Source organism: Legionella bononiensis, from assembly GCF_016786215.1.
GTDB classification, from domain to species: Bacteria; Pseudomonadota; Gammaproteobacteria; order Legionellales; family Legionellaceae; genus Legionella; species Legionella bononiensis.
The window spans coordinates 634,385-692,055 of the sequence record NZ_JADOBG010000022.1; the positions used below are offsets into that span (position 1 = coordinate 634,385).

Sequence of the window (57,671 nt, forward strand, 5' to 3'; positions counted from 1 at the left end):
CAATTTTAATGATAGTGAATTTATTACAGAAGCCAATCGCAATGAAGTTAAAATGATAGAAATCAAACTGTCACAGGGAGCTAAACCCTCTCATGGAGGGATATTACCGGCAGCCAAATTAACGCAGGAAATTGCCACAGTACGAAAAGTTAAGATGGGGAAAGATGTATTATCGCCCATCGCTCATTCCACCTTTGATACTCCTATAGGGTTGCTGGAATTTGTCAAAAAATTACGCGATCTTTCTGGAGGTAAGCCTATTGGATTTAAATTATGTATTGGCCGCAAAGATGAATTTCTCGCAATTTGCAAAGCCATGCTTAAAACACACATATTTCCTGATTTTATTACTGTAGATGGGGCTGAAGGAGGAACAGGCGCTGCACCAGTAGAATATACTAATTTTATTGGCACCCCTTTGGAAGCTGGTTTGGTATTTGTGCATAATGCTCTTGTAGGCATAAATGTCCGTGATAAAATTCGAATTATCTGCAGCGGTAAAGTAACCAATGGCTTTGATTTGGTTACCAATATTGCCCTGGGGGCTGATATGTGTAACTCCGCCAGAGCAATGATGATGGCCGCCGGATGTCTGCAATCTAAACAATGTAATGCAAACACCTGCCCGACTGGCGTTGCAACACAAAATAAACGATTGCAATATGGTCTGGTAGTCGACGAAAAAAAATATCAAGTGGCCAACTATCACAAGAATACAATCAAGAGTTTTTTAGAAATGGTTGGTGCATTGGGCTTAAGCAATCCCAGTGATTTAAGGCCAAACCATATCATGAGACGCATCAGCGTCATCGAAGTAAAACCGTTTAATGAACTTTATGAATATCTTTCACCAGGTCAATTACTTGGCGATAATATTCCGGACAGTTTTAAAGAATTTTGGGAAATGGCAAATCCGGAAAAGTTTTAACCACAGAGCATAGAGATGTCGTTCAGACTGATTGATTAAGAATAATCAATATGATCATCATCATACCAACAACTATGCTATACTCATTTTATGTTGTGCTAATTATTCCAGACTCATAACAGGTGATCATGATAGTCATCATCGAAGGAATCGATATATGGACGTTAGAGAACACTATTTAGTTAAAAATCGCACACATGAGGACATCCGGAGGGGAGGAGCGATTGGGAATCTCAATGAAGGAATAGAAATAACTCTGCATAACATACCTACCCGTTTAATTGCTTGGCCTGGAAATGGTTTTCAAACAGAAAGTATCCATGTCTTAACATTAGCTCCTGGTTTAGAAAGCCCAATGTATCGCTATCAGATCTCTGAAGAAGCCTTATTATGTATGCAAGGAACAGGCGAAGTCTATCTTCATGATCAATGGGTTGAAATTGAAGCAGGCGATATTGCGTATTTTCCTGAAAATATTCTTCATGGTGTACGAAACCCAGCCAGGAATAAAGAAAATTTTGTATTAGTAAGTTCTATTACCCCCCCTTTAGTAAGCCTGTATGAACAATCAGGATTTTATATTCAGGAGTTGGGGAAAATTGATTTTGATGCGGCGGAAGTAGCAAAAGATAAAATTATTCCGGGTACCTTGTCTACAGAAAATCAAATGCATTTTAACGACTCTCATCCGAAACTGCGCGCCTGGAATATGAAGGCCAGCGAAGTAAGGAGTAAGGGAGCATTATTCAATGTATTTATGGGCGCTGAATTCACAGCCAATGGCAGTCCAATGCGATTTGTCTTATGGCCAGGTCATGGAGCGCGTCAATGCGGATTTCATTTAACACGTTGTTCACCAGGCGATTTATTTGCTGCCCATACTCACCCCGTTTCTGATGAGTGCGTCATTATTTGGGCTGGCTCAGCCCGTGGATTTCTGGATAACCACTGGATAGAAATGCATCCCCACGATTGTTTGCTTGCACCTTGTGGCGTTCCTCATGGAGGTCCATTAAATGTAACAATTGAAACAAAGGGATTGCATGAAGCAAAAACTGAAACCCTATGGGGAGGATTCGCTTCACCACCTCAAGGTGATTTATATCTTCGCGCAAATTATATTAAAAATCAGGAAGTCGAAGATCCGCCTGCGATACGATTTACTGATATAGAGCCAATAAAATAAATGAATATCAAAAACAGCCTTACACCAAGCTCCATTATTCTGAAAAGTCATGTCAACCGATATACTTTTTTAGGTTTGGCCATTGCTGTAAGCAGTATATTAATTGCCAGCCTGATCGTTTCCTATCAAATGACAGGCTATGTGAGTTTAGCTGGATTTATTGAAGCGCAACGTTCCAATCCGGCCATTTGGGTATTAGATTTAACGCCCTTCATGTTTGTGTATTGGGGACAAGCATTCTGTGAAGGTCTTGTAAACAGAGCGCAAACTTTATTGGTTGATCAGACCAGAGAATTTTTAAATATCAGTGGTAATCTGGAGTTAAAACTCCGATATGAAAGTAATCATGACAATTTAACCAGCTTACCGAATAGCCGCATGTTAAGTGAACAGATTAAACTTGGAATGGAACAATTAGGTACGCAAGGACAATTGGCTCTCATAATAATAAAAATTAATGATTTCCAAAATATTAATTATAATTTTGGGACATTTAATGCCAACTCGGTATTGAAACAATTTGCTGATCAATTAAAAAACCTGTTAATCGACCCCTATATGTTGCAAGTATCGATCGGAATTAATTTGGTCGCACGCTTACAAAGCGATGAATTTGCTTTTTTACTTCCCAGACTCAAAAAGGATTTCAATGCCAATGAATTGTTAGGAAGCATGCTGAACTTAATACCGTCGAATTACGGTATTGATGGTTTTAATATCAACATTACTACAACTGCGGGGATTGCGATTTACCCCTTCCACGGCCAGGACGAAGTAACGTTAATTAATCATGCCAGTATTGCTGTATATCATGCTCGAAAAGACGGCAGGCCTTATGCCATCTACAGTCCAGAAATGCAGGATGATTTGACCCAGAATCGAATCATGATTAATGAATTAAAACGTTCGATTGAACATAATGAACTGGAAATTCAATATTTACCCATTTTCAATCTGGCTTCTGGCCAAATCATTGGTGCGGAATCGCATGTACGATTCGAGCACCCTGAATACGGTATATTAAGTCCCGAGAAATTTATTCCTCTGGTTGAAGGCACGAGTTTAATTCAACAATTAACCGAATTTATGTTAAAAGGGGTCATTCAACAAATTGCCAATTGGCATAGTGAAGGCTACAAATTGTCGGCATCCGTTAATCTGTCGGTTAAAGATGCTTCCGATAAGGAGCTACCCGGCCTCATTGAAGAATTGCTTCATCGATATAAAGTTTCTCCTGCCTCTTTAATACTGGAATTTACTGAAAGAGCCTGTTTAACAGAACAAACTATAGCCAAAGAAGTTCTTGGCAAACTGGCTGCAATTGGAATTCAGTTATCCATTGAAGATTTTTGCAGTGGAGACACTTCATTCATTTATTTAACCAATTACCCTATAAATGAAGTCAAAATTGAAAAATCCTATATATTTAAAATGACCCATGACCCCAAGAAAATCAAAATTGTCGAGACGATTATAAAAATAGCCAATACTTTAGGCTTAAAAACCAAAGCAGATGGTATCGCTGATCAGGAGACTTTAGATAAATTAAAACAGTTAGGCTGTTTATCCGGTCAAGGCATTTATTTTTCTCATCCAATCAATGCCAATGAATTTAAATCCTTATTGGATAAAAAACTTCCACGCTAATACAGATACTCACCTGTAATTCACTCATAAAATACTCAGTGTAGAACTATTTTTATCAGACTAATGATTTTTTCTATGTTTTAATAAAAGGGCGATGCTATAATGTAATTAACCCGATGGCGAGTGATTTTAGAACCAACACTCATAGCCAGGGGAGCATCCTGTAATCGGCGTTGTGCAAGACCACCATAGCAGTGGGAAGCCTGAACCGATTCATTCGCCCCCCACTTGAACCTCAGGGTTCAAAATCGATGACTGTCGGGTTATATCTTAATGAGCTGTTCCTTCAACAACAGATATTCATCCCTTACTTTTGCAGCCAGTTCGAACTCCATATTTTTTGCATGCAGATACATTTTCTTTTCCAGTATATTAATCTGCTTGACCAATTCCTGTTCTGACCAATGCATGTATTCAGGTATTTTTTCAGCCACAACCGTTTTTCGTTTACCTATATAGGTACCTTCCATAATATCCTCCACAGACTTATTAATGCCCATGGGAGTAATACCATGTTCCAGATTAAAGGCTTTTTGTTTTTCCCGTCGTCTGTCTGTCTCATCCAATGCTCTTTGCATGGATCCAGTAATTTTATCGGCATAAAGAATTGCCCGGCCTTTTACATTCCGTGCGGCACGACCTATGGTTTGAATTAAAGAACGATCAGAGCGCAAAAAGCCTTCTTTATCTGCATCAAGAATTGCTACCAAAGCAACCTCCGGCATATCAAGACCTTCACGCAGCAAGTTAATACCAACCAGAACATCAAACTCACCCAAACGTAAATCGCGAATGATTTCAACCCGCTCTACTGTATCTACATCGGAATGCAAATACCGCACTTTAATTCCATGCTCCGTCAAATAATCAGTTAAATCTTCTGCCATCCGTTTAGTTAACGTAGTCACCAGAATTCGCCCCCCTTCCCTGATAACCTGGTGAATCTCAGACATGAGGTCATCGACCTGAGTTCGTACCGGTCTGATTTCTACCACAGGATCAATCAATCCGGTAGGACGCACAACCTGTTCGGCAACATTAGCGGAGTGTTCCTGTTCATAGGGTCCTGGTGTTGCAGAAATATAAATGGTTTGCGGCGATCGATCTTCAAATTCCTCAAAGCGTAAAGGCCGATTATCCAATGCTGAAGGCAAACGAAATCCATAATTGACCAGGGTTTCCTTGCGTGACCTGTCGCCTTTATACATCCCGCCAATTTGAGGAACAGTCACATGTGATTCATCGATTATCAATAAAGCCTCAGGCGGCAAATAATCAAACAAGGTTGGTGGAGCTTCGCCCGGTTGCCGGCCTGATAAATATCGAGAGTAATTTTCTATACCCGAGCAATAGCCCAGCTCCAGCATCATTTCAATATCAAAACAGGTTCGCTGCTCCAGACGTTGCGCTTCAACCAGCTTGTTTTGCGAATTGAATTCAGCAAGACGATGTTGCAACTCAACTTTGACTAACTCAACTGTTTCCAATATACGCTCTCGCGGAGTGACGTAATGTGTTTTAGGGAAAATAGTGATTCGAGGCAAACGTTGCAGGATTTCACCGGTTAACGGATCAAAACTGGCAATATTTTCTATCTCTTCATCAAACAATTCGACTCTGATGGCATCTTTTTCTGAATCAGCAGGAAAAATATCAACAACATCACCATGCACTCTGAATTGACCACGCTCAAGGGTTAAGGTGCTTCGAGTGTATTGCATTTCAGCAAGACGTTTTAAAATTTTACGCTGCCCACAGTGTTCTCCACGGGAAAGATGTAATACCATACGCAAGTAGGAATCGGGATCACCCAAACCATAGATTGCAGAAACAGTAGCAACTATTATTGCATCCTTACGCTCAATTAACGCTTTGGTTGCCGATAATCGCATCTGCTCAATGTGTTCATTGATGGATGAGTCTTTTTCTATAAAGGTATCGGAAGCAGGGACATAAGCTTCTGGTTGATAATAATCGTAGTAGGACACGAAGTATTCTACTGCATTATCAGGGAAAAAAGCTTTAAACTCTCCATAGAGTTGAGCCGCCAGGGTTTTATTAGGCGCCATAATTAAAGCGGGCCTTCTCATGGCCTGAATAACATGAGCTATAGTAAAGGTTTTACCAGAACCAGTTACGCCTAAAAGTGTTTGTTTGGCCAAACCTGATTCCAGGCCATCAATTAACGAGGCAATTGCGGTAGGTTGATCTCCGGCTGGCTGGTAATTTGAATAAATTTTAAATAAGTCTTTCATATTCTATATTATATGCTAGGACACTGATAATTCACAGGAGTAACAGATGGATATCGCATTGGCAAAGCGTGTACAAAAAGTAAAACCCTCACCTACTCTGGCGGTAGCTGCAAAAGCAGCTCAGATGAAAGCACAAGGTCTTGATATTATTGGTCTTGGAACAGGTGAACCAGACTTTGACACGCCCCAACACATTAAACTTGCCGCCATTGCAGCCATTGAAGCGGGTTATACCAAATATACTGCGGTAGATGGGATTCCTGAATTAAAAGACGCGATCAAGAACAAATTCCAGCGCGACAACGGTCTGGAGTACCAGCTGAATCAAATTTTAGTTTCCGTTGGGGGAAAACAAAGTTGTTATAATTTATGCCAGGCATACCTCAATGCTGGTGACGAAGTCATTATTCCCGCGCCGTACTGGGTTTCATACCCCGATATGGTGCTGTTGGCAGAAGCAGTCCCGGTCATTATTCAAACCACCCCGGAGCAACGATATAAAATCACTGCCCAACAGTTAGAACAAGCCATTACGCCTAAAACCAAAATGATATTCCTGAACAGTCCTTCCAATCCATCAGGAATAGCCTATACATTGGATGAATTAAAAGCGTTGGGAACTGTATTGAAAAAACACCCCAATATTCTTATCGCGACTGACGATATGTACGAACACATCATCTGGAGCCAACCATTTGCCAATATTTTGAATGCCTGCCCAGAGTTGTATGATAGAACCATCGTATTAAATGGGGTTTCCAAAGCCTATGCCATGACTGGCTGGCGCATCGGGTATGCAGCGGGGCCTGCGCCATTAATCAATGCCATGAAAACCGTTCAATCCCAATCCACGTCCAACCCCTGTTCTATTGCTCAAAGAGCAGCAGTTGCCGCTTTAAATGGCAGTAACGACAGTGTGAATGAAATGGTTAATGCTTTTCATCAACGCCATGACTATGTCGCTGATCGATTACAAAGCATTGAGGGCATCGATGTAATCCCGGCTGACGGCACTTTTTACATCTTCCCCAGTGTCCAGGCCATCATTGAGAAACGCGGATATGCCAACGACATCGAATTTTCTGAAAAATTATTAAACGAAGTTGGCGTCGCTCTGGTACCTGGATCCGCATTCGGAACCGAAGGATGCATCCGCATCTCATTCGCCACTGGAATTGACACCTTGAAAGACGCATTAAACCGTTTACAACGTTTTTGCAGTGAATAATAAAAATTATTAAAAATATACTTGACCATCAAGCGGAATCGTTTTAAGATTCCGCCTCTATTCCCCGGTAGCTCAGTCGGTAGAGCGGATGACTGTTAATCATTAGGTCGGCGGTTCGAGCCCGTCCCGGGGAGCCAATTCCAGTCTAGGTTTTGGCCAATTCCAAGTTTTCCCTCCTGAAGCTTGGTACCAGTTTTGGTACCGATTTTAAAATTTAGATTACCACATTCTATAATTTATAATAAATTTGTTTTTCCGCTTACTACAAGGAATCAGTATGACGATTAAAGAGCCGCCTAAAGAAGGGCTAATAGATAAGACTGCAAAGCTAATTAAAGCTGGAGTTGATTCCTTTGTGCCAGGAGGAGCTATAGCCACAGAACTACTTTCCAATTTAATCAAAATGCCATACCAAAAACGTTCTGAAGCATGGCAGCAAGAACTAATTGATGCTATTAATAAAATTCAAGAGAAGGGCGTTAACATTGAACAATTACAAAATAATGAAGAGTTTATGGATATCATACTCCAATCTATCCCTATGGGTCTCAAACATCATCAAGAAGAGAAAAGGCGAGCGCTAAAAAATGCAATAATTCATTCTGCTCAAAATAATGCCCCTGATTTTTCATTACAACAAATTTTTCTCAATTGCATAGATACTTTTACTATTTGGCATATAAAAATCCTGACTTTATTCAATAGCCCACAAAAATGGTTTGCAAATAACAAGAATAGTCTTCCAGGAATCGGAGGAATTGGAAGTGTTCGAGGAACCTTGGAAAAGGCGTTTCCTGAATTAAGGGGTTCAAAAGACTTAGTAGATAATATTTGGACTGACTTATACATTAAAGGATTTGTGAGCGGCGATAAAACCTTATTGCAAGCTACAATGACTGGTCAGGGAAGTTTAGAGAAAAGAACTACTCACCTCGGTAATCAATTTATTTCATATATTGAAGATGAATAGACATATAGTAACTTATTTAAGATTGCGTTTTATTCGATCAATAGCCTCTTTCAATGCACTTAATTTAATCTGTAATAACTCTAAATTTTTCATATAATCTTCGATAGGACCAGGATTCGATAACTTATCTCTTACTAAGTTTTCACGTTCAATTTCCTCTTCTGTTCTGATAACCTCTTGAATATCTTCCATAATTTCTTTTAAAAACAACACTAAATGATTATTTCTCATTATTCTTCCTTGTCTGGTATTTAACTAATTGTAGACCAGTGAAAGCCCTTAATCTAGAAATGAAATCTCAGCAAACGTAGGTCGGGCGCTTCGCCCGACATTTCCTTTTACCACTTGTGCACTAAAATCAAAACTGTTATATACACTTTCATAACGGAATATATAAACAATCCAACATGCGCTATCGAAGAGTTATTATCCCCGGAGCCACTTATTTCTTTACTGTTAATCTGCTCAATAGAAAAAGTAAATTGCTGATTCAATATATCGATTCATTACGCTTGGCTTTTCGTCATGCAAAGCATCATTATCCTTTTACAATTGATGCTATTGTCATATTGCCTGATCACCTTCACATGATTATGACCTTGCCAGAACATGATGCGAATTTTTCATTGCGTTGGAATTTAATTAAAGGCATCTTCTCAAGACAATTACCAATAAAGGAAATCGTTACTCCAATACAAAAAAACAGGCGAGAACGAGGAGTTTGGCAAAAGCGTTTTTGGGAGCATTTAATTCGTGATGAATTAGATTTTGAACATCATGTCAATTATATTCATTACAATCCTGTTAAACATGGTCATGTTATTCATCCAATAGATTGGCCTTATTCAAGCATTCATCAATTTATTCGAAAAGGTTTTCTTCCACCTCATTGGACGTGTGATCTGTAATCTCATTTGCTTACATTTGGGGAGAAATGAAATGTCGGGCGAGGCGCCCGACCTACATTAAATCATGATTAAAAATTAAGAGAAACCTAGCAAGAGCTGCCTAATAACTGATATCTTGAGAACAATGGTATGAAATGTCCATCATGTTTGCAAAAGGATTTATTGTGGAAGAAAAAAACAAACTAAAAACCATATTTACACACGAAGGCGATGACGGCGAAGAAATTCATCTTCAATATGACAGGAAAAATAACCTTTATGTTAATGGAAATTTGTTATTGACGAAGAAGAAAATATCTCTAAGAGGATATGAGTTATTGCTATTAACATTAACAACTATTGGAATTTTAATTCAATCTATACCACTAATCCCAAAATGTTGGCAAGTTATTCTCTGTTTTTTTTCATAAATCATGATTGAAAATTAAGAGAAACCTAGCAAGCGTAGGTCGGGCGCTTCGCCCGACATTTCCTTTTACCTTTTGTGCACTAAAATCAAAAATGATATATACACGTTCATAACGGAATATATAAACAATCCAACATGCGCTATCGAAGAGTTACCATCCCTGGAGCCACTTATTTCTTTACTGTTAATCTGCACAATAGAAAAAGTAAATTGCTGATTCAATATATTGATTCATTACGCTTGGCTTTTCGTCATGCAAAGCATCATTATCCTTTTACAATTGATGCTATTGTCATATTGCCTGATCACCTTCACATGATTTTGACCTTACCAGAGAATGGTGCGAACTGTTCATTGCGTTGGAATCTAATCAAAGGCATCTTCTCAAGACAATTACCAAAAAAGGAAACCATTACTCCAATACAAAAAAACCGGCGGGAACGAGGAGTTTGGCAAAAGCGTTTTTGGGAGCATTTAATTCGTGATGAATTAGATTTTGAACATCATGTCAATTATATTCATTACAATCCTGTTAAACATGGTCATGTTATTCATCCAATAAATTGGCCTTATTCAAGCATTCATCAATTTATTCGGAAAGGCTTTCTTCAACCTCATTGGGCATGTGATCTGCAATCTCATTTACCTGCATTGGGTGAGAAATGAAATGTCGGGCGAGGCGCCCGACCTACGCTTGCTGCTCTTTTTCTTACTACTCTTTAGGCATCTTAATATTACTTTAATATCTAAAGACTATAATAAAAATAAATAAATATCGATGTGGATTGAGAAATGAATCACTTACACTATGTTACAGTTTACATATGGAGTATGAATCATATTGCTTTGAAGATCAGCAAAAACCAATACAGCCTCAATAATGGCGTATTCACACCTGATGTAGATGCAGATAATCATCCTATTAGGACTGAGAAATTTCGAGGCTTTACTCATAATAGCAGTACCAAAGATACGTGCACTAGCAGTCTTGTTCCAGAAACCGTAAAAGATGTAATTAATACATTTTTTGAAAATAAAAGAGCAAAAAAGCCCTCCTTGATTCGAGACTTTTGGGAGGATTGCGCTCAATACATCCGTGATGACCAAGTTGAAATGCTAAAATCTTTATATCAGCTGATGATAGATCATTACGCATTTGATGAAGATGAGGATTTAGAAGACCTCGAGGAATATGATGATAATGAAGTGGATGAAAACTTCAGGAGTTTAAAATTAGCAGGATTCGATTTTAAAACAGGTGATGAAAGAAGAAATGAATCATTAACCAATGCAAATCAACATAGTCACTTACAACCCCTGGTCAAGTTGCTGAGTGAAGATAAAACCCCTCTTGAAAAAAAATACATCCTTATAAATTTTGCTGAAAAGCTAAAGGAAGAAAAAGGTTTAGCTCTAAATCCTTCTGAAGATGCCGATGAAGATGTGAATATGTTCGTTAAGTTGCCTATTAAGGAATGGACCATACCATTAGGCAACTCTTTAATGGATGATCCCAGCAATAGAAATTTTACAGATAATCTTAACCTTTTTGGATTAAATGCTCGTGGAATGGATATCGGAATGAGGCGTTTTAATGATCCTAACGCGTTGATTCATAATGACAATAACGGTGTGTATTACAAATTTTTTAGTCGATATCATAATTGCGCAGGATACTCTAGATTTCTTTTAGAGCAAGGTGGAATTACCGCATTTTGTTCATCAAATGAATTAGAGAGATATGGCGTTACTGACTCACAAAAATACAATGACTACCTTATTAAGGTCAACCAAATCCTTTCGGAATTAAATCAGAAATCACGAGAATTAATTAAAAATGCCAAGGTTAATCCCTTGCCACTTGAAGGGCTGGATAATAACTATCTAGCTGATTTCAATAATAACAATCCGGTGTTTAAAACACTCCCAGGCAACATTCGCAACCTTCTTGATGCTTACAATGCAGAATTGGTGGACGTAAGCTATGAGCATAAGATCAATTTATTAATGCAACTGGTCAATGAATTGCATAAAATATCATGCACCAATCCTGAACTGATTGATGCATTGCAAAAAGAAACAAGAAGGAATGCCGAGATCGATTATGATGCTCAATTTTCACATAACAACTATTTTAAACTGCAGGTATTAGCAGCGTTCACAGGTTTAGGCATTGCTGCTTGTGCTGTGGGAATTTTATCCATAGCATTTCCTCCACTAATTCCAGTTATTTTAGCGGCATCTATTACATTGACTGTAGTAGGTGCGGTAACTGCGGTGGTTTCATTAGGCTTATTTGCTAACCAAATGGAACCGAGAAGACCAACTAAAGAATCGCTTATCAATATAAAAAATAGTGAAGAATATGATGATAATGATTTGGATAGCATGGATAATGAATCAGAACCAGAGTCAGATGATGAAGATAATTTGACGATGAGAAAATAAATGCACCCCATACATATCGCTAAACGATACTTATTCAGCAAGTAGCCCGTTTGCTTGCAAACGGGGAAATCAAACGTTCACCCATAAACAAAATACCAATTAATTTACAAACACATAAAAAATACACGGGACAAATGGGACAACGTGGATACCCCAATAAATAAAGGTTTAAATACGTCCCCGGCTTAAAAATTGAAGCAAGCGTAGCAACTGCTAATCAATTCTATTCTTAATTAATGTTAGCAATATTGGTCAAATATCCCGTTTAGAATCAGAGTAACCTTAACCTTAGTAAATGAAACGATAATTTGAGTGAGAACAGTATGAATTATGATCGTCAATTAAAAAAAGCAATCGATTTTATTGGTAAGCATCTTGACGACAAACTCTCATTAGATCAACTAAGCGATATTGCATGCTTTTCAAAATATCATTTTCATCGCTTATTTACGGCTTTTACTGGAATTTCTTTGCAACACTATATTCGTTGGCTGCGTCTAAAAAGAGCGGCTCACCAATTAATTGTTAATAAAGAGACGTCCATTATTGAAATTGCAATCAATGCGGGGTTCGAATCTCATGAATCGTTTACACGAGCATTTAAACAAGCGTGCAATCTAAACCCAAGTGAGTTTAGAGCTCAATCAAGCTGGCATGCCTGGGAACAACCTCCGTATTGTATGCCTAAACAAGGTAACATGATCATGAATGTAACGATTAAGAATATACAAGCAAGACGTTTAGCCGTATTAGAACATAAAGGAGATCCTCGAAAAGTAGGTGACAGTGTTAATCAATTAATTAGTTGGGCTAAAACTCAAATTATGAGCCTAAAACCTAAAGCAGGAGAGGCTTTTGGATTTGGATATGATGATCCTCAAACGACACTGCCAGAAGAATTTCGTTTTGATCTTGGCATTACTGTACCTGAGCAACTGAACATTGAAGGAAAATTAATTGAAAAACGATTACCTGCTGGTCGATACGCAGTAGCTGTACACAAAGGTTCCCGTAATAACATCAGTGATACTGTGTATGGATTATACCGTGACTGGCTACCAACATCAGGTGAGGAGTTAGGGGATTTACCCTGCATTTTTTGTTATTACAATTTTGATCATGAAGTTGCTGACACAGAATTAATAACAGAGTGCTGGTTATTGTTAAAATAATTCACCCTATGAGGCATATTAAAGCTTGGGTCAGATCGTTCCTTTAGTGTTTCATATTAAAAAACAAAGGATCGATCTGACTCTAATTCCTTGTATATAGGTGCACAATATTCAACCCGGAGTCCACGTTTTAATGTGATCACTGAACTTATCGATCTACAACTACTTTTCTTTTACTACAAATCACGTTAATGTGCACTTTCATTAAAAATTCATACAAGGATGAAAACTATGGCATACAATCAAACATTTTTTAATGAATGCATGGAAGCTCACAGAGGCCAAGCACCTGGATACAGCATGATCTGCTTAGGAGAAGACGCCTTAATGATGACAATGGATTTGATGAAATATTACACTATAGCAGCAGCTCTTTTGGTCTTTATTCACTATATCATCACTAACGCTAAAAACACGCCAAACCCCGAGGAAGAGAATACCCGATTACATACTTTAGATTAAAAATCCAAACATTACTCAACCAAAGCGTGAGGTGGTTACTTTAAAACCGGATTAAGCCCCCAAGCGTAGCCTGCATTAGCCACAGGCGTAATGCAGGGAAATTGGGGACATGATCGAGTTCAAAGAGAGTTTGGAGAATGAATGCAGAATGTAAACCTGGGATACGGCCCTTTGGGCCTACTCCCAGGCTACACCTGCACATTCGTGTGACACCAATATTAGCGGATACCTATCTTTATTGAACCAGGTATACACTAATAAATGATCATGGTACATTCTAAAATTGAATAGTTCCGCGATAAAATGGGTCAGGTGACTGAATGGAACAGGTCAATTCCAAGGATTTTAAAATTACGTCCCTGTATTCATCACTAATCAAACTTAAAACAACCCCACAAAAAGTGGCTTTATTTGGGGTGATTTTATTCATTTATTGCATGCTTTTTTATTACATGAGAGCGCTGCAATTAAGGCTGGATTTTTATTCATTTTATGCGTCAGCTCTTGCATATCTTGAGGGACTTGTTCCTTATAAAACTATCGTAGCTTCATTTTTACCTAATCCGGTAGTGGTACCTGAAAATTTGAATCCCCCCTTTTTTTTGCAATTAATATCTCCATTAGCACGATTCAATATTAAAACCGCGTCATCACTTTGGTTTGGCATTTCGCTTATTTCTGGTATCTGGGGAGCTTTACTGAGTTTACATCTGATTTCCCCAGCAACTTACTTTAAACACCATTGGCTTACTTATCTCTTTATCTATTTAGCCATGTATTCAACCCTTATGAATACGAGCTACAACCAAATTGGCGGTATTTTATTATTTTTTGTTTCTGTAGGTTATTATTTTTATCTTCAACAACGTGATTATTGGGCAGGATTTTTGTGGGGAATTATTATTGCTATAAAATTATTCCCGGCCTTGCTTTTTATTTTTGCTTTTAGTCAAAAACGCTACACGTTAATTGCAGTGATGTTGCTCACTGTTCTTCTTGCATGTCTTTGGCCGTTGTTAGCCAGGGGGCCGGAAATTTATGCACTCTATTTTAAAATGATTTTGAATATCCCGTGGCAAGGAGGTAATTGGAATGCCTCTATTTCTGGCTTTCTTTTTCGTTTGTTTACTCTTGAGTACGCGCACCAGCATTTATTCCTTATAAAAATCATTTATCTTTGTGTTTCTCTGGTTTTATTAGCTTGGTATATAAAGAAAATAAATTTTTTTCGCGACAGATCAGAACATCATCGTGCATTTTGTTTGACTTTAACATTAATGATAATGATGAGTCCTATGGGTTGGCTTTACTATTTTTCGCTTTTGCTCATCCCTCTTACCTTCCTCTGGCTCACATTGAATCAGTACCCCAAAATTTCTTTGTTATGGATTATTTGTATCTTTTTGATTAATGCTCCTCTTCCCTACTTTTCATCTAATGATATGGATCCTTTTATATATAGAATAAGTCTTCACTCACTCTATTTTTATGGCGTACTGCTCATGGTTTACTTGCTTGTACACTTTCCTGATCCGCCCAAAGATGAGGTGATGGGTGCTCAGAAAGAAACTGTCTACCCTGTGATTATAAGTACTTCTTTAGCATTGGGGTTGTTTACTGTTTTATACAATCTGATAACCCACTGGTATAAGATTATTACCTGAAGTTCATTTGGAGTACTATAAATTAATTTAATATAAAGAGTTGCCTACATGAACATTACCCCACTGTATCAAATAGCGACACGCGTTCTGCGCAGATACCAATCTTTTCTTGGTATCTCTACGTTAGGTGCTCGAGCTATTATTCTCAATGAAAATAATCAGGTATTGTTAGTACAACATACCTATCAACCTCATTGGTATATTCCAGGTGGTGGTGTAAAGAAAGGGGAATCAACCAAAGCAGCTCTTTTAAGAGAATTAAAAGAAGAAGTTGGATTGACCCTTTTAGAAGAACCGATACTGTTCGGTATTTATCATCGCTACCAGTTAAAAGTTAACGATTATCCCGTGGTATACGTGGTTAAAAAATTTTCCCTGACTGAAACCTACTCTCGAGAAATTGAGAACACTGGCTGGTTTGATTATACGGCTCTGCCTGAAACGACAAGCCCAGGAACAAAACGTAGACTAAGCGAATACTTTACCAATCAAACGCCCTCTGAAACATGGTAAATGATGAAGCGAGAAGCCCATATTAAACGAAGTCGTAATACGTGTTTCTCTCTGATTTTGATATCTAACTCCAGTTAATTTTATTCTTTGGTTTTTAGTAAAAATTGGTATGTATCTGAGGCTATTCCCGTATTACGACTTCGTCTAATACGGGATACGATTACCTAAAGACTCGGAGATGGGGTTTCATCCGGTTCGCTACAGATTCCAGCAGCTTGCAATCCACTTGATATTCCTCGAGAAAACAGTGCAAGCACGGATAAAGGTAAAACCAAAACATCGATGATCAGCTGAGTCAAATCTTTAATAAGAAAATCTGCGATATCTAAAAAAAACGATGCGCCACGCTCATCGCCACATAACTTATTAATTTTACCTAAGGCAGCACATGCAAGAGATAAACCGCCAAAAACACCAGTCACACCCAGCATTACAGCGGGGTTTAATACCATCATTGCGATTGCTGAAATGGGCATAACTACGTGACGCGCACAAAAAATAAATTCTTCTTTAGATTCATAAGGTTGAAAGAACATTTGCCCTACAGGACGAGGCTTACGCCAAATGATCTCATCACTACTAAAATTATTTCTAATTACTTTTGCTGAACCCGTTAGATAACTTATTGTTAATTCTGAAGCCATTACTATCCTTTAAATTAATATAATAAAATTAATTCACAATTATATCTTGGATCAAAAAAAATACAATGTGAAATTTTTTTATTAGCTCTAAACACTTAGCCCATTGTGCTCGTGGCAATGTAGCGACCCGAAAAATGATAAACAACTTATTTGTAAATATATAAAAATTGAACTGGTACTTGTTTTATGCTGGAATAGAAATAAGCAAAAATAGGGCAATGGATGGCTGTCGATATGCAAACAGGGAGTGATGTTCTTAAAAAGTTTATAAGCACTTTTGAAATTGATTATGTTTTTGGTAATCCCGGCACTACAGAATTGGGATTTCTGGAAGCGATTCAACAATGCGAAAATGCTACTTATTTTCTGACATTGCAAGAATCCAGTACCGTTGGTATTGCAGCAGGCTATGCCATGATTACCAGGAAGCCAGCTGTAGTTAATTTACATAATTATGTTGGATTAGCGAATGCACTATGCAATCTATATAATGCATCCAAATCAGGAATTCCTTTACTCGTAATTGCAGGGCAACATGAGCGCCCTTATCTGATACACGATCCAGTAATGTCCGGGGATTTAACTACCCTAGCTCAGACCGCTGTGAAATATGCTTATGAGGTTACTGCAGCTAATGATCTGGCTGTTGCATTACAACGTTGCTATGCTCAAGCAACTTTACCTGCCCCAGGCCCCGTTCTCCTGTCCATTCCTATGGATGTTTGGCAAGAAAAAGTTGATGAAATCGCCATAAAAAAAACAAAATTCTTACATTCCTGTGCCAACACTGAAATTGATGACTTGTGTGACGTATTAATCAATACACAAAAAGGAAAACTTGCATTTATAGCTGATTATGAAACAGGAGCTTCAAACAGTATTAACTTGCTACACCTCATTGCAGATAAGTTAGGTGCTGATGTTTATGCGGCTCCATATCATGTCCGTGAAGTAATTAATCCATTAAGTTTAAATTATAAAGGCCGATTGCCGGATAAATCTGGAGAAGTTCATGATCTATTGATGCAGTATAATACGGTTGTGCTATTAGGAGAAAAAATTAAAGGGTATCTCTACACGGGTAAGGCATCCATTCCACAGAATATTCATTTCATACATCTTTGCGGATCATCACAACATCTTGCTTTCGATTATCCATGTGATCTGGCCATTCTTGGTGATCTGGAGGCAACCTTAACTGCCATTAGTAAACGTTTACACATTAATAATACAACCATCCAACTTAAACCCATTGCTAACATTAAAGAATTAGAAAAAAAATACAAACATCATCAATTGCATTATTTGATTTTTGCACTTTTAAATAAAGTCGATCGCTCTATTCATCTGATAACGGAAGGCTCATCAGAGGATTGTACGGTGCAAGATATTGCTTCAACACTTGGATTTGTTAACAATAATTTTTCACCCAGAGGAGGAGGTCTTGGCTGGGCTATGCCATTAGCAACAGGTATTTCTCTAGCTACGAAACGTCATTCAATTTGTTTTGTGGGCGATGGTGGAAGCATGTATGCTATTCATTCGATTTGGTCTGCAGCTAAATATAATATTCCGGTGATTTTCATTTGTTTTATTAATAGAGAATATAGAGTATTAAAAACTGACTTTTCTCAAAAGAAAGCATCCAGAGAGAAACCATTTTTATCTTTGGATTTGAATCATCCACCAATCGATGTTCAGCAAATTGCTCTGTCGTTTGGAGCGCAGCTCAAAGAAATACAATCAATCGAAGATATAGGACCAGTGCTCAACAGCTGCTTTTCTTTTCAAGGTCCAACGTTTATTGCCTTATATCATCAATAAAATAAAACAAAGCTATTCATAAATCGTTGTGGTACCGTTTAGCGGTTTTGGGGAGTTGAAGAAAGAGAGGTATCTTCAACAGGAGCATTATCAGGGTTCGTTTCCTTTATTGCGGTTAATTGTTCCTTTATCATTTTTGTATAGAAACCCGTATTGGAACTTTTTACTACTGGATGTTCCGCATCCAGGCCTCTTGATTGCTTGTCACTTAATCCGGTCAAGCTGCTCACTGGCTGGGCATGAAAGATACAACCCCCGTTTGCATTTTTATCATAAGCCGTCCACTGCATTTGGGTAGGAGGTATCAGGTATTCAAGTTCATCCGGTTTTTTTGAAATACTCGATATGTATTTCCCAACGACATTAGAATATACAATGCCGGTCATAACACCTATATCGATCCCCTCCTGGGTCATTGCCCTCATAAATTCTGAATCGATCTTATCATGTGAAGTACTGATGAACGCCATCTCTTGTGTCACCTGACCACCATTTTCTACTGCCTTCATTCGTTCCTCAATATAATCTTCGCTGAATTTTTCTTCTGATCTAAAAGTATGCAACGGATGAGTTTCCGAAATCTGATTTAGGCCACTACTTACAAAAGCAATATGGCTCAACGTTTCACCCAGTTGCCTTGAGTCAAATGAAGATATTGGACCAGTCGATCCTCTTAATAGACTATTACAAGGGACATAAAATCCACCCGAATAGATATTAATAGCGCTCTTTTCCGACCAGTTTAAATGTTCAACTGCATCAGGTTTTGACGATGCTTTTTCTCGTTCTATATAATCATTATTTGTAGGAATTCCATCAAGATCTGGCAGACCTGGTTTTTCCATTGATAATCCACTGGTAATAAACTTCTCATAATGTTCTGCTGTTTCTTTACTCAAAGACAAATGATTCATGTTAGCAAAACGTAATATCTCACTCATATCAAAAGTCTCATTTTGATAGGTTGCATACAGGATCTCATCTTTTACTTCAAACGTAACAGGGTCTTTGCCGTTTCCAGCTTGATGAGCAAGAAACGCGGAAACCAAGTGTTCAAACGCATAGGTATAAGGATTTTTATTCAATGGACCATATTCAATATGTTCCTGCACAATACCAACATTAGTTAATTTTTTGATTAGCTCGGGATTCTGCTGGACAAAGTCTTCTGATAAACCCATAATTAGAACCAAAATAAGTCTATATGTAATATTATAGACCAAATGTGCGTGCGCAGATGCAGGGATCTTTAACCTGATTTCCACGTGTACTTTATCAGCTCATATTTTTGCGGCTTCTAATGGACGAGAATATAGGGATGTTGTGCTTTATCGAGCCAATGAAGAATGGTTAACATATGCTTTTTTTCCACAGCAATACATCCCGCGGTTGGCGAATTGGGTGAGCGCCACAAGTGCATGAAAATGGCGCTGCCTGCTCCCTTTTTTATTGGACTCATATTGTAGTTTATGACAGCACCATAGGTATAAGGTTCAATGAACATCGACTCATAACTGTTTGCATCGGTTGCTCCAGACACCCAGGTGTTATAGCGTTTATGATTAACATCATCGATGAATTTATCATCTGCTGTAATGTATTTATAATCCATTTTAAGTGCCAACGGCTGAGTTCCGAATGCCTCTCCTATCGGATATAAACCTGCTGGTGTTTTTAAATCCCCCTCTTTCTTTGTTCCAAGCAAAGCCATCCCATTTTTTCCAATAACAGCGGGATAAGAAGAGGTAACCTTGGATTTCCATAGAGCCCCATGACGTTGGCATAGCGTCATTTTAGCCTTAATACCACCCAGTGACTTTACAACAATAATTTGTGATGAATGTGGTGCTATTTTTTTCACCTGTTTGGATGAACTAAGAATCTGACACGCATCATTGGTCCTATGCGCAGCTAATGAAACAGCGTTTGTTGACATCAATACAGCAAAAACCATTGACGATACATAACATTTAAAGCTCATTTACAATCACCCAAACTGGTTAATAAATTGACAGAATTGGCATTTATCGTTATCATGCGGCCCTTTTGTTGTAAAGTAAAGTCTTATGAACTATACCCTGTGTGATAAGCGGCATTTAATAACAAAACTTTTCATTGCCCCTTTTTTATTCGTCTATTTTGCCACAAGCCCTGCAATGGAAGTACCCATTTATGATTTTCCCATTACAGCTTATTCTCAAAATGCGAATGATTATCTGCCTGTGGATGGTGAACAATACGATAAATCATTAGTAAGCAGCGAATATCAAAGCGCGCAGTTAAAACAATTTTACAAACACTATTACGCTAGCGACGCTGAGGGGCTATCCCCCTGGAGCGAGCAAATGGTTACATCCCTTTTACCTTTGATGAAAAAAATTGAATCCGAAATACTGGATGATTTTAACAATCAAAACAAAGCGAATGAAGACAAACATTATGCTGAGAATTTCAAGGAACACGACCAAACTTGGTGGAACAAAATAAAAGAAAACATGGACCTATACACTTTAGGCCTGAGTGAGTTCAAAGAAGAGAATAGAGCGATATCAGTTACCAATACCTACGCGCGCGCATTGCCCGATACGGCTCCTGATTTTTTTCATGTCAGTCTACCCGGCCAAGGATTTCCATTTGATAATTTGCAAGAATCAGCGATTTGGGCAGGAACTCCACTCTATGTCTTGAGTATGTCAAAGGACAAAGCCTGGTCATTAGTCTTAACGCCAGATGGTTATTTTGCCTGGGTTAAAAGCACTGATATCGCCTATGTTTCAACTGAATTTGTAAATCAATGGCAAAAAGCAGCGCAACAAAAACTTATTGCCATCACCCAAACCGAAGCAAGCATTGTTGATACGCAACAGCAATTTAAATTCACCGGATATATTGGCGCTGTATTTCCGATGATTCAACGAAACAATCAGCAAACTTCCATCCTGATACCTGTTAAAAACAATCATAATCAAGCCTTGATAAAAACTGGCATTATCAATTCAAACGCCTCAACGATAATGCCATTAACAGCATCCCCCCAAAATTTGGTCAAAATAATGAACCAATTAATCAATCGACCTTACGGCTGGGGCGGTGCTTTTTTCTTTAATGATTGCTCTCAAGAGCTCAAAGCCCTATTTACCCCATTTGGTATTTGGCTGCCCAGAAACTCAGCTCAACAAGCGCAACTAGGTTCAACTTTGGATTTATCAAAAAAGGACGTGGATGAACGGATCAGCTTGTTAAAAGAAAAAGGGCATCCGCTGATGACCATTATTTATATTGGTGGTCATGTGATGCTTTATGTTGGTAATAAGGATATTGAAGGTAATAGAGCAGCGGCTATTACCTATCAAAACGTATGGGGTATGTCGCCTGAAAGTCGTGACAAGCGCTACGTTATTGGCCAATCGTTATTTTTTCCTCTTCTCAAACAGTACCCGGAATATCCCGATGCCAGCTCTTTCGCTGGCAAATCCAATTTTAAACTGGTCTACCTTGATGAGCTCAATTTAAAAGCAGACTCGCCTCAGGGATTCGCAAACCTGTTTCTAGAACAGCGTAATAACCAATAAAAAACCATGTAGGTCGGAGCAAAGAGCCTGACCTGCGCTTGCTTATTGATTTATCACTATAAGAAACAATAATATTGGCAACCTGATCATTTTAAGACGACCATGAACATTGGAATACCAAATTCCAAAGATTTATTTAGTGGAGACTATAAGAATTGAATCATTCTCATTTAAGCATTGCTTCGACCAGAATTTTATCTTGTTGTCATATTTTTTTAATCACAATCAGCAATATATTAGTGCAATACCCGATTGAACTTCTAGGCTTTCATACAACCTGGGGTGCTTTTACTTATCCTGCCATCTTTATTTTAACCGATCTCACTACCCGAATTTCTTCCGCTACTACAGCACGGAATATTATTTTTCGTAGCATGATTCCAGGATTAGTGATTTCTTATAGTGTAGCGAGTTATTTGGAAACCCAAAATTGGAATGATTTTTTTGTTCTACATCTTATGCCTTTACGTATAGCATTCGCCTGTTTTATCGCTTATGTTGTTGGGCAACTTCTTGATATCTTTGTTTTTCAACGTTATAGAGCTAATTCTTCCTGGTGGCTCGCCCCCACGCTTTCCACTACTGTTGGAAATTTCATCGATACTATTTTATTTTTTGCTATTGCCTTTTATCACAGTTCAAATCCTTTTTTAAATCAACATTGGCCAGAGATAGCTGTTATTGATATTATTTTTAAAATCTTAATCAGCTTAATTGCATTCGTCCCTCTCTATGGTCTGATTTTAAATCTGTTCCGAATCGTATATTTGAATAAAAAAATAGCATAAAACGGCAAAAACGCTTGCATTTTAATCATTCAGCGCATCATTGTTGTAATGAACCGCATCGATGTGTATAATTTGCGACTTACCTGCAAATTTCATAACCATTGAGGTTGTTCTATGTTCCATAAAATTGATAAATCCAGTATTGATGTACAGGCTAAGGCTGTAATTGAAGACATTAAAAGCATGCACTTTTTAGGCTCTTCCAATCACAAATTCGATCCTACTGGTGGTTTAAGTGGGTATTATCGAAATGTGGCAGAAAGAGTATATATGAATTATCGAGACATGAATGGGATAATTAATCCTACTCTGTATCCTTATTTGATGTTGGCAGCACTACGCCATACAGGAGCTGGAAATTGTGGAGAAATGGCAGGGGCAATGTATACCGCATTACATATGCGTGATCTCACGATGGATCAAAAAAAATCCATTGAAATAAGGATGTATGATACAAAAGATGCGCATGTATCCAATAGTTATGTGTTGGTTGGTGAAACTGTATATGATATCTGGGCAAATAAAATTTATAAAAAAGCTCGAATTAAAGCAGAAACACATGTGGCTGAGAAATATCATCAAGCAGTTCAACCTATAAAACCCAATACCCCAACGGCACAAATAGGTGTTCTTTGTGAGTCCATGCATAAAAAATTCCGTACGGAATTTGATCGCGAATTTAGTTTAGATCGTCAAACAAACAAAATGTATGTCACCTTTGATTGCACGGATCCCAGTGATTTTGCTCTGTTTGCCACTCAGGCATTTCCCTGGTTGTTTACAAAATTCACCGATACGGTTACAAATCCTTATTTTAAAACACGTCCTGAATTAGCACGTGATATTCAAACTAAAATTATGAACAACTTCATTTACCTTATTGAAGAACTTCGCAAAGACGTTACCAAAACGATGGGACCTGTCTTTACACATCCAAGGCAACGAACTCATACTGATGATGAAATTGAAACAAAAATAGTACAGCTGCTTAACAATGAACTCGTCGTTGACTGGTTGATGGCAATGAGTTACCGCAATACTCAACCGAAGCTCTGTTTGAACTCTTTACAAGAATCCCTACTCAGATTGTCCAGTGTCGAACACAATGAATTAGTATCGTTACTGATTAGTCTTTCAAAAGAAACAATAATGGAATTAGAGATTTCAGCACGTGAACAACTGTTAGACAGCGATATTATCATGAATACCAGTAGCTCCAGTGTCATCGAGCAAGCCGCTGCAGTTCCTAGCGATCATATGGCTCTGAGTATTTTTAATCATTCCTTGTCTTCGAGTTCAACTGTAGATGCAGCTTTAGATTTTACTCCAGATGAACGAAAAGACTCCAGTGTATTAAACTTTAAGGGAAATTCACATAGTTAAGGATTTTTATCTAAAGACTCAAATCAAGTGATTTAAAAAGAACTGTCTTGTGCTAATTGAATGAAATTGTTTATCCTTTAATTCATTTTGCAGGGACAGTTTTTTTATTTAAGACGGGTATTATTATCCAAGAAACGTGATCCATTTATGGATGAACCGTGATTAGATTTTACGAATAGATACGGAGATTGAAGCAAGCGTATCACCCTACAAGTACGCTTAATATTATTGGCGAGAATAATCTGCTCATTAATATCGAAGCCACATATAGGTTCGCTATGATCGTTAATACATTGGCCGAAAATCTAATTTACTATCATAATTTACATCAAAATCATGGTTACTTCTCATTTCATTAAACCAATTAATGATTTCTGCTTTTTTATCTTCACTTACGTTATAAGCACTTAACTCATCTTCTAATGTTTCGGAATTAGTATGGGTTTTCAGCAGTTCCTCTACATTGATTGGTAATTTAATAATTTTCAATCCTGATTGAACCATTTTCATGCAAACAGTTATTGCTTCTTCCCCTGGAAGCTTATGAATGATTAAGGTCAAATAATCTTTTAATGACATCTCAAACTCGAGAGTTGGAGGCACTTGTTTTTTAAAGCCTTTGTTTTCCTGTTTAAAATAAAACATCAGAATCTCTCTCGCAGGACTTACGAAAAACCCGGTTCAGGTTAAAGGCATTTTTAATGAGTCAATTTAGGCGGACCGAATTAAAAATTCCGTTTAACAATGAGATGGGGGCTTTTGTTGATCCTGTCTTGGATGTATAGAATGCTCAGATTATATCCAGACGAGTAATCACAAGCAATAGATAAACAAGGATACGCCTTATCCACTGTTTTAACATGATTTAATTTCATAAAAAGAATAATTAATTCATCATTCACCTTAATAAATCTCATTTGTTAATTTGAAGACTATAGGCTCGTAGCCCGTATTAGGCGCAGCCGTAATACGGGAATGGCGTGACTTCGAAATCTCCGTATTACGGCTTCGCCTAATACGGGCTACCTTAACTAATGTTCCTAAGGCTTTAATTTGAACAAACTTTTTAATCCCAGTTCTATCGCATTCTCTTCTGTTTTTTGGATCATTAGTTCATCTTTATCAAACTCTGTATCAGTGCCGATAACTGCCAAAATTGCGCCGCTCAGTATGGGTGGATAAAGTGAGTTCGATGATTGCCTGAACGCCGTGTGCAAACTGGAAAGAATAAACAATTGCGCGCACTCCATCTCACTGACCAAGACACCGGCTCTTTTCAAAGTCTTCATATAGGAACTATTGTCGTCTATAAATGAAAAATCAAATTCTCTGGCAAAAAACGAGCTTTTAGAATGAACGATTCCACTATGAACCTTAAATGCTGATGAAGACATCTCTCTACTCGCATCCTGACAGGCCTGAACAAACTCTAGAGAAGCAATCGCTGGGTACTCTCTGTAAATATAATCCCAGCTTGCCTTGTCATCACGCACAGCACCTGTAGCTATAACCAGGTCTCCCGAGCATACTTGATTCGGCAGGAGTGATCCTGCAGTGCCAATTCTTAAAAAACGACTGCCCCCTAGAAGCATTAATTCGGTAATGATAATGTCTGCACTGCTTCCGCCCATTCCTGTAGATATGGCTGCGACATCCAGGTTTCTTTGACCCTCTTTAATAATACCGAGATAACAATTATGTTGTCGTGGATGAGGTTTTATCTGAAGAAATTCAAAATGCTCACTGATGATTTTAGCCCTGGCATCTGAACCCGTTAAAATAATATAACGCCCCAAAGATCCATTGCCTTTCAAATCATCGGCAATAAGCCCTATATGTCTGGGAGTCATACCTGACTTTATCATGTTTAAAACCTCGATATTGAAAGAACATCATCCCAATAATCGCATGGAGCACCAGATGCCCCATCTATTTGCCGTATATTAATAGTATCTTATTGGATATTATTTACTCCTAAATTTGAAAATCTGGCTCTTTATTATTGTCCAAAGTGTCATGGTCATCATTCCCTACCTGTTCCTTGGCAGAAGGAAACGCAACATCGTCCAATGCCTCGGCCGGTTTGCTCACCGTTTCAGCCATTGATGACAGTTTCGGAAGAGTCATTTGCTGTTTTTTAAACTCTTCTATGTCCATTCCACAGGGTTTCAATTCGTCCCCTTTGACATATGGTTTACCGTCGCCATGAAATAAAGTGCCATCACCTTTTGAGTAAGCAATTACCTTTTGGGTTGCTTGATCTACTACAACAAATTTTCTGTTTTGTTCAGCCTGGTTTTGGAAAAAATCAGCCACGGACTCTTTTGAAGGAAATTGTAACGTAACCTTACCATTTTCAACTTTTGGCTCTTTATACCAATCTTCCTTTCCAAATTGTTTTTTATAATCTTCAATAATGGGATCAAGGTTTTTACCTACAATATCAGCCTGCTGTAACTCTTTTCCCTTGGCTAACTCTTCTTGCATTTGCTGCAAAGACATATTGGCCAAGAGGCTGTTCCTCTCCTGAAGCTGGATTAATTCCTGCATTTGCTTGTCGTCTAATTGTTTTTTTTCTTCTAATTGTCTCAACTCAATCAATCGCTCAAGAACTTTTTTATCATGCATTTTCTACTCCAAATAGTTACAATTATACTTATAGCTACATAAGGAAAGTATAGTTCAAAAAAGTACCAGGAATATTCCTAAATCATGCGGTTAACCAATTAATAAGGAGCGATTATGCCAATAATCAAAGCGAATGGAATTGACATTTATTATGAACTTCATGGTACGGGTCAACCATTAGTATTGATTGCAGGTTATACCGGCGATCATACCTTTTGGAAATTCATGCTGGATGATTTGGCAAAACACTTTAAAGTCCTCATCTTTGATAATAGAGCCATTGGCCAAACACGTGATTCGGGCTCCGATTTTTCTCTGGACGATATGGCGCAAGATACCTTGTCTTTAATTAATGCATTAGGAATTGAAAAACCGAACATACTCGGTCAATCCATGGGAGGAGCAATTGCACAGCTTATCGCGAAAAATCACCCGCAACACATCAATCGATTAATTATTTTAAATTCTGTCGCTAAATTTAATGTCCGTACTCATAAAACTTTAGAAAATCTCTTTAAATTACGTCAAGCAAATGTCTCGTTCGATTTATTCATTGATACCGCTTTAACCTGGTTTCTTTCCAGCGATTATCTGGCTAATCCCGAACACATCAAAGCGTTTAAGGAAGATTTAATCAATAACCCGTTCCCACAATCCATCGTAGATCAGGAACGCCAATTTAAAGCTTTATTACCCTTTGACTCCAGAAACTGGATTAAAGACATCATCGCCCCAACTTTGGTCATTAGCGCGGAAGAAGATATTGTTGCTCTGCCTGAAGAATGTAAAACTCTGGCAAATGGGATACCCAACGCGCAATACAAATTGATCCCAGGAGGACATTCAAGCCCAGTGGAGCAAGTCTCAAGGGTCAATCATTTAATTCAACACTTTTTGACTGAATGACCCAATTTATATATTGATATCCTGGGAGGTTATTTTGATCTCCTGTCCAGAACGTCTGGCTACTACCATTGTATATTCAGGAACTTCCAGCCAGGTAGTGGTATCTTCAGTCAGAGGTTCTGAAGCAATGATAACGCTTGTTTTTTCGCTGTGCTCTTTCATTTTATATGAATGATCATAATAACCATAACTGTCACCATAGGTATACCATAATGAGTGATAACCCGAGTGGGTTGCCGGTATTGCGTCTGGCTTTTGCCATCCATAATCCAAAACAAAACGAGTTGCGGCAATAAATTCACCGTTGGTTATAAACAGATTGACTGGCGAATTGATTTTTATATTTCTTTTTTGACGTACTGTCCGCAGTATGTTTAAGGTTTCGAGAACGGCGGAAATAATTTCTGCTGTTTCATAAGTACCTACAAGATCAGGTAATTGTGAGATAAATACCGAATAAATCCATTCACTGTCCGTTGTTCCATGAATAAATGTTCTGTATTCAGGCTTAATGTATTCCAGTAAATCATAACGCATTAAATCAAAATGGGCTAAAGAGCCATTATGAGCCAGTACTACATTCGAACCGGAAAAAACAAAAGGATGAACATTCTGATTTGAAACAATTTGTCCTTCATGATAAGCAACTCCTCGCAGATGAGCTAGTAAGCAATCCGGGGTAATTTTAGAAGCAAGATTGCGAAGATTACCGTCATAAAAGGGCAATTGAGGCGTCTTATAAAGATAAGGAAACTTCGGATTATGTGAAGAGCTATCCCATGCAGCCATTCCAAATCCAGCCAGATTAAGTAAATGAGACATGTATTTGGGATTATAACTCTGTTTGATAAACGAATTATCCGGATTGTAGAGTAACTCTTCAACCACTATGGGTTTGCCAAGATAGGTCAATATTCTGCACATATTTTTTACCTATTGTAGGTTTCAGTATGTAAACGTATATTCAGTTTATCAATGGATTTTTTCAATGCCGTCAACGAACCACAAATCAGTTCAAATAATTTATACCAAAGATCAGGCCTGTTTTCTTTTATCAATTGAAGGGACGTAACGGACAATTTAAATAATACGGTATGCTCACAGGTTATGTACGTTATATTGAATGCTGAAGCGGTATCAATGCATCCAATACTGGCCAAAAGAGTTCCAGGACCAATAACTGATAATTTGGCATGCTTCCCATCCTGAATGATACAAGTCTGTATGCCACCATACATTACAAGATAACATGAAGCATTTTTTTCATTCTCATTGATTAATTTACAATTTTTGGGAGCATCTAACAGCTCAAAATACGTCAATAACGCATCATAGTCATCTTTGGTGAAGGATTTAAATAGCGGACTTTTTTGTAACAATTCCAGATCAAAACCGCTTTCTGCAACACTTAATTTCTTCGGTTGATTTAATGAATAAAGAACTCGCTCGAAAAACGATAAACTGGTCATCTCAGACTCAGAAATAAATGAAGCAACAATATCATGTATGGTTTTTAATCGAGCACATATCTGTCCCATAATCACGCGCATGAGTTTATATTTTGTTTCAGGGTAGTCATTGGCAAGCCGTTGAAAATAGGTATTCGGTATAAATAAACATAAGACGGTATCTGTTGCTAAAAAAGAAGTATGACATGGACTGTGTTCAATGAAACTGATCGTGCTTAGAAATTGACCTGGAAACAAGGTTTCAAGACGGGTATTGCCCTGTCCCATAATGATGGCGTTCACTAAAACGATGCCTTCCAGAATGAGATAAATACCTTCAATATTTTGGCCTTGACAGAGAAAAGTCTCTCCTGGTTTAAATGAATCAATTTGACTGTATTTGAGTAATAGGGCCAATTCATGCTGATCTAGAAATTTACCCAGAATTTCATCAACCAATTGATTTGTATATAACCCTTCATCTTTATCAGGCCTTACAGCAACCGTACGTTCCATCGAAAAACCCTCATGAATAAGTCCATATTAATTCAATGCTTTAGACCAAGCATTACATTGCTCCGCAACGACTTTGGTTATAAAGATAGTATAGATCATGACCCACTGGATAGGGTCATTCTGCCAACAAATAGGTTGAAAGGTATTGCGTATAGGCCATAATCAAATTAGTTTTATTCATGGCTCATGATGTATCGTCTCCCTGGACTTCTACCGTACCAAGTTCTGGTGGATGAAGAACCTTATTAATAATTCATTAATAATCATTATATTATGTAACAATCATGATAATATTGCCTCGGAAAAAGCATCTGCCCCGAACTACAGCCATAACTGATCTGTGGCTTGTTACATATAGGCCTCAATGCTCATTTCAATACCAATCATCGGTGAGAATTTAAGCTGCATTAACTCAATGATGGAGCTTGAATTTATTACACTAAACTATTTATGAAGGGATACATCAACACATGAACAATAGATTTTTTATTATGACCGTTTTGCAACTACTTTGTGCATTAAGCTTTGCAGGTGATGGTGGAGCAATCAAAGAAGACACTTCTCTCAGAGTGTACATTCCAGCCTTGAAACCCGGATTTGAATTTACTGCAAGCACCACCTACCTTCAGCCACATAGTGATAATTTAGGATGGGCAGTTATCACAACGGTACTCCCAATTCCTTCGCCGAACTGGCGTGTTCAGACTATAGAACCCGATTATCAATTAGGTTTTAACCTGGGAGCTCGTTATGTGTTCTCTAATCCAGGAACGGATGTCCAGCTTAATTGGTCTCATCTCGATTCAAACGACCGTGATAACGTAGTAGTCGATCCAACATCACAGTGGGTTTCTCCTTTTTCTCAAACAGGAACACCACCAACCAAGACAGGCCAGATCACCGGAATTTCCCTCTTGAAAGTTGCGAATACACAACTGAATTTTAATTACGATTCGGTCAATCTCGATCTGGGAAAATTTATCAATTTTGGCTCTAATCTTCAGAGCCGTCTTTTTACTGGTATTAGTTCGGTTTTTATCAAAGAACGATTGGTATCAACCTTCCATGGTTTACCATTACCCTACTTTGTATTTAATAATACAACGTCATACAAAGGTATAGGACCAAGATTAGGACTGAACAATAACTATGAATTTTATCGGGGTATACACCTGGTTGGACAGTTTGCTGGTTCACTCCTGTATGGAAGAATGCAGCCGGCTCAATATCAGTTTACCGGTACATCCAAAGAATTAATCGCAGCTCAGATCTATGTTAATCGTGAAGGACTTGCTAATCCCACGGTTAATCAGCTCGTTACTGCTCTGGATGCAAAACTGGGCTTAAGTTACCTTTATATCTATAACGAAAAAACTGAATTAACGTTTGAAGCAGGCTACATGGGCGCATTGTACATCAACCCACTCTCAAGTTACGAAACCAATACCAATGTTATTCCCATTGATTTAGGTTCACTGTCTACCGCAAGTGCAAAACATACCCAGAGTAATTTTTCAGTAGGAGGACCTTACGTTTCAATCAATATACGCTGTTAATCTATATCATGTCGAATGCAACAGGCCGCAAACGTCATCATTTCATTGGTGATTTTATGCTAGTATTATCGACATTTGAGATAAAGCGGCATTAATTATTATGACAAAACAACTCTGCATGCGTTGTTACATTACTGGAAAAGTTCAGGGTGTCTGGTTTCGGGCATCAGCCAAAATCGAAGCGGATAAACTGCAAATAAGTGGCTGGGCGCGAAACCTGGATGATGGCAGGGTAGAGGTATTTGCCTGTGGTACACGTGACCAACTGGAGCAATTCCATATCTGGCTCCAAAATGGACCACGACTTGCCAGAGTAGATTTCTATACACGAGAGGATTTACCCTGGGAAGAATACCGTGGATTTGACACTTTATAGTTCGGGTTTTGGCTCAAGATGTATCTGCATAAAATCATTGAGTTGTTTGGCAATTCGCTCTTTTTTACTCAAAGAAGAATCATATGTACTTACCAACGGTAATGCGGGTTGATCTTTAATAGCCAAAGCCAATCGGTAGGTCATGCTTCCTTTACTTCCACGATGTTCCTGAATGATCACTTGTTCAACGTCTGTAAACGACAATTTTTCTTCATCGGTATGAAACAATCCTTTTCGTTTAATCACTATAGTTTTTAATAATCGGTCAAAATCAACGTTAACCCCTCGTACTGCGAGTAAGGCAATCCCCAGCAAAGGAAAAATTGCCGCTAAAAGGTAAACCCACCAGGGTGTAGGGTAGGGAATTTTAAAATGTGTATCCAGACTTTGGCTGAGGTAGGTATTTATAGCTTGAGCAGCGCTGTCTTTATTAGTTCGGCCACTTGAACTGCCGCCAGTAAGATTTACCGTACCCTTATCAGTAACCAGCTCTACCCAGTAAACCGCTCCACCTTTGCTTGAACGACCACTCATAACAAAGGCACCTTTTAACTGCCCCAGTTCAGTAGTTGAGTGATAAACGTTAAAAATACTGCTTTCCAATGCACAAGACTTGGCACTATTTAATTGTTTCTCTTTACAAACAATAGTGTATTCCAACATCAAAAAGGAAATTGCCAATAAACTACAGATGAGAATCACCAAACCCAACAAATGGAGTATCCATTGACTGATAACCAATCGTATTTGGTTAGCACCTACCGTTATTATTTTCATAAGCATCATCCTTTAATCATCAACATCTGTATCGACATATAATAAAGAAACTTTATAAAAGATCAGGAGAACGAATCGCTTTAATTTTTTAAAAACAGTTCAAATTTTGTTTTAACTTATGATACTCTTATATTCGGGCACTTTGACTCTTCATTATCCAGTGTGGTGAGTTTTAGTTTTTTAAAATGAGGATAAAGAAGTATAAAATGAAATGGACTGATATGTTTTGGACGGCATACGAATATGCCGTTGATACGGTAATTGATACTGCCGTTTATACCCTCAATGGAGTTGGCTCAATCGCCTGCATGGTCGGTGGCGCGCTTCTCCCCGTTTCTTATGCACTAGATGAAACGTTGACAGCATCGTACTCGGGTTCAGCTAATACAATGGGTACAGTTAATGTAGGCATTGATGCCATAGAGTTAAATTACAGCATCAGTGGCTCAATACCCTTCCAACATAACCTCGCAAGAAATGATGGAATAACCTATAAACTTCAAGATTACATTCAACCGAGTACCGTTCAGCTTGGCAGCCTGGTTTTTGTTGGATCAGGCACGGTATTGAACGTTTTGAGTGCTAATTTAAAATTATGGCAACAAGGCCGCATAGATCGCCGAGCCCTAAAAGAACACTATGGAGTTGAGTGCAGTAACCCATCCGCTAAAGAGCATTTATATCGGTCTGGCGGATCATTTTGTGATTCCCTGTCTTATGCCATGATGTCTTGCACGGTAACCGGACTCATCATTCAATACACCGGCCTGATTGGTTCATCCATGCAATTTACCTACCCATCCACCAGCAACAATCAAATCAATACCAGTCACTATACAGGACCAGTGGAATCCAGTTTGATACCCGTTGAATTCCAGTTGGATCAAAATGCAACTGTAGACTTGCCTATTGTAAATATTAATATTTCAGTTGAAGAAAAAGTAGAAGCTTTGGCAACAATTAATGCTACTTATGGTGGGGGATTATTCTTTAAATCCCATAATAAAACCAATTTTCCCTGGTTTGCAACCGCAATTGCCGGAGGGATAACCAATAAAGCCGGACTCTTCTTTTCCAAAAAAGAAATTGAATCACGTGATATTCGAGTTAACGAAGCCAGACAATCAGGCTATTCACTGGTTAATTAAACTATTCAGAGGCATTGAGGAACAATCAATGCCGGTTCCTTCGCTGGCGAAATTCCTGAAATTACACCTCAAAATCACAATTTATATTTATATTAATCATAGCGGTAACTTTATTGTTTGTTATTTGTTTGATATATAGTGCGTCAATTTTAATAAATGGAGTTTGGGTTATGTTATTTCGCTACAGTATTCTATCAGCAGCAGTACTATTCGGGTCAGTAAGCTCACCTGGAATGACTCAAACAGCAGTTAATAAAGATCGATTAATTGTTGCTAACTGTATGGTTAATAAACTCAAAGAGAAAGTCAGGCTAATTCATCAAACGGCTCAATTCAGTTTGATTGAAACCGAGCTGGATAACGAGGTATTAAACACTTTACATGAGAATAGATTAAATTGCGGGAAATTTCTTAACCTGGATGCCTATTACTCCAATAATCCTCATCCAACACTCGGTTCAGAGCAATTAATACAGCATTTCACCCAAAATAAAGAGTTATACTCCAATAAATCCTATCCAATTAATCATGAAAAACAAGTTCAGCAATTATATAAGCTGATTGATCCTGGCAAGATTTGGCAAACCAATCAGCATCTGACCAGTTATCTTAATCGTTCAGCGAAAACAGATACCGGTATAGCTGCAGCGCATTGGTTTAAACAACAATTCGATACACTGGCTCAGGAATATGGGCATACTGATGTTGACAGTTACTTTGTTACAACAGGGAAAAAATACCCTCAACCTTCTACGGTAACCGTAATTGGTAAAGATAAATCGACCGAAGCTATAGTCATTGGCGCACACATTGATACTTTAGATGGAACCATGCCCGGAGCGGATGACGATTCCAGCGGCATATCTGTCGCGCTTGAAATTGCCAGAGTATTGTTAGCATCAGAGATTCAACTCGATCATCCAGTGTACATCATTGCCTATGCAGCAGAAGAACGCGGTCTGGTCGGTTCTGGTTATGTCGTGAACCATTTTTTGAATAAGAATATTCCAGTTAAAGCGGTGATGCAGTTAGATCAGGCTGGATTCAGGGCAAATCCCAAAGACAGTACGATATGGCTACTAAAGGATTATGTTGATTCGGATCTAACCAAATTTACTGCTCAATTGTTAACTCAGTACGTCAAAATTCCAGTTGCTTACACTCGTTGTGGATATGCCTGCAGCGATCACGTCAATTGGACCCGAGAAGGATTTAGTGCCTGCTATCCATCGGCTACAACCCTCGATGATGATAATCCCTATATACACACTTCTGAAGATAAACTGGACATCATTAATTTGGAGCATTTGGTTAATTTCTCTAAACTGGGATTGGCATTTGTTGCAGAACTGGGTCTGAAATAAATTTATTTCATCCCGGCAAAGCAATCATAGTCCTAACTGGCACAGGTAAATTCGGTTCATTAAAAGATCAAAATGAACCGAATTAATCCTGCCTTAATAATTCCTTAAGATAATTTTTATACACTATTCGCTCTATTTTTAAATTTTTTGGAATAAACGATAATGACCAAAGTAGTAATCTATACAGATTTTGATGGAACTGTAACCAGTAGAGAAGGAAATAAAGCTGTATTTACACCCTTCTATCAATCGCTTTTAATAGGTTATGAAGCAGGTAAAGTTCAGGACTACAAACACACACCGATGAAATCCGAAGCGGACGTTCAACAACTATTCCAAGAAAAATTTGGAATTTATAACGACCAATTTGATTTCAGTAAGCCTGATGCAGACATGCTTATGGCGCCCTCGGCTATACAATTTTTTCATGGATTATTAAATAATGACGAGGTCAGTATCAATATCGTTACAAAAAATCGCGCGGAGTACATAAAGGCTCTATTTAAATATCAGGGATTTTCTGATATGGAAATCAATAAATTAAACATTTTGCAAAGTGGCAATAAGTTTCTAGATGTTAATAAGGATCTTCAACAGCGCACTAAAGGAAATCAACAGCCGTCATTTCTGTATATTCTTGATGATTTTAGTGCCGATTACTCTGCAATGATTACTGCAGCTAAAATCAATACTTATCGCGATGATCAAATTAAAGGGTTTACAAATAAACCAGGAACATTTGATTGGGAAACCTATTTAGAGGAGGTCAGATTAGACATTATAAGACCTGCTGCCCCTATAGTAGATCTCAACATTGAAAATGATGATTCCCTGAACACCGAACCCTCTTCTTTTGTACCTGTTACGCGACCAACAAATGAGGACTTAACGCTTACTAGAACGTTAAACATCGGAACATCAGCAATACAATTGAACTCAGAACAATCTAAATCCGCACTACAAAACGATGCAACTGTTGTGCAGGATTCAACTTTAACTGAGCCAAAATCCATTGCTCATGATGTTACGGATAACGGCTCAATCTTAAAACCGCTTAAACCAGTTAACACAGAAACACAAAACACCTCATCACTGCCATCAAATACTCGACCAGCAAAACTAATGGGCAAATCCGTTGGATTAGGTTTTACTCTTGGATTTATAGTAGGTTTTGCCCTGGTTGCCAGTGGAGTGTTTACTCCTTTCGGTTTAGGTCTATTTGGAGCTATGGCACTTGGAGCTGTACTTGGTGCTCACACAGCGCTTATAACAGGAGTCGTTGGATTAATCATTGATATAGCCAGACAGCCCAAACCAACTGAAGGATCAAAACTCAATGCTGAACACTCTGCCAATAAAGACAGCAGTATCACTGCATTAAGTATTTTAGGTGGAAAGTCGCCTGTTCCGCAAAGTGAATTACCTGTGACCAACTTTCCGGGAGTGCTCGTGGTTGATAATCCTTCTAAGGGAAACACTACCGGGAATCAATCTGCTCATCATGTTGATGAAACGTTTCATCCTCATTAACAAACCCTGACTAGAATGTCGTATCAATGATGATTATATTGACTCAAATTGGTACGACCAATTCATCCAACAATGGCTTGAATGGGCATAATTATGCCTCGTCCTATTAAATGCGTTATCATTCAACCTGTGGACTTATAAAAAAATCCAAGATCAAGGCAAATGACATTTTAGCTGGTTTAAATCGACTCAATGCCTGAATTAAAAATCCCTTCTTTTCAGAAGATTGGGCTTTTTCATAAGTCCTGTTCACTTTATTTAATTAATGCAGGAATCAACTATGAATCAATTACCCAATTGCCCTAAATGTAATTCTGAATATACCTACGAAGACGGCGCCTTATATATTTGTCCAGAATGCATGCATGAATGGGCCAAAGACAGTCAGGAAGTCAATCAGGAACAAACTCGCGTTATAAAAGACGCTAACGGCAATACCCTTCAGGATGGCGATTCAGTTACGGTCATTAAAGACTTGAAAGTCAAAGGTTCTTCGCTGGTTGTAAAAGTGGGAACGAAGGTGAAAAACATCCGACTTGTTGAAGGCGATCATGATATCGATTGTAAAATTGATGGGATAGGGCCAATGAAACTAAAATCACAGTTTGTTAAGAAGAGTTAATTACGTCACAGCTGATTCGTGGCAGAATTGACTATTCAACCTGTCTTTTTCGCCACGATAAAGTATTTATGCCAATATTTTTCATACCCCATTGCATCGGGATGCGCCAACTCCTCTTCTTCAAAAAATTCAATTTCAAAAGTTAAAAATAAGGCATTTAGCGCGTCTTGAGATAAAAAAGTCATATCACTCCTCGTGCGCCAACCATCCCTTATCCCAAAAAAAGTTCCTGCAAATCGTCCTCCAGGATGCAATGAATTTAAAATAAGGTGCCAAAAGTGATAAAAATTATTGGGTGGTAAAAAGGGAAGACTAAAACTGGCATTGATCAAATACGCAGGAGGCAAGTGAGATAAAGTTTCAAACGATGCAACCTGTGACGTTAACTGGCCTGAATAGGACTGAGGAATTGTTGTTAATAAGGAATTAATGGCTGACTCTTGAGCATCAATTGCCAATACAAACCATCCAGAACGCAGCAGCGCTACAGTATCAACACCTGAGCCACAACCTAAATCAATCGCTAATTTTGGAACATCGGCCTGCTCCAGCTCACATAATTCAATCGCCTTTAATAAAGTTTTACGTGGAACCGATTTTTTTTCAGTCCTTTTATAATATTCAGTCCAATTTCTAATGCTCATGATTTATCCTGACTATTCTCAGTCCCTCATTCAATATAGTTACTCAAAAGTAACTAATTGACAGAATCTCCTGCGTTAAATTACAGTCAACCGTTCTTAAAACTATGGAGAGTGTATGATGAAAAATGCGATTATCACAAAAATTATTCAACAAAAATTACTAAAAATAGAACACGGTTTTTGTGGTCCAGGAACCTGCGTTCACTAATTCTGATTTATTCAAATCTCAGTAGGGATTAACCATCCAGACTGAGATTCTTTATGCCTGTACACGAGTCACCAGATAGAGATACCATGATTCCTGATTTAAATAACTTGCTCAACTATAAAAATGATAGACTGATTGCCCGTTATAACCGCGATTTTCCTCAATCTAAAATGGATGCTGATGACGCATTAACTGAATTAATGAAGTTTATCTGGCTATGCCATAAACACCAATCGGATAGAACTGATTATCCTCACCAATCATCATATAATTTCAATTGTGTCATCCATGCGGAAATGGATGATATCGACAATATGTGGCACACATTTTTGCTCTTTACCCGTGATTACCATAGATTTTGTCAGGATTATCTTGATGGATCCTTTTTCCATCATGAGCCAATGGATAATCAGGATGATGTAATCCTGGAAGATTATGAACTCGAACTTTCACGTTACCTATCCTACATCTATGATCATTTAGGCGAATCCACATTAATAAAATGGTTCAATCCTTAAGACCTCGGATTACAGGACAAAATAATTTTAATCGTTTTAAGATCCCCTCATCCGCCTGTCGGCACCTTCTCCCTGATGGAGAAGGCAATTCTAGCAAGATCTCAATAAGGTTTGAAATGGAACATCGGGCATTGGGCATAGCGTCAAAAAAATTAATGCTATTTGATAAACAGGAGTAGCAACTATTTGAGCGTTACCAGTCTACCCGGCTTATACCCAACCGCTCCCTTCTCCCTTTTTAAGGGAGAAGGGTTGGGGATGAGGGTTACTAATCAGCAAGTAGCCTGTATTAGACCAAGTCGTAATACAGGATCAAGCTCTTCATAAATTCTCTGTTTTTGTGAATTTGATATAGGTATTAGACTATATACATTAATTTAAAGTAGTAAAATTGATGATAATCGAGTAGTAGCCCCCTGTATTACGACTTCGTCTAATACAGGCTACGTTTACTGTCTTGAATTTTCATTCAAGACAGTTGCTACTGGCCACTTACTGAATCGTCTGAATCCTACACTTTTTGCTCATGTTCCAATTTACTGATGAAACTCCTCTCCGCCTGCGAGATACTGCTCATATTCATCTCAGTCCATAATGTAAGCTGGCCAAGAATGACACTTAGCTTCATCCCCAGGACAGTTAATGAATACTCCACTTTCATAGGTAATACGGGATAAGATTTACGATCCACAAAACCATAACGTTCCAGTTTTTGCAGTGTTTGCATTAACATTTTTGGGGAAATACCCCCCACTTCCCGTCTTAGTTCTCCAAATCGACATATTTTCATGGATAAAATATTAATAATTAAAATAGACCATTTATCACTTATCGCCTCAAGTACATTACGCGATGGACATTTCTCACTGTACACACTGAATACATCTTTTTGCATCGTCATCCTGCCTGCTTCAATAAAAATTCCAAACTTTAAACTGCCAAGAATAAGGGCAATTAATAAATTGCCCCATAATAGAATGAACATTGGACGTAATTGGCGTCAATCTTTTTTATTGTCCAAATGTTCTGACATGGCATTCCTGTCAATAAAAAACGGCTCCCAAACATGACCATTAATATCCTGAAATGCTCGGCCATACATCCATCCATGATCTTCAGCCGGGCGGTATTCCTTTCCACCGGCGATTACTGCTTTTTTTAGCATCGCGTCTACGGCTTTTCGGCTTTCGAGGGTCAAGGCAACCACTACTTCTTTACTTTTAAACGAGTCAATCAGTTCATGATGTGGTATGAAACCTTGAAACATAGGCTCCACTAATAACATCACAAAATTATTAGTACCGATAATCATGCAAGTAGCATTGTCATTAGTAAAATGGGGATTAAATTTAAAGCCCAGGGTAGTAAAAAATTTAATGGTTTCATCCAGATTTTTTACTGGCAAATTAACAAACATTTGCCGTTCATTATGTTCTTTTAAATCCATACGAATTCTCCTTTAAGCAAATGCATCAAAGAGTACAAATCTTTATTTTTTGCTCATGGACGCAAAAAACTCCTCGGCTTGCTTTTTAATCTGCTCTTGGGTCAAATCCTTTGTGTGGGTTGCAATCATCCAGGAATAACCAAAGGGATCCTTTATCTGACCAACACGGTCGCCCCAAAACATGTCAGCAACAGGCATAGTGACTTTACCACCAGCGCTTACAGCCTGAGCAAATGCCTCATCAACATGAGCAACATATAAAAAAAAGCTAATAGGTGAACTGCCCACACTCTCAGCGCTTTTGGAACAATTGTCGTTCCCATCCATCTCATCCCCCATCATGATGAGAGAATTTCCTATTTTCATTGTGGCGTGCATCACTCCCGTGCCGTTTAATTTTGGAAATAAATCAATTAATTCAGCATTAAATGCTTTTTTATAAAAATCGATCGCTCTTGTTGTATCTTTAAAGATAAAACTTGGCGTAACGGTATGAAATCCGGCTGGAATTGATTGTGTCATGGTATTCCTTCTCCAAAGTGATATGAATTATTTTAATTCTCAATTTTAAGGAAACAGATTTATAAAGCCCCCTTTCATCAAAATATGTATAGACTAATAAAGATAAAAAGGGTAACAGTATTTATTTTTTCTTCATGCACAATAGAGGGAATCTATTCTAAGTCGATCAGAGAAAACTCTGAGCGTTCCTCGCTTTTTATATCCTCCTTAACAATTCGTGAGGATACCTTGGGAACAGGCCTGACATGCTGTACTCTTAATATTTCCTTAAGGATTTATGACTATAATTTGCACAGAACGATTCGGGGTAAATAAACTGGAGTTTACATGAAAACTACTCAAGAGTTACTGGCACTGCTTAAAACAACTGAAGCGGATACATTTGAAGACATTCAAAAAAGATATTTGACATTAAAAGAACAGCAAGAAAAACTTGAAAAACTAAAAAGAATGGGCGCTGTCAATCCATTTGGTCCACAGCCAGCCACTTTAATTCCGGTTGCAGATCTCAAGAATGCCTGGGCTAATATTGATTCTGAATCTAAATACCAGTACTTCAAATCCACAGGAACGTTTCTAGCCATATCATCCTCTCAAACGAATGATCAAAAAGAATCAACGGATCAAAAGCTCGCGCCACAGAGAGTAACACCTATTTTAGATTCGCTTACTAAGGAGCGTCCCTTATTTAAAAATCGTAGATTGCCAAGCAGAGCACGAGCAAAAACGTCACTTAAAGCAGATGATGAAGTAGCGCCAATAGCCGAACCGCAATCAACTCCTGTATTTACCTCTGAATCCAAAGATCAACGAACTAGCATCCCTACTGTACCTGAACAGACCAACGGATCAACGCCAGTAGAGTCTGAAAAAACAGTAACAAAAAACCTGCCTTCTCTAAAAGAACTTCAGGAAATGATTCGAGATAAAGTGCCAAGAGTGATACCAGCTCATCTACAAAGTAAGCTAACTACCAACACGATACAGCCTCAAACAAATAATGCAACGACACCAGTTGAAGCCAATAGTCAACTAACTGCCAAAGAACTTCAGGAAGCCGTATTCAAAGCAGTACAAGATTACACTGCATACCATACGGGTGGAAATAAAGGAAGTGCGCAGTTAAACAGAGGTCAAGGCGATGGGTTATTTAGTTTTTTACGTCACGGAGCCAAAGGTCTAGCCACCGCTAACGCATTATATAACTCCATAAACTCGGATAACATGTCAGTACAAGAAACCGTAAAGGTTTTAAAAGATTTTATGAGCAATTCATCCAGAGCTTATCATCACCATTCATTTACCTCGTATCTTGCCGACGCCCTGGCACAAAAGGGAGTAGTGACCGCACATAAAACGTCACGTTACAATCAAAATGAAGTAATACAGGAAATGGAACAATGGATACTGGCTAACTCAACCTCACAAGCCAATAAAACTTTATAAAATTCGATCTCGTCCTGTTTTTAGATACCTGTTTCAGGTGTTTCAAAAACAGGACGTATCGCCAACGGATCGGATTACATCACTTGTTTCAATCACTAAAATAATCTTCATAAATATTCTTATAGCTTCCATCGTTCTCTAATTGCATTAATACTTTATTTATGGATTGTATTAACACCATGTTCTTTGGCAACGACATAATTCCCAAACCCTCGCCCACAGCAAACGGCTCATCCAATTTGGATAAAGGAATGTCGGTTTGGTGTAACCAGTAATTAAATTCCTCCGAATCCATTAATATGGCATCGAGCTGATGCTTACTTAAAGCAGAAATTAGCGGAAGAGGATCTTCATATAACTCCACTTGAATTTTGAGCTCAGGATTATCCGTCTGAAAATCCTGAAGATCAGAAGAATTGGTTGCGCCAACACTTCTACCTTTCAAATCACTAATCGAATTTAAATTACTGGTTTTTAATACAAGAAACTGGCTTTTACTTATTTTGTAAGGAAGGGTGAACGCATAATTCATCTGTCTTTTTTCCGATATAGCGATAGCGCCCATCGCCAGATCAATGGTTCCTTCATTTAATGCAGTATCTAATTTTTTAAATTCCATTGGTTTAAAAATACAGGTCTCATTCAACCGTTTACAAATAGTCTGCATTAAATCCACGTCAAAACCCTCAAACTGATTGATTACATAAGGCGGTTTAAAATAGGGGATGCCTATGACCAATGATGCATTAATAGATGTGACATAACACATAAAAAATAAGGAGCAAATAGATAGCCACCACTTCATTTTATTCTTCTCCGTTAATCCTCTGCCAATGGAACTTCGGTTCAAAAGTTCTAAATATTCCCTATTTCAAGTGTCTGCTCCTCTTAATTTTAGTTCAAATTTAGAATTTTACGATCATTTTTCAACCAAATGATGAACGAAATTTCTTCTGGGCTTTTAAACCCAATTTGATGGGGCATGTGATTTATATTTACAATTACTGCGCTTTTTTTTACTATTCTGCAAATTCATATACAAATAATGGAGTAATCAATGGCCGGGCCCTCATTTTTTTCACAATTAAATTCAACTTGGGATGAATACCATTCTTTAAGGAATAAATATTCGGATGCTATCCCCGTTCCTCAAAAGAGTTATTTTAGCCGCATTCGGTCTATAGATGAGTTTGCAACCTTAGCGGTTCGACCGATTGAAAAACCACTTTGGCTTGGCATTCATACCTTGAGTTTTTTATTAAAAGCTTTATTGTCCCTTGCTGTATCCATTATTTTAGCCCCTTGTGCTCTGGCTTTAGTCATCATTGCTCCTACATCTGACTTAAGCAAAGCAACCAGTGAAACCTTCAAACTGGCGGCAACGCATACTTTTGTATCAACTGGTATGACAGCATTGGCATTGATATCATCTGTCTTAGCTGTGGTGCTAAATCCTCTTTATCTGGTAACTCGTGCCGCGTCTACAGTTGTCGACAGCCTCAACACAACTACGGAAACTTGTTGTGGATTATCACTGACCCGATAAACAAATGCAGGATTTACGAAAAACCCCAAGGTCGAGGCTAAAGGAATTTTTAATGAAGGAGTTTAGATACACTAAATGACGGAATTAAAAATTCCTTTTAACGAAGAGATTGGGCGTTTTACGTAAGTCCTGTTGTTGAGCCGATACACTCGTTTCGGCTCCTCTCTTCCTCTTACAACACATGATTTTAAATGATTTTTTTTATGATCTGCATTAAAGTAACCAAAAAATCAATATCAACGTGTAACACATTCAATAAAGGAAGGGATAATGCGAGTAAAAGCAGCAATAGCATTTGCACCAGGTGAACCACTTGTAATAGAAATGGTTGATTTGGAAGGGCCAAAGGATAATGAGGTTTTAGTAGAAATCAAAGCAACCGGTATTTGCCATACCGACAGCTATACTTTGTCAGGACAGGATCCTGAAGGACTCTTTCCTGCAATTCTAGGCCATGAAGGTGCGGGCGTGGTGGTTGAAACAGGAAAAAATGTAACCGGATTGAAACCAGGCGATCATGTCATACCTCTATATACACCTGAATGCCGTCAATGCGAATATTGTCTATCCCAAAAAACCAATTTATGCCAGGCCATTCGCAGCACTCAGGGCCGGGGGGTCATGCCAGATGGAACCTCTCGATTCAGTTTGAATGGTAAACCCATTCATCATTATATGGGAACATCAACCTTTTCCAATTATACCGTTTTACCAGAAATTGCCCTGGCAAAAATTCGTAACGACGCACCGTTTAATAAAGTATGCTACATCGGTTGTGGTGTCACTACAGGCCTTGGAGCGGTGTTATTTAATGCAAAAGTTGAGGCTGGCAGTCGAGTAATAGTCTTTGGCTTAGGCGGCATAGGACTTAATGTCATCCAGGGCGCACGCATGGTGGGTGCACGACAGATTATTGGAGTTGATATAAATACGGATCGCGAAGCGCTTGCAACCCAGCTGGGTATGACTGATTTTGTCAATCCAAACGACGTACGAGGGGATTTAGTTGGTCACTTGGTTGAATTAACTCAGGGTGGTGCTGATTATACCTTCGAGTGTATTGGAAACGTAGACGTCATGCGCCAGGCGTTAGAGTGCTGCCATAAAGGTTGGGGAGTATCGACTATTATTGGCGTGGCGCCTGGCGGTCACGAAATATCGACTCGCCCCTTCCAATTAGTTACAGGAAGAGTGTGGCAGGGTTCCGCATTTGGAGGAGCACGTGGACGTACGGATGTACCTAAAATAGTTGATTGGTATATGGAAGGACGAATTAATATTGATGATCTGATTACCCATGAATTACCCTTTGATCAAATCAATGAAGCCTTCGAAATAATGCGAAGAGGGTTAACCATTCGCACCGTACTTAACTATTAATTTATTGCTCCAAGGGAGTTCGCCTATGTCTATTCAGTTAATGGAACAACATCAATGTTTTAATGGATCCCAAGAAGTCTATTCTCATTGGTCTGAAACGACAAACTGCACTATGAAGTTTGCAATCTTTCTTCCACCTGAAGCAAAACACCAAAAGGTACCCGTGCTTTATTGGTTATCTGGCTTAACCTGTACCGAGCAGAATTTTATTACCAAGGCCGGCGCACAACGCATGGCCTCTTTGCTTGGTCTGGCTATTGTTACACCCGATACAAGTCCTCGCGGACTTAATCTAAAAGATCCAGATGGACGCGAACAATTTGGCGAGGGGGCTGGTTTTTACCTTGATGCTACCGAATTACCCTGGAGCATGCATTATCGAATGTACAGCTATGTCAGCAATGAATTACCACATCTTATCAGCATTAATTTTCCAGTAGATGACCGTCGTTGCGGTATATTTGGTCACTCGATGGGTGGCCACGGCGCATTAACTATTGGTCTTAAAAATTCCGCCAAATTTCGTAGTCTTTCTGCTTTTTCTCCGATATGCGCGCCCACGAAAACACCTTGGGGAATCAATGCGTTTGAGGGGTATCTCGGAGATAATCAACAATCCTGGCAACAATACGATGCCTGTGAATTGGTCAAAACGCATCACTGGCCGCATGGTGAACTTCTGATTGATCAAGGAAGAGCGGATCCGTATCTCCTCGAACAGTTAAAACCCGAATATTTTGTTGCCGCATGTCAGCAGAGCAATGTTCCTTTAAAACTAAGAATGCATGAACATTATGGACATAATTATTATTTCATAGCCACTTTTATGGAAGACCATTTGCGATTTCATGCAGAAAAACTGAGGGCCTGATTGCATCATCAAATTCTTATCCATAAATTACCCAGTTCATTAGCTAAGACTTAATAATTGAGTTAAGATGTAAGTTTTTATTACGTAACTGTTATGAAAAAATGCGTTATTCTGATAATAAGTCTATACTTGGGTTACCTCCCCAGTATTTATGCAAATAAAAGTCAACCAACAATTAATTACTCGACTGGTTTGGGAACCCCTATAACTACAGCTACTACGGATACTTCTGATAAAGGTGGCTGGGGTGTTAGCCAACGAGCGGAATATTTTTCCTACAAACCGTTTTCTGATTTGGAATTAATGCAAAATCCGGAAGCTGAAAGTCAAAACGCCTATTTCATTAATTATTTAATGATAAACTATGGTCTTACAAACAATATTACTGTAGGTGCCATTTTACCCTATGTCTATTCTTCCAATCTTCGAGCAGCTAGTTTAGATGAGTCATCTATGGTATCCCAATTAGGTAATATCTCTGGAGTCAGTGATACTAATCTGTTCTCTGTATGGAAATTAGTCGAAGAAGATAAATCCCCAATTTCTATGGCATTACTTACAGGTATTAATGCCCCAACAGGAAAAACCTCTGTATTAGATAATGAAGGGGTATTTTTCGCAGCCTCAGACCAGCCCGGAAGCGGTGCCTGGTCACCATTTGCGGGGCTTATTTTTACCAAAAAATGGGATAGGTTCCTGTTGAGTTCTAATTTAATTTATACTCAATACACCGAAGGCTCGCAAAATACGACTTTAGGCTCCATCGTCAATTATAACTTTGCTGCGGTTATTGATTTATATGATAATCCAAATAAAAACAAACCATTTCAACTGGATGGGATACTGGAGATAAATGGTGAATATAATTATGACACCATAATAGATGGGATAAGTGAGCCCAATAGCAGTAGCAGCAGCATATTTTTAACTCCCGGTCTTCGGGCAAATTTCGGTTCAGCTGTATCCATTTATTTTGGGGCAAACTTACCGCTGATGGAGTATTATCATGGAATCTCAGCAAAAACTAATTACAGCTTTATTGGTGGAGTCGATATTTCGTTATGAACGTACAGATCGCCATTGTTCTGATCAATACAACACCAGCTCACGCAATACACAGGTAGCATATGCACCTGCTGGTAAAGTAAACGATAATTCAGCAACCGAATCATGAATTGAATAATTGCATTGATCCAGATGAAGAATGTTAGAGCGCCAGGCTTCTTCCAGGCCATTCCTCTCCAATCCAGCCAACCAGGAACTCCACTCAGAATAGACTTCATTAATTAATTCCAAAGCCCTACCCTTCACCAGATTTTTCCCTTTGCCAGGCAACGGGCTTGCGGGGGAAATATCCCGTTCCTTAATACGATTTAATAAATTCTCATCAACGTCATCAATAACAAAAATACTGTTTGAACCTCTAAGCTGAATCACATCCCCTGGCTGAGGTACATTCCAGGTTAAATCGAATACTCGCCGGGACAATACTAAATTATAAAGCCATGAACGTGCAGCAGAACAGTAAATACCTTTTAAAAATCGGTCCTTGACTTTTCGTCCCTGTACCAGCATTTCTTCTGCTTTTATCAAGTTTCCACCTTCACGACCAAACCGTTGCTCCCCAAAATAATTAGGAACACCTGTTAGTTTAATACGTTCCACTCGCTCCGCTAATTCCTGTTCATTGGAAACGTCCCTCAATCTCATTATAAAATGATTGCCCGTTAAAAACCCCGGCCTTAGCTTTTTATTATGGCGAGTGCATTCTAAAACCCGCCATCCCGGTGCTTCTAGTGTTTCAATACCTGCAATCTCTTCCCCAGGAGCATGGATACTTAGCCATTGAGTTGCTAAAGCCTGGCGGTCTTTTAAACCAGCATAGCTGATGAGTTTTATTGGCTTATTAATCAATCGCGCCAGTGATTTAACTACCTCCTCAGTAGTTAATCCTCTTTTTTCAATTCGGATCAGAATATGTTCACCTTCTCCACTAAATTGCCCATCAAAATATTCATTAACCTGAAAATCTTCAGGAGCCAATTTAAAACTGGCTGTAGATTTTGGAATACCATGGATACGTGGCCAATCTAGAGAATACATCAACAAATTCCTTAAAAAACCTAGCCAGATCACTGTTCGTTGACATCGTACTAACGAGAAGAATAACGGATTGATTTTTGATCCCCGGAACGCCATTCATACTCAGAATGCGAGTACCGGATTACAGAAAATCGACCTGTTTAAACCAAGACGGTAGAAATGTTAACAGCCCCAAATCACTGACCTACGAATGAGTGGGAATACAACTGTTCAAAGTATAACATGAGAAGAGAGCTCAATTAAATCATAGTGATTTTATTGTTAACTGATAAAGAGTAAATGCCGTCAGTTAATTAGAGCGACTAGATTATTCATCGATTAAATACGACAAAAATTTATCACTGGTCATCTCTTTTGAGAAATACCAGCCTTGTACCAAATCACAATTAAGCGAACGAATTAAATCCAATTGTTCCTCTGTTTCTATCCCTTCAGCAATAACCATCAATTTTAATTTTCTGGACAGAGCAATAATACTGCTCACCAGATTTAAATCATTATTATTGGTGTTGAGACTCTGAATAAAAACGCGGTCAATTTTTAAACTTTTAACGGGATAAGAACAGATGTAATTCAGTGATGAATAACTCATACCAAAGTCATCTAATGAACAATGAATATTCATCCTGTTTAACTGATTTAGTTGAGACCAAATTAATTTGGAGTCATCATTAAAGGCCGACTCTGTAATTTCAAAAATCAGGGATTCGGGATTTACTTCAGCCTCGTTCAATATCAATTTGAGTTGCTCTATAAAATCGATTTGTTTTAATTGAAGAGTAGAAATATTAACCGCGATTTTTATTGATTTACCGGTTATTAATTGCCACTCTTTAATCTGAGCACATACATTTTTTAATATCCAATAGCCTAATGGAATGATCAGGCCCGTCTCTTCCGCTATAGGAATTATTTGTTCTGGGGTAATCTGTCCTAATGACAGACTATCCCATCTTAATAAAGCTTCAGCCGCTATAACTTTATTCACTTTAATATCAATGATTGGTTGATAGCAAATATATAACTCGTTACGAGCCAGTACCTGAGGCAGTTCTGCCTTGATACGAATAGAATGTGTTGCCATATCCGTCATGGCGCTAGCAAAGACAGTCCAGTTATTCTTACCCTTCATTTTGCTTTGATACATCGCAGTATCTGCATTACGCATTAAGGTTTTTGCGTCAATTCCCTGATCAGGATAAATGGCAATGCCAATACTGGATGAAATAACCAGATCCCGGGATTCAATTTTAAAAGGCCGCAAACAAATTTCCTGACATTTTATGGCAATACGCTCCGCATCAGATATGTGATTTACATTTTCCAGAATCAGCATAAACTCATCACCACCCAAACGAGCAATAGTATCTGTCTGTCTAATAACAGAGAGATATCGCGTTGATAAGTCTTTTAGTAACAGGTCTCCAGCTGCATGCCCCATAGAATCATTTATTTGTTTAAAATCATCAAGGTCCAAAAATAGAACTGCCAGTTTTTTTCTACTCGCATAAGCTTTGGAAATGGCGCGCTCTAATTTATTTACACCATAGGCACGATTAGGTAAATTAGTTAAATGATCGTAGGTTGCCTGATGTTTGAGCAATTCCTCATAACTTTTCTTCTGTGACACATCTTCCATAACTGCGAGATAATGCGTTGTCACTTCATCATCATTACGAAGAGGGGATATTATTGCAGATACCCAAAAATCCTCTCCTTTTTTATTTTTATTGAGCAGTTCACCTCGCCACTCTTCATCTTTAATTAACTGATTCCACATCGACTCATAGATTTCCACAGGGGTTTTACCCGACTGAAGTATTCTTGAACTTTGCCCCAAAAGTTCATCCGCACAATAACCCGTCTGTTCGAGTACTTTTGCATTAACGTATTCAATAACTCCTGATTTATCAGTAATCATGACTAATACAGGACTTTGCTCCAGGGCACGTGTTAATTTTCTTATCGTATTTTCTGAGCATTTCCGATCAGTAATGTCTCTAACTATAGCCAATACCAATTTTTCGCCGGTGACATTAAAAATACTCAGACGCACCTCAACAGGAAAAGAAGTTCCATCTTTTCTTTTGTGACGTCCTTCAAGAGTAATTGGACCGTCCTGCAGATCCTTCCACATTTGACTCAATACGTCATAAGTCACGCCGACTTCTATATCCCAAACATATAAATTACAAATCTCTTCCCGCGAATAACCTAATGACTGACATGCTGCGTGGTTAGTTTCTAAAAAATGACCGCTTAAATCATGAATGAAAATAGCATCAGAAGCGGCGTTCATCAGATTTCTGTACCGTTCCTCACTTATTGTCAACTGATTAATCTGTTTTATTTGATCGGTGATATCTTGTTTAATTGCAATATGCTGGGTGACTTTGCCCACTTCATTAACTACGGGCACTATGGTCGTTTTAGCAATCCAATCGGTACCGTCTTTTTTCCTGGATTGAATTTGTCCTTTCCAAATGGCTCCAGCTTCTAACTGGGTCTTTATCTGCTCAAATAAAGTGATATCTTCTATAGGAGAACGCAATAATGAAGCGACTGTCTTATTAAGAGCCTCAGAAGCATTGTAGAGGGTAATTTTTTCAAACGCAGGATTGACGTATTCAATGACGGCTTCTTCATTAGTAATTTCAATAATATCACCTGCTTTTTCAAGAATGGTATTCAATAATTTTTCTCTGTTTTTAACTAGTATTTTCGAAAAAGTAAGCGCGCAAATCCCTAAAAAATCGTTAAGAAAAGGAGTCATTAATGCTAAAAAGGGTACTGTCGAATCAAGCCATATACTGATACAAATGAACGTTTGTTGTGTTTTTTCAAGACAAATATCAATGCGCTTCTTTAAATTTTCCGACCGTTGAGTTCTAAGTCTGACTGTTTTGATTTGTAAAAGAGAGCTGGCTGCCAATTTGTTTGAAGCCTGTCGCAGTTCCTTTTGAATATCAAAATTTAAACCTTGCGACGCAAGATGACGAATGGATTGATGCACATCATATTGCCAGAGTACGATTATTTTATCTTTTAATAAGGGATGTTGAATAAACACTTTTAAAACCTGTCCTGCAAAATCAGGTAACGACAGTTCATCATGGCTATTCTCGATCAATTGACTAATAAGCTCACGTTCAAATTTATAGGTACTTAAGTAATCTTCCTGATTCTTTGGATGACTTGAACGAATAGAGAGTAGGGTTTTTCTTTTTTTATCCATCATGAACTTACACCCACAATGGTCAAATATCATACATTAATATTAGGCGCTTATTTGACATTAATCAAAATCAAAGCGTTTTATTTTCAATCACCATTCCGCGAATTCTACAGTAAAAGTAGAGCGGATTATCATTTTTGGTATATGCTTAATAATGTATTTAGCAGAGGGAGTTATCATGAGTTTTAAGAAAAAAGTGGCCATACTGAATAGTTCCAGAACTCCTTTTGTTAAATCCCATACACACTATCTGGGCAAATCAAATCAGGATTTACTGGGGGCTGCCTTAGCCGATTTAATACAAAAGACACACATTCAAGGCCAATTATTAGGTGATGTGATCGCGGGCGCCGTCATCAATCATCCCTTTGACTGGAACCTTGCGCGCGAAACGGTATTAGGAAGTGAGTTATCACCAGAGACCCCAGGATTAACCATACAACGAGCCTGTGGAACTGGATTGGAAGCAGTGAACTTAATTGGATTAAAAATCGCCAGTGGCCAAATCAGTGCAGGCATAGGAGGCGGCACAGATACCAATTCAGACATTCCCTTAATTGGTCAGAGAAAACTGACTCATTTTTTAATTAAATTGAAACAAGCTAAAAGTGTTACAGAAAAACTCTCGGTTCTCAAAACATTCAGGCCAGGTATGTTAAAACCTCAATTACCTGAAGTACGAGAACCACGTACCGGTTTGTCTATGGGAGATCATTGTGAACTCATGGTTAAAGAATGGAATATTACTCGTGAAGCACAGGATGAACTGGCACTTCGTTCGCATCAGAATGCCGCGCACGCTTATGATGAAGGATTTTTTGATGATTTAATCACCAATTTCAATGGGTTAAGTCGCGATACCATTACACGTCAAGACACCACATTGCAAAAACTGGCGAATTTAAAGCCTGCTTTTGATCACTCAGATAAAGGAAGTCTTACAGCAGGAAACTCAACTCCTCTGACCGATGGAGCCTCTGTAGTTCTTTTAAGTTCACCTGAATGGGCAAAATCCCGTCAATTGGAAGTACTGGCTTATTTCGTAGACTGTGAAGTCGCCGCTGTTGATTTTGTACATGGAGCAGGTTTGTTAATGGCTCCCACCATAGCAGTAAACCGCTTGTTAGAACGAAATAATCTCCGTTTGCAAGATTTTGATTTTTATGAAATTCACGAAGCTTTTGCTGGCCAGGTACTTTGTACTTTAAAGGCTTGGGAATCAGACGCGTATTGCAAAAATGTTTTAGGACGAAAATCTCCTTTGGGAAGTATTAATTTAAAACAAATGAATGTAAAAGGTGGAAGTCTTGCTCTGGGTCACCCATTTGCCGCTACTGGCGGTCGATTGGTAGGATCTGCTGCCAAAATGCTTGCCCAAAAAGGTAGCGGCCGGGTCTTGATCAGTGTATGTACCGCAGGAGGCATGGGCGTAGCCGCAATTATAGAACGCTAAATCCAGTTCATTTTTATCCTGAACCTCATGCTATCATTAAGTACTTTTTAATCCACGAACAGGAACATCCATATGATATACGTAATGATTAATTATTTGTTCGGCCTGTTCACTGGTTAATGGCTTCGTGATTGCTCCTTCCATGAAATACTGCTCACAATCATATTTCACGACATCAGCTTCATATCCTGTTAAAGCAATAATGGGAACATGATGCTTCGTATCTTTTTCCATATTACGTAATTGCTTGGCAACTACATACCCCGAAGTATCTTCCAAACCAATATCCATTAATACCAAATCATATTTACCTGGATCAAACAGCTTTAAAGCCTTATCCCCTGTATCAGCAATATCGACCTGACAATTCAAAGCTGTTAAAAGAGCCTTCTCAACATTCTGGGCAATTAAATTGTCCTCTATCATTAATACATTAGGCAAAGAGGTTACTTTTGACACCTGTTCTGATTTTGGAAGTTTTTTGGATTTGGTATTTTGCTCCTGAATTTTAGATGCACTGATATCCGTTAGTACAACCACCAATCCAACTACATTTTTATTCTCATCAAACATAGGAACGCGATTGGTTTTAAAATAAAAATGCTTTTGCTTGTCATTAAGTATTGGTTTTTCCTCAACATTATACTGAGATTCACCGGTAAATATGGCATTCATATCTTCTAATTTTAACGCCTCAACACATTCCTCACTCCAATGAGCAAATTTTTTCATTTGCAAATAGGGGGTTCCTTTAAAATCACGAAGTTCATTCAAGCCTAAAAATTGAACAAATCGATTATTGCAGCCCAGTAAATTACAATCCACATCAACCCAGTAAACAAGATCAGGGATACAATTCATGATATCCATATAATATTGATGAATCTGTTCTATATCCTCTGGATTTCCTTTTTGATGATTCCAAAACATGAGTACTCTCCCTTCTTTTGTTTTTCATGAAAATTATAGTACATATTGGACAATTATGCGTCTTTTCAGATTGGTGACCAGGAAGAATTAAACGAACATCAGGGCGTATTGACCCGTCATCCAACGAGTGCCAACACGCCCTGAAATTGATGCTATTGATTAATAAAACAAATACAAAGTGTTTTTTAATTTTAATGCTTGATAATCAAAGAGTTAGAAACAAATTCGGGATCTCTCGCTGCATTGCAAATCATAATTTTCCTGTCTTAATATAGAAATTCATTCGATTATTTTACTGAGCTATTAATGGCGGCACTTACTGTATTTGCATTTGGTACTGGGGAACAAAGTAATAAAACAAAAAATATAATCTCCCAATTTTCTACAGCCTGTAGTAGCGATCACTTCATTATCGAAGGCCCAGATTGGCTTGGAAGAGAAGTTAAGGGTAATGCCAAAAACGCGGCTCGTCGAATCGTAAAATGGTTAAGTGCTCAAAACAGCCTGGATAACTCGGTAAATTTAACCGGATTTAGCCGTGGATCCATCACCTGCATCCATATTGCAAACCGTCTAAAACAATTCGAATCCTATCTGGAACATCGAGCAAAACCTTTAAATGCACAGCAAAGCAAATTACTGGCCCAATTGAAGGCATTAAAATTAAACCTATTTGCTATTGATCCGGTAGCAGGGATGAGCGATAAAAGTGAAAAACTTGCTCGAACCATTCCAGACAATGTAAAAAATTATATCGCCTTACTGCAAATGGATGAGATGCGGCGTGATTTCAAACCTCAGGACATCACACGCACCATTATTATGTCGCCAGAACAAACGAAAGTATCCATGATCCCTATGTACGGGAATCATTCGGATAATACTAAAATAAAAAATGAGAAGATGCAGAGTGGCGCAAAATTATCCTGGTATATATTGCATTTTTTCTTAAACCATAATGGTACGCAATTCAAAAATAACCAAGCACCGCCAATAATAGCTCATCATCTTGAACAGGGTGTTATGGAGCTTCCTGAACACCCTGATGCCAAAAATCTATTAAAATTATGTTCACTTCATCATAAAGAAAGAGAACATTATTTAATTTCAGGCCAAGAGTTTAAAATTCATGATGGAATACCTTTACCCAGGATAGCAAGAACGTTAAATAACCATTTAAAATATTATGTAAAAAATTTCCAATTTTTTACGAATCAAATAGAACGAGAACTATTTAAAATATCCTATCCCAGAACGTTTAATTATTTATTTGAAAAAAATCAGTTTGATGAACGATTTCCCCACGACAGCGCCAGTAACGACCAGGATGTCATAGCAGAACTTGAACACCTCAGACTGGAGGATCCCGATTTATTCAAACGACTGGGTACACGAGGTGTAGCTTCTACTGATAAGGGTATTTCTCTGGGCAATCCTCGCGGAATCTATTATTTAGAGCCTTGTTCCAGCATCCAGCAAATTGCTCCACAGCTGGTACCTGATTTGGTGAAACAGCGCGCACAAGCAATGAATAAACTGCCACAACTTGAATTGGAAGTTTATCGGCTCTGTTTTCGTTATCAACGGGAAAAGTCAGAACTGAATTTTGACTCTAACCGCTCCCTATCCTCACTTGTTATAAACATTCGCAATGAAATCAATTACATTGTAAATAATTCCACATTGAGCAGGGATATCAAGTATCACCTCATTCTGGACAAAATTGAAGCACACTATGAATTTCTCATTCAGTCCAATAGCCCATCTGAATTAAAATTCATGTTACGCGACTTATTAAAAAAACAAGGACGCGAGTACCAGATTCATCAACATTCATTGTTAAATGGCGTTTTGATAGGGCTGGTAGACGCTTTATTCTGTCTTATCAGAGAAATCATCAGCTTTCTGGGAAATTTAGGGTATATTGGCGGCGCGACTTTAAGTTTTATTGGCACCGGAATTCAGGATCTGGGACGACGAATCAATGAAGTACTTGGGGAATTTGGCTATAACTCACTAAAATATACTCTGAGCGCTCTTGCGACTCTAATAGAGATAATTGGCTTTGCGATTAAAAACAGTTTTGGATTAAAAGCGATAACCGAGATAATTACTTTATGTATAAACAGCATTAAAAATACTTTGGTCGCGGCTATCAACTCTACCGAAATCGAGCGCCTGGACAATAATCAAACAGAAGCACACGAGCATCCTGAGAAATATTCCACATTCAAGACCGCACAATTCAGACATCGACTGTATTATCAAAGCCTTAATTATTCATCAGAACAAGGACTGTCTCATCAGGAAAGAAATACCCTTGTTTCAAAAATACTGACAACGGTAGATCTGTAAATTCTTTAGAGGCCTTGGGCCCTCTCTGGATACAGCACCAGAGTATTGGAGTCACTGCCATTAAGTGAAGCACTATTTATTGTAGATTGGCTATTTTCGTAGCCCGTATTAGCGAAGCGTAATACGGGGAAACCATGAAGTGTGTTCCCAATTCGATCCTGTATTACGCTCTGCTAATACAGGCTACTCATCCTTAACTTAATGGCAGTGAGGGTTGGATAATTTCATCAAGCAAGATCACTCAGGGTAACTTCAGGAACTTCCATGATGAGATGTTCCGTATAAGCAGTTGATGGCGTTTGAAAACCAACTGGAGCATTCCCTGCTAAAATGTTCCTCATAATGACTAATGAGATTATTGACGTCAACTCATAACCATTGGGTGTAGTCATCAAGGCAGCTTTTTTAATCCCCTCCCGATTGATCACTTCACCGTATATTTTAGAAAGCGAATTTTGCCGTTCGGCACTGGATGGTCCCTCCGGTAATTGTCTGATTTTATATTCAATAAGATGTTTAATAGGAGTCCATTTAAATATCGATTTAACTGGATTAATCCATTTGTTAAATTGAATCATTTTTTTAGGTAATGCCATATAGGTTTCTATATGAGGTATTCCAGTACTCCACCAGGCAGAAGCTAAATCACCCCATGAAATGGTACTGCACGTTAACAATTTTTGAATGCCAAAATCAAAGGTTCGCGTCTTCCAGTTCCTGGAATGACGATTTAAATGACCATTATCTCGGATAAGCGTTCCTTCAGAAATCCCTGTCATCATCGTTCTGGCCGTTCCACGAGAAACACTCGAACCCGCTTTCATTCCCTTTTGTAAAAATCCTATGGCAATAGTTAACTCAATTGCATCGGGTAATTTACTTTTCAAATGCTGAGCCAGGCAATCACTGGGAACCACATCAAATCCCGCGCCAGGTAATATCATAATCCCTGCGGATTTAGCCTGTTCATTCAAAGTCATTAATTGTTCAATAACCTGTACTTCACCCGTTATATCGACATAGTGAGTTCGTGCCGCAAGACAGGCTTGAACCATTTTTTTATATGTATGGATAAAAGGGCCGGCACAATGTAAAACTGCTGTAAATTCTTTTAAAATATTTTTAGCTTGTTCCTGGTCCTCAAGATCAAAAACTCTATAATCCAGATTTAATGCTTTGGACTGACGAATCAGTTGTTCTTTATTTCTTCCACCCAACACGGGATTCAGCCCTTGTTTCACGCTTAATTCAGCAATTAATGTTCCGGTATAACCATAAGATCCGTAAATTAAAAAATTATTTTTCTTACTCACGTCAATCCCTTGTTAAGATACTGATTTATTTCATCTTATAACTTTATTTCAACATTATCGAGGTAAAATTAAGTCCGTTAATGACTTCAAAGTCTATATTAATCAAGTTAACATAGGGCATTGGAATCCTTTCTAAAGTTTCTATGAGAACACCCCATTTTCTTGATCATCTGATAGCGGAAGTAGACACCGCCCTTCGCACATTACTTCCTCCATCGAAGAGAGTATCTTCTCGTCAGTCACCGGCAGCACAAATTGACGACGCACGTCTCTCTTCTCATGATAAAAAACATGTTGCAGGTTTAATGCGAGTAAACCATTCCGGTGAAGTATGCGCGCAGGCCTTATATCAAGGACAAGCATTAACAGCCCAATTAGCACATGTTAAAGAACAAATGACTCAAGCCGCGATTGAAGAAACAGATCATCTGGCCTGGTGTGAAGAGCGCTTGTCGGAATTGGGGTCAAAACCCAGTATACTGAATCCGTTCTGGTATTGCGGTTCAATTTTCCTGGGCGCGCTTGCTGGAATTGCAGGAGATAAAATCAGTCTGGGATTTGTTGCTGAAACGGAGCGTCAGGTAACCGCCCATTTAAAAAAACATGTGCAAGGCTTACCTGCCGAAGATGAAAAATCCAGATTAATACTTGAACAGATGCAAACAGATGAAGAACATCATGCCGCTATGGCCATTGAAGCTGGGGCAGCAGAGCTTCCCTATCCAGTAAAACAATTAATGAGTTTCGTATCAAAAATAATGACCAAGAGTAGTTACTATTTTTAAACAAGGAAATGTTAGATATGGACTATAATACTTTATTTATTCT

Annotated in this window: 54 protein-coding genes, 1 tRNA gene and 1 other RNA gene (2 of these 56 running past the window's edge); 36 read left to right on the plus strand and 20 right to left on the minus strand. The window is 38.3% G+C overall.

Annotated features, from left to right (window positions below):
* The 4 genes from IZU94_RS16245 to ssrS all read left to right on the plus strand — a co-directional run.
* Window positions 1-928, plus strand: partial view of an FMN-binding glutamate synthase family protein gene (locus tag IZU94_RS16245; protein WP_203113082.1) — the 3' portion only. The gene continues 644 nt to the left of window position 1, outside the view; the window shows 928 of its 1,572 coding nt (coding positions 645-1,572); the start codon falls outside the window, past its left edge; its stop codon occupies window positions 926-928.
* 157 nt (window positions 929-1,085) lie between these two features.
* Complete coding sequence (locus IZU94_RS16250; protein ID WP_203113084.1) at window positions 1,086-2,114, plus strand: cupin domain-containing protein; 1,029 nt, start codon at window positions 1,086-1,088, stop codon at window positions 2,112-2,114.
* Window positions 2,115-3,761, plus strand: coding sequence for a putative bifunctional diguanylate cyclase/phosphodiesterase (locus tag IZU94_RS16255; RefSeq protein WP_203113086.1), 1,647 nt, complete (start codon window positions 2,115-2,117; stop codon window positions 3,759-3,761).
* Between the two features lie 107 nt (window positions 3,762-3,868).
* Window positions 3,869-4,030, plus strand: a non-coding RNA gene (gene ssrS, locus IZU94_RS18525) — 6S RNA.
* Here ssrS and uvrB read toward each other — a convergent pair.
* Window positions 4,025-6,016 (minus strand): excinuclease ABC subunit UvrB, encoded by a 1,992-nt coding sequence (gene uvrB / locus IZU94_RS16260; protein WP_203113089.1) that lies wholly within the window; start codon window positions 6,014-6,016, stop codon window positions 4,025-4,027. The genes ssrS and uvrB overlap by 6 nt on opposite strands.
* A 46-nt stretch (window positions 6,017-6,062) precedes the next feature.
* On the opposite strand from uvrB, the gene IZU94_RS16265 reads away from it, so the two are divergent.
* The 3 genes from IZU94_RS16265 (at window position 6,063) to IZU94_RS16275 (ending at window position 8,214) form a co-directional block, all read left to right on the plus strand.
* Window positions 6,063-7,244, plus strand: coding sequence for a pyridoxal phosphate-dependent aminotransferase (locus IZU94_RS16265; protein ID WP_203113092.1), 1,182 nt, complete (start codon window positions 6,063-6,065; stop codon window positions 7,242-7,244).
* 61 nt (window positions 7,245-7,305) lie between these two features.
* Window positions 7,306-7,381, plus strand: a tRNA-Asn gene (locus tag IZU94_RS16270).
* Window positions 7,382-7,521: 140 nt separating this feature from the next.
* Window positions 7,522-8,214: a hypothetical protein gene (locus IZU94_RS16275; RefSeq protein WP_203113095.1), complete on the plus strand. Its 693-nt coding sequence runs from the start codon at window positions 7,522-7,524 to the stop codon at window positions 8,212-8,214.
* A gap of 12 nt (window positions 8,215-8,226) precedes the next feature.
* Here the strand turns inward: IZU94_RS16275 and IZU94_RS16280 are convergent, their stop codons facing one another.
* Complete coding sequence (locus IZU94_RS16280) at window positions 8,227-8,445, minus strand: hypothetical protein (protein WP_203113098.1); 219 nt, start codon at window positions 8,443-8,445, stop codon at window positions 8,227-8,229.
* Window positions 8,446-8,621: 176 nt separating this feature from the next.
* Here IZU94_RS16280 and IZU94_RS16285 point away from each other — a divergent pair, with 176 nt between their 5' ends.
* The 8 genes from IZU94_RS16285 (at window position 8,622) to IZU94_RS16320 (ending at window position 15,790) form a co-directional block, all read left to right on the plus strand.
* The gene (locus IZU94_RS16285) at window positions 8,622-9,122 is read left to right on the plus strand and encodes an REP-associated tyrosine transposase (RefSeq protein WP_203113101.1); all 501 of its coding nucleotides are present in this window, start codon (window positions 8,622-8,624) and stop codon (window positions 9,120-9,122) included.
* Between the two features lie 143 nt (window positions 9,123-9,265).
* Window positions 9,266-9,532, plus strand: coding sequence for a hypothetical protein (locus IZU94_RS16290; RefSeq protein ID WP_203113104.1), 267 nt, complete (start codon window positions 9,266-9,268; stop codon window positions 9,530-9,532).
* Between the two features lie 134 nt (window positions 9,533-9,666).
* Window positions 9,667-10,197, plus strand: a complete 531-nt coding sequence (locus tag IZU94_RS16295; RefSeq protein ID WP_203113107.1) for an REP-associated tyrosine transposase — start codon at window positions 9,667-9,669, stop codon at window positions 10,195-10,197.
* Between the two features lie 126 nt (window positions 10,198-10,323).
* Entirely contained in the window at window positions 10,324-11,979 is a 1,656-nt protein-coding gene (locus IZU94_RS16300) for a hypothetical protein (RefSeq protein WP_203113110.1), read from the plus strand.
* Between the two features lie 323 nt (window positions 11,980-12,302).
* Window positions 12,303-13,151 carry an AraC family transcriptional regulator gene (locus tag IZU94_RS16305; RefSeq protein WP_203113113.1) on the plus strand — a complete coding sequence of 283 codons (849 nt, stop codon included), beginning with the start codon at window positions 12,303-12,305 and terminating at the stop codon, window positions 13,149-13,151.
* A gap of 231 nt (window positions 13,152-13,382) precedes the next feature.
* On the plus strand, window positions 13,383-13,613 hold the full coding sequence (locus IZU94_RS16310; RefSeq protein WP_203113117.1) for a hypothetical protein: 231 nt from the start codon (window positions 13,383-13,385) through the stop codon (window positions 13,611-13,613).
* A 320-nt stretch (window positions 13,614-13,933) separates the two neighbouring features.
* Window positions 13,934-15,277, plus strand: a complete 1,344-nt coding sequence (locus IZU94_RS16315; protein ID WP_203113119.1) for a glycosyltransferase family 87 protein — start codon at window positions 13,934-13,936, stop codon at window positions 15,275-15,277.
* A gap of 48 nt (window positions 15,278-15,325) precedes the next feature.
* Window positions 15,326-15,790 (plus strand): NUDIX domain-containing protein, encoded by a 465-nt coding sequence (locus IZU94_RS16320; protein WP_203113121.1) that lies wholly within the window; start codon window positions 15,326-15,328, stop codon window positions 15,788-15,790.
* A 164-nt stretch (window positions 15,791-15,954) separates the two neighbouring features.
* Here IZU94_RS16320 and IZU94_RS16325 read toward each other — a convergent pair whose 3' ends face one another.
* The gene (locus tag IZU94_RS16325) at window positions 15,955-16,434 is read right to left on the minus strand and encodes a hypothetical protein (RefSeq protein ID WP_203113123.1); all 480 of its coding nucleotides are present in this window, start codon (window positions 16,432-16,434) and stop codon (window positions 15,955-15,957) included.
* 234 nt (window positions 16,435-16,668) lie between these two features.
* Between IZU94_RS16325 and IZU94_RS16330 the strand changes: the two genes are divergently transcribed.
* Window positions 16,669-18,258 carry a thiamine pyrophosphate-binding protein gene (locus tag IZU94_RS16330; RefSeq protein WP_203113125.1) on the plus strand — a complete coding sequence of 530 codons (1,590 nt, stop codon included), beginning with the start codon at window positions 16,669-16,671 and terminating at the stop codon, window positions 18,256-18,258.
* Window positions 18,259-18,296: 38 nt separating this feature from the next.
* Here the strand turns inward: IZU94_RS16330 and IZU94_RS16335 are convergent, their stop codons facing one another.
* Together IZU94_RS16335 and IZU94_RS16340 are read right to left on the minus strand one after the other, a co-directional pair.
* Complete coding sequence (locus IZU94_RS16335) at window positions 18,297-19,439, minus strand: ADP-ribosyltransferase (protein WP_203113127.1); 1,143 nt, start codon at window positions 19,437-19,439, stop codon at window positions 18,297-18,299.
* Between the two features lie 116 nt (window positions 19,440-19,555).
* A complete protein-coding gene (locus IZU94_RS16340; RefSeq protein ID WP_238400437.1) occupies window positions 19,556-20,239 on the minus strand; it encodes a L,D-transpeptidase family protein in 684 nt (227 codons plus the stop codon).
* 85 nt (window positions 20,240-20,324) lie between these two features.
* Here IZU94_RS16340 and IZU94_RS16345 point away from each other — a divergent pair, with 85 nt between their 5' ends.
* The 3 genes from IZU94_RS16345 to IZU94_RS16355 all read left to right on the plus strand — a co-directional run bounded on the left by IZU94_RS16345 (window position 20,325) and on the right by IZU94_RS16355 (window position 24,001).
* Window positions 20,325-21,830, plus strand: coding sequence for an SH3 domain-containing protein (locus IZU94_RS16345; protein ID WP_203113129.1), 1,506 nt, complete (start codon window positions 20,325-20,327; stop codon window positions 21,828-21,830).
* 155 nt (window positions 21,831-21,985) lie between these two features.
* Window positions 21,986-22,618, plus strand: coding sequence for a 7-cyano-7-deazaguanine/7-aminomethyl-7-deazaguanine transporter (locus IZU94_RS16350; protein WP_203113132.1), 633 nt, complete (start codon window positions 21,986-21,988; stop codon window positions 22,616-22,618).
* 114 nt (window positions 22,619-22,732) lie between these two features.
* On the plus strand, window positions 22,733-24,001 hold the full coding sequence (locus IZU94_RS16355; protein ID WP_203113135.1) for a hypothetical protein: 1,269 nt from the start codon (window positions 22,733-22,735) through the stop codon (window positions 23,999-24,001).
* Between the two features lie 285 nt (window positions 24,002-24,286).
* Here IZU94_RS16355 and IZU94_RS16360 read toward each other — a convergent pair whose 3' ends face one another.
* The 3 genes from IZU94_RS16360 to IZU94_RS16370 form a co-directional block, all read right to left on the minus strand.
* Window positions 24,287-24,646 (minus strand): hypothetical protein, encoded by a 360-nt coding sequence (locus IZU94_RS16360; RefSeq protein WP_203113137.1) that lies wholly within the window; start codon window positions 24,644-24,646, stop codon window positions 24,287-24,289.
* A 395-nt stretch (window positions 24,647-25,041) separates the two neighbouring features.
* On the minus strand, window positions 25,042-25,866 hold the full coding sequence (locus tag IZU94_RS16365; RefSeq protein WP_203113140.1) for a nucleoside phosphorylase: 825 nt from the start codon (window positions 25,864-25,866) through the stop codon (window positions 25,042-25,044).
* Window positions 25,867-25,975: 109 nt separating this feature from the next.
* Window positions 25,976-26,629: a type IV secretion protein Dot gene (locus IZU94_RS16370; RefSeq protein ID WP_203113143.1), complete on the minus strand. Its 654-nt coding sequence runs from the start codon at window positions 26,627-26,629 to the stop codon at window positions 25,976-25,978.
* 114 nt (window positions 26,630-26,743) lie between these two features.
* On the opposite strand from IZU94_RS16370, the gene IZU94_RS16375 reads away from it, so the two are divergent.
* Window positions 26,744-27,535: an alpha/beta fold hydrolase gene (locus IZU94_RS16375; protein WP_203113145.1), complete on the plus strand. Its 792-nt coding sequence runs from the start codon at window positions 26,744-26,746 to the stop codon at window positions 27,533-27,535.
* A gap of 6 nt (window positions 27,536-27,541) precedes the next feature.
* Here IZU94_RS16375 and IZU94_RS16380 read toward each other — a convergent pair whose 3' ends face one another.
* Window positions 27,542-28,459, minus strand: a complete 918-nt coding sequence (locus tag IZU94_RS16380; protein ID WP_203113147.1) for a class II glutamine amidotransferase — start codon at window positions 28,457-28,459, stop codon at window positions 27,542-27,544.
* Window positions 28,460-28,464: 5 nt separating this feature from the next.
* Window positions 28,465-29,499 (minus strand): Crp/Fnr family transcriptional regulator, encoded by a 1,035-nt coding sequence (locus IZU94_RS16385; RefSeq protein WP_203113149.1) that lies wholly within the window; start codon window positions 29,497-29,499, stop codon window positions 28,465-28,467.
* Window positions 29,500-29,969: 470 nt separating this feature from the next.
* On the opposite strand from IZU94_RS16385, the gene IZU94_RS16390 reads away from it, so the two are divergent.
* Both IZU94_RS16390 and IZU94_RS16395 read left to right on the plus strand, forming a co-directional pair.
* Window positions 29,970-31,055: an Lpg1974 family pore-forming outer membrane protein gene (locus IZU94_RS16390; protein ID WP_203113151.1), complete on the plus strand. Its 1,086-nt coding sequence runs from the start codon at window positions 29,970-29,972 to the stop codon at window positions 31,053-31,055.
* A 100-nt stretch (window positions 31,056-31,155) separates the two neighbouring features.
* The gene (locus IZU94_RS16395) at window positions 31,156-31,431 is read left to right on the plus strand and encodes an acylphosphatase (protein ID WP_203113153.1); all 276 of its coding nucleotides are present in this window, start codon (window positions 31,156-31,158) and stop codon (window positions 31,429-31,431) included.
* Here IZU94_RS16395 and IZU94_RS16400 read toward each other — a convergent pair.
* On the minus strand, window positions 31,426-32,208 hold the full coding sequence (locus tag IZU94_RS16400; RefSeq protein WP_203113156.1) for a hypothetical protein: 783 nt from the start codon (window positions 32,206-32,208) through the stop codon (window positions 31,426-31,428). The genes IZU94_RS16395 and IZU94_RS16400 overlap by 6 nt on opposite strands.
* A gap of 206 nt (window positions 32,209-32,414) precedes the next feature.
* Between IZU94_RS16400 and IZU94_RS16405 the strand changes: the two genes are divergently transcribed.
* The 4 genes from IZU94_RS16405 (at window position 32,415) to IZU94_RS16420 (ending at window position 36,872) form a co-directional block, all read left to right on the plus strand.
* Window positions 32,415-33,356 (plus strand): hypothetical protein, encoded by a 942-nt coding sequence (locus IZU94_RS16405; RefSeq protein WP_203113159.1) that lies wholly within the window; start codon window positions 32,415-32,417, stop codon window positions 33,354-33,356.
* A 170-nt stretch (window positions 33,357-33,526) separates the two neighbouring features.
* On the plus strand, window positions 33,527-34,720 hold the full coding sequence (locus tag IZU94_RS16410; RefSeq protein ID WP_203113162.1) for a M20/M25/M40 family metallo-hydrolase: 1,194 nt from the start codon (window positions 33,527-33,529) through the stop codon (window positions 34,718-34,720).
* 162 nt (window positions 34,721-34,882) lie between these two features.
* A complete protein-coding gene (locus IZU94_RS16415) occupies window positions 34,883-36,250 on the plus strand; it encodes a cation:proton antiporter (RefSeq protein WP_203113164.1) in 1,368 nt (455 codons plus the stop codon).
* A gap of 280 nt (window positions 36,251-36,530) precedes the next feature.
* The gene (locus IZU94_RS16420) at window positions 36,531-36,872 is read left to right on the plus strand and encodes a zinc ribbon domain-containing protein YjdM (RefSeq protein ID WP_203113166.1); all 342 of its coding nucleotides are present in this window, start codon (window positions 36,531-36,533) and stop codon (window positions 36,870-36,872) included.
* Window positions 36,873-36,907: 35 nt separating this feature from the next.
* Here IZU94_RS16420 and IZU94_RS16425 read toward each other — a convergent pair whose 3' ends face one another.
* Complete coding sequence (locus IZU94_RS16425) at window positions 36,908-37,516, minus strand: class I SAM-dependent methyltransferase (protein WP_203113168.1); 609 nt, start codon at window positions 37,514-37,516, stop codon at window positions 36,908-36,910.
* 261 nt (window positions 37,517-37,777) lie between these two features.
* On the opposite strand from IZU94_RS16425, the gene IZU94_RS16430 reads away from it, so the two are divergent.
* The gene (locus tag IZU94_RS16430; protein WP_238400436.1) at window positions 37,778-38,242 is read left to right on the plus strand and encodes a glycine-rich domain-containing protein; all 465 of its coding nucleotides are present in this window, start codon (window positions 37,778-37,780) and stop codon (window positions 38,240-38,242) included.
* A 511-nt stretch (window positions 38,243-38,753) separates the two neighbouring features.
* Here IZU94_RS16430 and IZU94_RS16435 read toward each other — a convergent pair.
* From IZU94_RS16435 to IZU94_RS16445, 3 genes are all read right to left on the minus strand, one after another.
* The gene (locus tag IZU94_RS16435) at window positions 38,754-39,137 is read right to left on the minus strand and encodes a winged helix-turn-helix transcriptional regulator (protein WP_439649239.1); all 384 of its coding nucleotides are present in this window, start codon (window positions 39,135-39,137) and stop codon (window positions 38,754-38,756) included.
* Between the two features lie 105 nt (window positions 39,138-39,242).
* On the minus strand, window positions 39,243-39,689 hold the full coding sequence (locus tag IZU94_RS16440; protein WP_203113170.1) for a VOC family protein: 447 nt from the start codon (window positions 39,687-39,689) through the stop codon (window positions 39,243-39,245).
* A 42-nt stretch (window positions 39,690-39,731) separates the two neighbouring features.
* Window positions 39,732-40,211, minus strand: a complete 480-nt coding sequence (locus tag IZU94_RS16445) for a VOC family protein (RefSeq protein WP_203113172.1) — start codon at window positions 40,209-40,211, stop codon at window positions 39,732-39,734.
* A gap of 327 nt (window positions 40,212-40,538) precedes the next feature.
* On the opposite strand from IZU94_RS16445, the gene IZU94_RS16450 reads away from it, so the two are divergent.
* On the plus strand, window positions 40,539-41,657 hold the full coding sequence (locus tag IZU94_RS16450; protein ID WP_203113176.1) for a hypothetical protein: 1,119 nt from the start codon (window positions 40,539-40,541) through the stop codon (window positions 41,655-41,657).
* Window positions 41,658-41,745: 88 nt separating this feature from the next.
* Here the strand turns inward: IZU94_RS16450 and IZU94_RS16455 are convergent, their stop codons facing one another.
* On the minus strand, window positions 41,746-42,462 hold the full coding sequence (locus IZU94_RS16455) for a transporter substrate-binding domain-containing protein (protein WP_203113179.1): 717 nt from the start codon (window positions 42,460-42,462) through the stop codon (window positions 41,746-41,748).
* 252 nt (window positions 42,463-42,714) lie between these two features.
* Here IZU94_RS16455 and IZU94_RS16460 point away from each other — a divergent pair, with 252 nt between their 5' ends.
* The 4 genes from IZU94_RS16460 (at window position 42,715) to IZU94_RS16475 (ending at window position 46,519) form a co-directional block, all read left to right on the plus strand.
* Window positions 42,715-43,203: a hypothetical protein gene (locus IZU94_RS16460; RefSeq protein ID WP_203113182.1), complete on the plus strand. Its 489-nt coding sequence runs from the start codon at window positions 42,715-42,717 to the stop codon at window positions 43,201-43,203.
* A 270-nt stretch (window positions 43,204-43,473) separates the two neighbouring features.
* Complete coding sequence (locus IZU94_RS16465) at window positions 43,474-44,583, plus strand: S-(hydroxymethyl)glutathione dehydrogenase/class III alcohol dehydrogenase (RefSeq protein WP_203113185.1); 1,110 nt, start codon at window positions 43,474-43,476, stop codon at window positions 44,581-44,583.
* A gap of 25 nt (window positions 44,584-44,608) precedes the next feature.
* Window positions 44,609-45,454: an S-formylglutathione hydrolase gene (gene fghA / locus IZU94_RS16470; RefSeq protein WP_238400557.1), complete on the plus strand. Its 846-nt coding sequence runs from the start codon at window positions 44,609-44,611 to the stop codon at window positions 45,452-45,454.
* Between the two features lie 93 nt (window positions 45,455-45,547).
* The gene (locus IZU94_RS16475) at window positions 45,548-46,519 is read left to right on the plus strand and encodes a transporter family protein (protein ID WP_238400558.1); all 972 of its coding nucleotides are present in this window, start codon (window positions 45,548-45,550) and stop codon (window positions 46,517-46,519) included.
* Between the two features lie 24 nt (window positions 46,520-46,543).
* Here the strand turns inward: IZU94_RS16475 and truD are convergent, their stop codons facing one another.
* Both truD and IZU94_RS16485 read right to left on the minus strand, forming a co-directional pair.
* Window positions 46,544-47,557, minus strand: coding sequence for a tRNA pseudouridine(13) synthase TruD (truD, locus tag IZU94_RS16480; protein ID WP_203113188.1), 1,014 nt, complete (start codon window positions 47,555-47,557; stop codon window positions 46,544-46,546).
* A 307-nt stretch (window positions 47,558-47,864) separates the two neighbouring features.
* Window positions 47,865-50,795: a sensor domain-containing protein gene (locus IZU94_RS16485; protein ID WP_203113191.1), complete on the minus strand. Its 2,931-nt coding sequence runs from the start codon at window positions 50,793-50,795 to the stop codon at window positions 47,865-47,867.
* A 175-nt stretch (window positions 50,796-50,970) separates the two neighbouring features.
* Between IZU94_RS16485 and IZU94_RS16490 the strand changes: the two genes are divergently transcribed.
* Entirely contained in the window at window positions 50,971-52,245 is a 1,275-nt protein-coding gene (locus tag IZU94_RS16490) for an acetyl-CoA C-acetyltransferase (RefSeq protein WP_203113194.1), read from the plus strand.
* Window positions 52,246-52,281: 36 nt separating this feature from the next.
* Here the strand turns inward: IZU94_RS16490 and IZU94_RS16495 are convergent, their stop codons facing one another.
* Window positions 52,282-53,175, minus strand: coding sequence for a response regulator (locus IZU94_RS16495; RefSeq protein ID WP_203113197.1), 894 nt, complete (start codon window positions 53,173-53,175; stop codon window positions 52,282-52,284).
* A gap of 306 nt (window positions 53,176-53,481) precedes the next feature.
* On the opposite strand from IZU94_RS16495, the gene IZU94_RS16500 reads away from it, so the two are divergent.
* The gene (locus IZU94_RS16500) at window positions 53,482-55,530 is read left to right on the plus strand and encodes a DUF5621 domain-containing protein (protein ID WP_203113200.1); all 2,049 of its coding nucleotides are present in this window, start codon (window positions 53,482-53,484) and stop codon (window positions 55,528-55,530) included.
* A gap of 227 nt (window positions 55,531-55,757) precedes the next feature.
* Here IZU94_RS16500 and IZU94_RS16505 read toward each other — a convergent pair whose 3' ends face one another.
* Window positions 55,758-56,843 (minus strand): saccharopine dehydrogenase family protein, encoded by a 1,086-nt coding sequence (locus IZU94_RS16505; protein ID WP_203113202.1) that lies wholly within the window; start codon window positions 56,841-56,843, stop codon window positions 55,758-55,760.
* A gap of 143 nt (window positions 56,844-56,986) precedes the next feature.
* Between IZU94_RS16505 and coq7 the strand changes: the two genes are divergently transcribed.
* Together coq7 and IZU94_RS16515 are read left to right on the plus strand one after the other, a co-directional pair.
* Window positions 56,987-57,628, plus strand: coding sequence for a 2-polyprenyl-3-methyl-6-methoxy-1,4-benzoquinone monooxygenase (gene coq7, locus IZU94_RS16510; protein WP_203113204.1), 642 nt, complete (start codon window positions 56,987-56,989; stop codon window positions 57,626-57,628).
* 17 nt (window positions 57,629-57,645) lie between these two features.
* Window positions 57,646-57,671: the start of an inorganic phosphate transporter gene (locus tag IZU94_RS16515; RefSeq protein WP_203113206.1), read on the plus strand. Its footprint extends 964 nt past the window's final position; 26 of the gene's 990 nt are visible here — the first part of the coding sequence; its start codon is at window positions 57,646-57,648; its stop codon lies beyond the right edge, outside the window.

Excerpts from the sequence above, each read along its gene's own strand:
- IZU94_RS16300 (WP_203113110.1), top strand. The coding sequence starts at position 10,324 with ATGAATCACTTACACTATGTTACAGTTTACATATGGAGTATGAATCAT.
- IZU94_RS16255 (WP_203113086.1), top strand. The coding sequence starts at position 2,115 with ATGAATATCAAAAACAGCCTTACACCAAGCTCCATTATTCTGAAAAGT.
- IZU94_RS16455 (WP_203113179.1), bottom strand. The coding sequence starts at position 42,462 with ATGAAGTGGTGGCTATCTATTTGCTCCTTATTTTTTATGTGTTATGTC.
- IZU94_RS16495 (WP_203113197.1), bottom strand. The coding sequence starts at position 53,175 with ATGTTTTGGAATCATCAAAAAGGAAATCCAGAGGATATAGAACAGATT.
- IZU94_RS16425 (WP_203113168.1), bottom strand. The coding sequence starts at position 37,516 with ATGAGCATTAGAAATTGGACTGAATATTATAAAAGGACTGAAAAAAAA.
- IZU94_RS16405 (WP_203113159.1), top strand. The coding sequence starts at position 32,415 with ATGAAATGGACTGATATGTTTTGGACGGCATACGAATATGCCGTTGAT.
- IZU94_RS16490 (WP_203113194.1), top strand. The coding sequence starts at position 50,971 with ATGAGTTTTAAGAAAAAAGTGGCCATACTGAATAGTTCCAGAACTCCT.
- IZU94_RS16345 (WP_203113129.1), top strand. The coding sequence starts at position 20,325 with ATGAACTATACCCTGTGTGATAAGCGGCATTTAATAACAAAACTTTTC.
- IZU94_RS16485 (WP_203113191.1), bottom strand. The coding sequence starts at position 50,795 with ATGATGGATAAAAAAAGAAAAACCCTACTCTCTATTCGTTCAAGTCAT.
- IZU94_RS16315 (WP_203113119.1), top strand. The coding sequence starts at position 13,934 with ATGGAACAGGTCAATTCCAAGGATTTTAAAATTACGTCCCTGTATTCA.
- IZU94_RS16305 (WP_203113113.1), top strand. The coding sequence starts at position 12,303 with ATGAATTATGATCGTCAATTAAAAAAAGCAATCGATTTTATTGGTAAG.
- truD (WP_203113188.1), bottom strand. The coding sequence starts at position 47,557 with ATGTATTCTCTAGATTGGCCACGTATCCATGGTATTCCAAAATCTACA.
- IZU94_RS16340 (WP_238400437.1), bottom strand. The coding sequence starts at position 20,239 with ATGAGCTTTAAATGTTATGTATCGTCAATGGTTTTTGCTGTATTGATG.
- IZU94_RS16365 (WP_203113140.1), bottom strand. The coding sequence starts at position 25,866 with ATGATAAAGTCAGGTATGACTCCCAGACATATAGGGCTTATTGCCGAT.
- IZU94_RS16390 (WP_203113151.1), top strand. The coding sequence starts at position 29,970 with ATGAACAATAGATTTTTTATTATGACCGTTTTGCAACTACTTTGTGCA.
- IZU94_RS16335 (WP_203113127.1), bottom strand. The coding sequence starts at position 19,439 with ATGGGTTTATCAGAAGACTTTGTCCAGCAGAATCCCGAGCTAATCAAA.
- IZU94_RS16415 (WP_203113164.1), top strand. The coding sequence starts at position 34,883 with ATGACCAAAGTAGTAATCTATACAGATTTTGATGGAACTGTAACCAGT.
- uvrB (WP_203113089.1), bottom strand. The coding sequence starts at position 6,016 with ATGAAAGACTTATTTAAAATTTATTCAAATTACCAGCCAGCCGGAGAT.
- IZU94_RS16330 (WP_203113125.1), top strand. The coding sequence starts at position 16,669 with ATGCAAACAGGGAGTGATGTTCTTAAAAAGTTTATAAGCACTTTTGAA.
- IZU94_RS16310 (WP_203113117.1), top strand. The coding sequence starts at position 13,383 with ATGGCATACAATCAAACATTTTTTAATGAATGCATGGAAGCTCACAGA.
- IZU94_RS16285 (WP_203113101.1), top strand. The coding sequence starts at position 8,622 with ATGCGCTATCGAAGAGTTATTATCCCCGGAGCCACTTATTTCTTTACT.
- IZU94_RS16395 (WP_203113153.1), top strand. The coding sequence starts at position 31,156 with ATGACAAAACAACTCTGCATGCGTTGTTACATTACTGGAAAAGTTCAG.
- IZU94_RS16250 (WP_203113084.1), top strand. The coding sequence starts at position 1,086 with ATGGACGTTAGAGAACACTATTTAGTTAAAAATCGCACACATGAGGAC.
- IZU94_RS16385 (WP_203113149.1), bottom strand. The coding sequence starts at position 29,499 with ATGGAACGTACGGTTGCTGTAAGGCCTGATAAAGATGAAGGGTTATAT.
- IZU94_RS16375 (WP_203113145.1), top strand. The coding sequence starts at position 26,744 with ATGCCAATAATCAAAGCGAATGGAATTGACATTTATTATGAACTTCAT.
- IZU94_RS16475 (WP_238400558.1), top strand. The coding sequence starts at position 45,548 with ATGAAAAAATGCGTTATTCTGATAATAAGTCTATACTTGGGTTACCTC.
- IZU94_RS16360 (WP_203113137.1), bottom strand. The coding sequence starts at position 24,646 with ATGTTTTATTTTAAACAGGAAAACAAAGGCTTTAAAAAACAAGTGCCT.
- IZU94_RS16460 (WP_203113182.1), top strand. The coding sequence starts at position 42,715 with ATGGCCGGGCCCTCATTTTTTTCACAATTAAATTCAACTTGGGATGAA.
- IZU94_RS16280 (WP_203113098.1), bottom strand. The coding sequence starts at position 8,445 with ATGAGAAATAATCATTTAGTGTTGTTTTTAAAAGAAATTATGGAAGAT.
- IZU94_RS16430 (WP_238400436.1), top strand. The coding sequence starts at position 37,778 with ATGCCTGTACACGAGTCACCAGATAGAGATACCATGATTCCTGATTTA.
- IZU94_RS16410 (WP_203113162.1), top strand. The coding sequence starts at position 33,527 with ATGTTATTTCGCTACAGTATTCTATCAGCAGCAGTACTATTCGGGTCA.
- IZU94_RS16440 (WP_203113170.1), bottom strand. The coding sequence starts at position 39,689 with ATGGATTTAAAAGAACATAATGAACGGCAAATGTTTGTTAATTTGCCA.
- IZU94_RS16435 (WP_439649239.1), bottom strand. The coding sequence starts at position 39,137 with ATGCAAAAAGATGTATTCAGTGTGTACAGTGAGAAATGTCCATCGCGT.
- IZU94_RS16295 (WP_203113107.1), top strand. The coding sequence starts at position 9,667 with ATGCGCTATCGAAGAGTTACCATCCCTGGAGCCACTTATTTCTTTACT.
- IZU94_RS16420 (WP_203113166.1), top strand. The coding sequence starts at position 36,531 with ATGAATCAATTACCCAATTGCCCTAAATGTAATTCTGAATATACCTAC.
- coq7 (WP_203113204.1), top strand. The coding sequence starts at position 56,987 with ATGAGAACACCCCATTTTCTTGATCATCTGATAGCGGAAGTAGACACC.
- IZU94_RS16400 (WP_203113156.1), bottom strand. The coding sequence starts at position 32,208 with ATGAAAATAATAACGGTAGGTGCTAACCAAATACGATTGGTTATCAGT.
- IZU94_RS16450 (WP_203113176.1), top strand. The coding sequence starts at position 40,539 with ATGAAAACTACTCAAGAGTTACTGGCACTGCTTAAAACAACTGAAGCG.
- fghA (WP_238400557.1), top strand. The coding sequence starts at position 44,609 with ATGTCTATTCAGTTAATGGAACAACATCAATGTTTTAATGGATCCCAA.
- IZU94_RS16265 (WP_203113092.1), top strand. The coding sequence starts at position 6,063 with ATGGATATCGCATTGGCAAAGCGTGTACAAAAAGTAAAACCCTCACCT.
- IZU94_RS16320 (WP_203113121.1), top strand. The coding sequence starts at position 15,326 with ATGAACATTACCCCACTGTATCAAATAGCGACACGCGTTCTGCGCAGA.
- IZU94_RS16275 (WP_203113095.1), top strand. The coding sequence starts at position 7,522 with ATGACGATTAAAGAGCCGCCTAAAGAAGGGCTAATAGATAAGACTGCA.
- IZU94_RS16465 (WP_203113185.1), top strand. The coding sequence starts at position 43,474 with ATGCGAGTAAAAGCAGCAATAGCATTTGCACCAGGTGAACCACTTGTA.
- IZU94_RS16380 (WP_203113147.1), bottom strand. The coding sequence starts at position 28,459 with ATGTGCAGAATATTGACCTATCTTGGCAAACCCATAGTGGTTGAAGAG.
- IZU94_RS16325 (WP_203113123.1), bottom strand. The coding sequence starts at position 16,434 with ATGGCTTCAGAATTAACAATAAGTTATCTAACGGGTTCAGCAAAAGTA.
- IZU94_RS16355 (WP_203113135.1), top strand. The coding sequence starts at position 22,733 with ATGTTCCATAAAATTGATAAATCCAGTATTGATGTACAGGCTAAGGCT.
- IZU94_RS16290 (WP_203113104.1), top strand. The coding sequence starts at position 9,266 with ATGTTTGCAAAAGGATTTATTGTGGAAGAAAAAAACAAACTAAAAACC.
- IZU94_RS16445 (WP_203113172.1), bottom strand. The coding sequence starts at position 40,211 with ATGACACAATCAATTCCAGCCGGATTTCATACCGTTACGCCAAGTTTT.
- IZU94_RS16500 (WP_203113200.1), top strand. The coding sequence starts at position 53,482 with ATGGCGGCACTTACTGTATTTGCATTTGGTACTGGGGAACAAAGTAAT.
- IZU94_RS16370 (WP_203113143.1), bottom strand. The coding sequence starts at position 26,629 with ATGCATGATAAAAAAGTTCTTGAGCGATTGATTGAGTTGAGACAATTA.